General features: G+C 45.7%; 39 protein-coding genes (1 of these 39 cut by a window edge). 19 read left to right on the top strand and 20 right to left on the bottom strand.

Annotation, left to right across the window (positions count from 1 at the left end; translation table 11 throughout):
- Window positions 1–3069 (top strand): Ig-like domain-containing protein (locus QUA36_RS00200; RefSeq protein ID WP_445301405.1); only part of this gene is annotated, 3069 nt, incomplete at its 5' end.
- Between the two features lie 657 nt (window positions 3070–3726).
- Here QUA36_RS00200 and QUA36_RS00205 read toward each other — a convergent pair.
- Window positions 3727–4350 carry a GNAT family N-acetyltransferase gene (locus tag QUA36_RS00205; RefSeq protein ID WP_333165062.1) on the bottom strand — a complete coding sequence of 208 codons (624 nt, stop codon included), beginning with the start codon at window positions 4348–4350 and terminating at the stop codon, window positions 3727–3729.
- 1721 nt (window positions 4351–6071) lie between these two features.
- Here QUA36_RS00205 and QUA36_RS00210 point away from each other — a divergent pair.
- A complete protein-coding gene (locus tag QUA36_RS00210; protein WP_333454807.1) occupies window positions 6072–9593 on the top strand; it encodes a response regulator in 3522 nt (1173 codons plus the stop codon).
- A gap of 414 nt (window positions 9594–10007) precedes the next feature.
- A complete protein-coding gene (locus tag QUA36_RS00215) occupies window positions 10008–10454 on the top strand; it encodes a hypothetical protein (RefSeq protein WP_333453033.1) in 447 nt (148 codons plus the stop codon).
- A gap of 238 nt (window positions 10455–10692) precedes the next feature.
- Here QUA36_RS00215 and pheS read toward each other — a convergent pair whose 3' ends face one another.
- Window positions 10693–11697 carry a phenylalanine--tRNA ligase subunit alpha gene (pheS, locus tag QUA36_RS00220; RefSeq protein WP_015177077.1) on the bottom strand — a complete coding sequence of 335 codons (1005 nt, stop codon included), beginning with the start codon at window positions 11695–11697 and terminating at the stop codon, window positions 10693–10695.
- Window positions 11698–11920: 223 nt separating this feature from the next.
- On the opposite strand from pheS, the gene surE reads away from it, so the two are divergent.
- On the top strand, window positions 11921–12727 hold the full coding sequence (gene surE, locus QUA36_RS00225) for a 5'/3'-nucleotidase SurE (RefSeq protein WP_333454809.1): 807 nt from the start codon (window positions 11921–11923) through the stop codon (window positions 12725–12727).
- A 127-nt stretch (window positions 12728–12854) separates the two neighbouring features.
- Window positions 12855–13253, top strand: coding sequence for a hypothetical protein (locus tag QUA36_RS00230; RefSeq protein WP_333165051.1), 399 nt, complete (start codon window positions 12855–12857; stop codon window positions 13251–13253).
- A gap of 387 nt (window positions 13254–13640) precedes the next feature.
- On the opposite strand, the gene QUA36_RS00235 is transcribed toward QUA36_RS00230, so the two are convergent.
- Both QUA36_RS00235 and QUA36_RS00240 read right to left on the bottom strand, forming a co-directional pair.
- Window positions 13641–14855 carry an LL-diaminopimelate aminotransferase gene (locus QUA36_RS00235; protein ID WP_333454811.1) on the bottom strand — a complete coding sequence of 405 codons (1215 nt, stop codon included), beginning with the start codon at window positions 14853–14855 and terminating at the stop codon, window positions 13641–13643.
- Between the two features lie 226 nt (window positions 14856–15081).
- Complete coding sequence (locus tag QUA36_RS00240) at window positions 15082–15408, bottom strand: thioredoxin family protein (protein ID WP_015177073.1); 327 nt, start codon at window positions 15406–15408, stop codon at window positions 15082–15084.
- Between the two features lie 143 nt (window positions 15409–15551).
- On the opposite strand from QUA36_RS00240, the gene QUA36_RS00245 reads away from it, so the two are divergent.
- The gene (locus tag QUA36_RS00245; RefSeq protein ID WP_333454813.1) at window positions 15552–16325 is read left to right on the top strand and encodes a biotin/lipoate A/B protein ligase family protein; all 774 of its coding nucleotides are present in this window, start codon (window positions 15552–15554) and stop codon (window positions 16323–16325) included.
- A 58-nt stretch (window positions 16326–16383) separates the two neighbouring features.
- On the opposite strand, the gene QUA36_RS00250 is transcribed toward QUA36_RS00245, so the two are convergent.
- The 5 genes from QUA36_RS00250 to psaK all read right to left on the bottom strand — a co-directional run bounded on the left by QUA36_RS00250 (window position 16384) and on the right by psaK (window position 21784).
- Complete coding sequence (locus QUA36_RS00250; RefSeq protein ID WP_333454815.1) at window positions 16384–17178, bottom strand: DUF928 domain-containing protein; 795 nt, start codon at window positions 17176–17178, stop codon at window positions 16384–16386.
- A gap of 197 nt (window positions 17179–17375) precedes the next feature.
- Window positions 17376–18164 carry a DUF928 domain-containing protein gene (locus QUA36_RS00255; protein WP_333453708.1) on the bottom strand — a complete coding sequence of 263 codons (789 nt, stop codon included), beginning with the start codon at window positions 18162–18164 and terminating at the stop codon, window positions 17376–17378.
- 27 nt (window positions 18165–18191) lie between these two features.
- Window positions 18192–20141, bottom strand: coding sequence for an adenylate/guanylate cyclase domain-containing protein (locus QUA36_RS00260; protein WP_333454817.1), 1950 nt, complete (start codon window positions 20139–20141; stop codon window positions 18192–18194).
- 81 nt (window positions 20142–20222) lie between these two features.
- Window positions 20223–21419 (bottom strand): site-2 protease family protein, encoded by a 1197-nt coding sequence (locus tag QUA36_RS00265; protein WP_333168590.1) that lies wholly within the window; start codon window positions 21417–21419, stop codon window positions 20223–20225.
- A gap of 80 nt (window positions 21420–21499) precedes the next feature.
- Entirely contained in the window at window positions 21500–21784 is a 285-nt protein-coding gene (gene psaK, locus QUA36_RS00270) for a photosystem I reaction center subunit PsaK (RefSeq protein ID WP_333168587.1), read from the bottom strand.
- A 133-nt stretch (window positions 21785–21917) separates the two neighbouring features.
- Between psaK and QUA36_RS00275 the strand changes: the two genes are divergently transcribed.
- On the top strand, window positions 21918–22565 hold the full coding sequence (locus QUA36_RS00275; protein ID WP_333454819.1) for a phosphoribosylanthranilate isomerase: 648 nt from the start codon (window positions 21918–21920) through the stop codon (window positions 22563–22565).
- Between the two features lie 133 nt (window positions 22566–22698).
- Here the strand turns inward: QUA36_RS00275 and QUA36_RS00280 are convergent, their stop codons facing one another.
- Window positions 22699–23013: an acylphosphatase gene (locus QUA36_RS00280; RefSeq protein WP_333168585.1), complete on the bottom strand. Its 315-nt coding sequence runs from the start codon at window positions 23011–23013 to the stop codon at window positions 22699–22701.
- A 59-nt stretch (window positions 23014–23072) separates the two neighbouring features.
- On the opposite strand from QUA36_RS00280, the gene QUA36_RS00285 reads away from it, so the two are divergent.
- Genes QUA36_RS00285 through QUA36_RS00295 form a run of 3 tightly spaced genes read left to right on the top strand, consistent with a single transcriptional unit; the run spans window position 23073 to window position 25297 of the window.
- Complete coding sequence (locus QUA36_RS00285; RefSeq protein WP_333454821.1) at window positions 23073–23624, top strand: CPBP family glutamic-type intramembrane protease; 552 nt, start codon at window positions 23073–23075, stop codon at window positions 23622–23624.
- 45 nt (window positions 23625–23669) lie between these two features.
- Entirely contained in the window at window positions 23670–25004 is a 1335-nt protein-coding gene (locus tag QUA36_RS00290; RefSeq protein WP_333368694.1) for a HEAT repeat domain-containing protein, read from the top strand.
- Window positions 25005–25036: 32 nt separating this feature from the next.
- Window positions 25037–25297: a hypothetical protein gene (locus QUA36_RS00295; protein ID WP_333454823.1), complete on the top strand. Its 261-nt coding sequence runs from the start codon at window positions 25037–25039 to the stop codon at window positions 25295–25297.
- A gap of 158 nt (window positions 25298–25455) precedes the next feature.
- On the opposite strand, the gene QUA36_RS00300 is transcribed toward QUA36_RS00295, so the two are convergent.
- Together QUA36_RS00300 and QUA36_RS00305 are read right to left on the bottom strand one after the other, a co-directional pair.
- Window positions 25456–27639, bottom strand: coding sequence for a BamA/TamA family outer membrane protein (locus tag QUA36_RS00300; RefSeq protein ID WP_333454825.1), 2184 nt, complete (start codon window positions 27637–27639; stop codon window positions 25456–25458).
- 151 nt (window positions 27640–27790) lie between these two features.
- Window positions 27791–27991, bottom strand: coding sequence for a hypothetical protein (locus QUA36_RS00305; protein ID WP_006634481.1), 201 nt, complete (start codon window positions 27989–27991; stop codon window positions 27791–27793).
- A 303-nt stretch (window positions 27992–28294) separates the two neighbouring features.
- Between QUA36_RS00305 and QUA36_RS00310 the strand changes: the two genes are divergently transcribed.
- From QUA36_RS00310 to QUA36_RS00320, 3 genes are all read left to right on the top strand, one after another.
- Window positions 28295–28603 (top strand): alpha/beta fold hydrolase, encoded by a 309-nt coding sequence (locus QUA36_RS00310; protein ID WP_333452486.1) that lies wholly within the window; start codon window positions 28295–28297, stop codon window positions 28601–28603.
- 30 nt (window positions 28604–28633) lie between these two features.
- On the top strand, window positions 28634–28813 hold the full coding sequence (locus QUA36_RS00315; protein WP_333454826.1) for a hypothetical protein: 180 nt from the start codon (window positions 28634–28636) through the stop codon (window positions 28811–28813).
- A gap of 297 nt (window positions 28814–29110) precedes the next feature.
- Window positions 29111–30592 carry an ATP-binding protein gene (locus tag QUA36_RS00320; protein WP_333452475.1) on the top strand — a complete coding sequence of 494 codons (1482 nt, stop codon included), beginning with the start codon at window positions 29111–29113 and terminating at the stop codon, window positions 30590–30592.
- A gap of 121 nt (window positions 30593–30713) precedes the next feature.
- On the opposite strand, the gene QUA36_RS00325 is transcribed toward QUA36_RS00320, so the two are convergent.
- The 4 genes from QUA36_RS00325 to QUA36_RS00340 form a co-directional block, all read right to left on the bottom strand.
- The gene (locus tag QUA36_RS00325) at window positions 30714–31067 is read right to left on the bottom strand and encodes a slr1659 superfamily regulator (RefSeq protein ID WP_333166793.1); all 354 of its coding nucleotides are present in this window, start codon (window positions 31065–31067) and stop codon (window positions 30714–30716) included.
- 66 nt (window positions 31068–31133) lie between these two features.
- Window positions 31134–31742: a DUF6272 family protein gene (locus tag QUA36_RS00330; protein ID WP_333454828.1), complete on the bottom strand. Its 609-nt coding sequence runs from the start codon at window positions 31740–31742 to the stop codon at window positions 31134–31136.
- Between the two features lie 31 nt (window positions 31743–31773).
- The gene (locus tag QUA36_RS00335) at window positions 31774–33009 is read right to left on the bottom strand and encodes an adenylate/guanylate cyclase domain-containing protein (RefSeq protein ID WP_333454830.1); all 1236 of its coding nucleotides are present in this window, start codon (window positions 33007–33009) and stop codon (window positions 31774–31776) included.
- Between the two features lie 156 nt (window positions 33010–33165).
- The gene (locus tag QUA36_RS00340; RefSeq protein ID WP_333454832.1) at window positions 33166–35310 is read right to left on the bottom strand and encodes a SpoIIE family protein phosphatase; all 2145 of its coding nucleotides are present in this window, start codon (window positions 35308–35310) and stop codon (window positions 33166–33168) included.
- Window positions 35311–35538: 228 nt separating this feature from the next.
- Between QUA36_RS00340 and QUA36_RS00345 the strand changes: the two genes are divergently transcribed.
- Both QUA36_RS00345 and QUA36_RS00350 read left to right on the top strand, forming a co-directional pair.
- Entirely contained in the window at window positions 35539–35898 is a 360-nt protein-coding gene (locus QUA36_RS00345) for a VOC family protein (protein ID WP_333166801.1), read from the top strand.
- A 3-nt stretch (window positions 35899–35901) separates the two neighbouring features.
- The gene (locus QUA36_RS00350; RefSeq protein WP_333454834.1) at window positions 35902–37182 is read left to right on the top strand and encodes a recombinase family protein; all 1281 of its coding nucleotides are present in this window, start codon (window positions 35902–35904) and stop codon (window positions 37180–37182) included.
- Window positions 37183–37231: 49 nt separating this feature from the next.
- Here QUA36_RS00350 and QUA36_RS00355 read toward each other — a convergent pair whose 3' ends face one another.
- The 3 genes from QUA36_RS00355 to QUA36_RS00365 all read right to left on the bottom strand — a co-directional run bounded on the left by QUA36_RS00355 (window position 37232) and on the right by QUA36_RS00365 (window position 43984).
- A complete protein-coding gene (locus tag QUA36_RS00355; RefSeq protein WP_333455094.1) occupies window positions 37232–38449 on the bottom strand; it encodes an adenylate/guanylate cyclase domain-containing protein in 1218 nt (405 codons plus the stop codon).
- A 195-nt stretch (window positions 38450–38644) separates the two neighbouring features.
- Window positions 38645–42325: a GAF domain-containing protein gene (locus QUA36_RS00360; protein WP_333454836.1), complete on the bottom strand. Its 3681-nt coding sequence runs from the start codon at window positions 42323–42325 to the stop codon at window positions 38645–38647.
- 90 nt (window positions 42326–42415) lie between these two features.
- The gene (locus tag QUA36_RS00365; protein ID WP_333454838.1) at window positions 42416–43984 is read right to left on the bottom strand and encodes an ATP-binding protein; all 1569 of its coding nucleotides are present in this window, start codon (window positions 43982–43984) and stop codon (window positions 42416–42418) included.
- A gap of 685 nt (window positions 43985–44669) precedes the next feature.
- Here QUA36_RS00365 and QUA36_RS00370 point away from each other — a divergent pair.
- From QUA36_RS00370 to QUA36_RS00385, 4 genes are all read left to right on the top strand, one after another.
- Window positions 44670–45959 carry an AAA-like domain-containing protein gene (locus QUA36_RS00370; protein WP_333454840.1) on the top strand — a complete coding sequence of 430 codons (1290 nt, stop codon included), beginning with the start codon at window positions 44670–44672 and terminating at the stop codon, window positions 45957–45959.
- Between the two features lie 240 nt (window positions 45960–46199).
- Window positions 46200–49877, top strand: coding sequence for a WD40 domain-containing protein (locus QUA36_RS00375; protein WP_333454842.1), 3678 nt, complete (start codon window positions 46200–46202; stop codon window positions 49875–49877).
- 27 nt (window positions 49878–49904) lie between these two features.
- Window positions 49905–53486 (top strand): WD40 domain-containing protein, encoded by a 3582-nt coding sequence (locus tag QUA36_RS00380; RefSeq protein ID WP_333454843.1) that lies wholly within the window; start codon window positions 49905–49907, stop codon window positions 53484–53486.
- A gap of 27 nt (window positions 53487–53513) precedes the next feature.
- Window positions 53514–57077, top strand: coding sequence for an AAA-like domain-containing protein (locus QUA36_RS00385; protein WP_333454845.1), 3564 nt, complete (start codon window positions 53514–53516; stop codon window positions 57075–57077).
- Window positions 57078–57342: 265 nt separating this feature from the next.
- Here QUA36_RS00385 and QUA36_RS00390 read toward each other — a convergent pair whose 3' ends face one another.
- On the bottom strand, window positions 57343–57671 hold the end of the coding sequence (locus QUA36_RS00390; RefSeq protein WP_333454847.1) for a DUF4347 domain-containing protein. It continues 2977 nt past the right edge of the window; only the last 329 of its 3306 coding nucleotides appear in the window; its start codon lies off the right edge, out of view; the stop codon is at window positions 57343–57345.

A 57671-nucleotide genomic window follows, 5' to 3' on the forward strand; every position in this document is an offset into this window, starting at 1 on the left:
ACAGGTAGTTTTACCGGTGCCAATTTTACCTACAGCGCCACAGATAACAGCGGCGCAGTTAGCCCCCCAGCTAACGCTAGTCTCGGTTTAACAGGAACGACACCCCCGCCGACTCCAGCACCAGTACCAACGCCCACTCCCACACCATTACCAATACCGATTCCAGCACCAACACCAACTCCAACACCAACTCCCAACGAACCGCCAGCAGCCAACAATACTAACCTCACCCTAGAGCCCAACAGCACCGCGCAAATTCCGGGATTGGGAAAAAGTGACCCCGATGGGTCGATCGCCTCTTACACCATCAACACCCTGCCCTCACCAGACCAAGGAGTCCTCTTTTTAGGAGATCCAGCCAACGGCGGCGTACCCGTGACACCGGGTCAAGTTTTGACACCGGCACAAATAGGACAACTATTTTTCCAATCCACCGGCAACTTTACCGGTGCCAATTTCAGCTACAGCGCCACAGATAACAACGGCGCTACCAGTCCCCTGGCTACCGCTACTCTCGGTTCCACAGGAGCAACTCCCACACCAAATCCCCTAAACTTACCCCCAGTAACCAACAATGCTAATTTCACCGTAGACCCCAACAGCAGCGCGCGGGTGCCGGGATTGGGAGGAAGTGACCCCGATGGGTCGATCACCTCTTACACCATCAACACCCTGCCCCCAGCGGCCCAAGGAATCCTATTTTTAGGAGATCCAGCCAACGGCGGAGTAGCCGTGACGCCGGGTCAAGTTTTGACACCGGAACAAATAGGACAACTATTTTTCCAATCCACAGGTAGCTTTACCGGTGCCAATTTCAGCTACAGCGCCACAGATAACAGCGGCGCTACCAGCCCCGCCACTGCTACAGTTGCCGCTATCTCCCCGACTTCCAACCAACCGCCATCGGTTAACAATATTAACTTCACGGTTCCCACTAACGGCATCGTGCAGGTGTTGGGATTGGGAGGAAGTGACCCCGATGGGTCGATCGTCTCTTACACCATCACCAGAGTCCCCCCAGCCAACCAAGGAGTCCTGTTCCTATCAGATTCAGTCAACGGCGACGTACCCGTGACAGCCGGTCAAGTTTTGACTCCGGCACAAATAGGACAACTATTTTTCGTAGCCACAGTTGACTTTAACGGAGCAACTTTCAGCTACACCGCCACCGACAACCTCGGCAAAGTCAGCCCCACTAGCGCTAATGTTGCTGCTATCTTGAGGCCAGTTGGAACTGTTCCCCCACTCATACCTACACCCACACCAACGCCCGCGCCCGGTATCTCAAATCCGATCGCCGAACCAGATACCGACTGTTTGTGTCAGCCCATTATTGAAAAACCGGGAATTAACTTTGCGCCCCCGCAGCAACCGCCTGCAGTGGGATTTGTCCGGCCTATTTCACAATTTTCCGAGGGACAAACCACCAAAGGAACCGACGGCGATGACTTCATCGTAGACACCAAAGGCAACCAAAAAATTGTCGGTTTTGAAGGCAACGACCTGCTTTTAGGTGAAGACGGCGCGGACGAAATTTACGGCAACGAAGACAATGACACCATTTTTGGGGGCATTGACACCGATATTATTTACGGAGACGAGGGCAACGATATCGTATTTGCAGGCAAACAGAACGACTGGATTGCGGGCGACTTAGGCTCTGACACCCTGTTTGGAGATCGAGGTGCGGATACGATTCTCGGAGACACCGGGCAGAACAACTCCCAGAGTCCTGACGATGCTCGCGATTTGATTTTCGGAGGCGAGGGTGCAGACCTCATTAACGGCAACGAGGGCGACGATACCATCCATACCGGCAAAGGTGACGATATTGCCCTTGGAGGTAAAGAAAATGACCGAATTTGGGGCGAACTTGGCTCCGATACGTTGCTTGGTGGCATCGGCTCCGACAGCTTGTTTGGGGGCATCCGCGACCAAAGTGCCAGCGACTCCCAGGGACGCGACTTGCTGTACGGAGGCTTCGGTAACGACTTCCTCAACGGCCAACAAGCCAACGATACGCTGGTTGCAGGCAAAGATAACGATCGCGCTTATGGAGGTAAAGGCAATGACATCATCTACGGTCAATTAGGCTCCGATACCCTCTACGGTGGCGAAGGAGCTGATACTCTGCTCGGCGACAGTGGCAGTTCCCAGTCCATCGGGGATCTCGGTGAACAAGACTTAATCTTTGCCGACAGCGGCAACGACATCATAGGCGGCGGGCACGGTAATGATACCGTCCAAGCAGGTAAAGGCAATGATTGTGTTTGGGGTGGCAAAGATAATGACCTGATTTGGGGCGAACTCGGCTCTGATACCCTTGTTGGCGACAGCGGCGACGACACCATGTACGGCGGTGCTCGAAGTCGAGCTAATGATGTTGGCGGTCAGGACTTGCTCTTTGGTGGCACTGGTGCTGATGTGCTGTTCGGCGATGAGGGTGACGATACCATCAGTGGCGGTCAAGACAACGACTTGATTTACGGCGGTAAAGCTAACGACCTCATAAACGGAGATCTGGGCGAAGACTTGATTTACGGCGGTGACGGCAGCGATGAACTCTGCGGTGGCGAGGGCAACGATACCATCTATGGCGATCGTGCTGATAACCGGGCTGTCTCGGTGGGGGCAAACGACCAGCAAGACTGCATCAACGGCGGTGACGGCGATGACTTGCTCTACGGCAACGAAGGCCAAGATACTATCAACGCAGATGCTGGCAGCGATACTCTGATTGGTGGTAAAGATAGCGACCTTCTCAATGGGGGCGCTGGAGATGACTGGCTGTTTGGCGACTTGGGCGAGGATACTTTAATTGGAGGTATGGGGAGCGATCGATTTGTGTTGAGTGCTGATGGCGGCACTGATACTGTCATTAACTTCGAGATAGGCGTGGATAAGTTTGTTTTGAGCGACGGGCTGAGTTTCCAGCAGTTGCAATTTAGCGCCACTCCGAACGGTACCTTGCTGCAAGTAGCAGGAAAAGATCGGGTTTTAGCGAATCTGGTTGGGGTTAACGGGGCGATCGGCTCCTCGGATTTCCTGCCAAATCTCTCTGAACTCTAGAATTGGCGGCGAAAGTCTCCTGTTCTGGCGAACAAAACGCCACAGAGTTCTGATCTGCTGTGGCGTTCCTCACAATACTCAATCCGGGTTAGAAACTTTGTAGCGCTACGCCCTTGACATTGCTCTTACAGTTGCCTTTTGTCCGTCTCTAAAATGCTAAAAAATAAATGTGTATTCAAGCAGGATTTGGTATAATATCAAATCTGTTGGCCTGGGGATTATTCATAAATTTCTTATCTTTATCGGCGTGAATCAGGGTCAATCACTTGTCATCTGCGGTGAATAAATTATCTTTTTTTACCGCAGATACAGGCAGATAAACACAGATGAACGCAGATGAGTTATATTGATTTCTGTTGCACCCTCCATGATTGTTGACTGGTTTTTACGCCCGACAAGGCTACCGGATTTGTATAACTTTGTATTGGGTTTTTCAGGTGTTCCCAGGTACACAAGGGTTGGTAGCTCAAGTTTTTACTAGCCACTAATTTTATTGTGTTTTGCGATCGGGCTTAAGAGCCAACTAAGATTTATCACTAATTCCCCATTCCCATTCCATTGATTCACAATAGAAGGAAAGAAGACATACAGGGATAGCTATTTTTTCCTTTTTCTTGGCGAAGCCCCAATTCCCCATAATCAATTCCAATACTTAGCTTAGGATAGCGAAATCTGCTTACGTAAAAACAGCCGGCGCGGCTGGCCGAACAGCCAACCAGTCCAATTCCAATCCACCTGTTGCAAGCGATAGCCGGCCTGATAGTACAACTGTCGCGCCGGGTGATTATTTTCCAGAACGTGGAGGTAAATCTCAGAAAATCCCCATTCTCTGGCTGTCTCCTCGCAGTTGCTGAGCAATTGTTGAGCAATCCCTTGCCGCCGGTACTCCGGGTGAACAGCTAAATTCGACAAATAAGGATAGTCAGAATTAGGGATTTGCCAAGGAAAGCGAGAACGCAAAGCCATTTCTACTGTTCCTGCCATGCGCTGAGCTCGGTGCGCTCTAGAATTCTGCGTTCCCTCCTCGCGCGAGACTAGCTCAGCAACCAGACAAATGTAATGTTCTGCCTTAGAACGCAGTCGATTTTTTAAATCTTCGTAAATGCCCAAACGCAACACCGGATACACCCATTCTACAAACCCCTCGCGGGAGTGAAAGCTCATGGCTAAAATATCAGCTAGCTGCGTTAAGTCGTTGGGCGCAGCCACCCGGATCGAAAAACCAGAAAGTCCGGGAGTTTGTTGTTGGTGAGATGGTGAGGAAAAAAATGAAGGATTCACAATGCCAGGCCACTATATTAATTTTTTTACGCGGGTTTCTAAGCTACCATCTTAGAAAATTTACTGAGGTTATACTGATCTTATAACGTAACTTATAGGCAGAGTTTATTAGCCAGATTAAATTACATTTTTTTGTGCTTGACTTTAAGTAGTATGTGAGGTAAATGGAAAATTTTTAGGATTTAATTAATACTCTAGTTATGAAAAATAAAACTCATCCCCTAATACTAGATTTGTGGATAAGCTATTTGGCCTTTAAATGGAAGCTTGATCCCTGGTTTTCGGCCGGCATCATAAGAGTTTAAGTAAACAGTAGCTTACAAATTAAATGCGCGACAGCTTAGCGGGCAAGGTATTAAAAACAATCACAAAGGTTTTAACGTCAGGTTCCCGGAATCCTACCGCTCTCTGCTTACGGAAATACCCGATCGAATATAATTTATCCGTCAAGCGGTAGTTGAAAAACTCAACGGCTGATCATACTAACACCGGGCACGATCGCGCGTCGGATGTTCCCCGCCGCCTCCGGGCCTGGCAACCCAGCTTTCAGCAGTTCTGGGCTATCCATCGCCCATCCCCCATCGAACCGGCCTTACCTGTTGAGCTAGGGGGTACTTTTCCCACCTCCAATTTAAATTTGGATGCCTGGAAACTGTCTGCTGGGGTTTTCCCCGTCGGTTCGATACTCTGCTGCGCGCGAGACCTTCAAAACCTCGATCGAGCTGATTGACCCTACCCAAAAACCGATACAAGCCACCAACACTCCACGTGGAGAGATCAAAATTTTAGACCCTAGTTCAAGCTCCGCGATTCATCTGTGGAGTAAATCTAAAATCTAAAATCTAAAATCTAAAATCGACTGACCGGTTTCCACAGAGTACATCCCTAGCTAAGATTAACAGATGGATGCTCGAGCTTGCGGTGTTTCGGCGCAGTAATTGGCTTGGGCGTTGGTCTGCTGAACGCACAAAAAATGCCGAGATCGGGGAAAAAAGTGGAAGTCTAACTAAAATGGTACAGCAATTGCGTCACTCCCACAGACACCTGTGTGGTCTGTGGGCCACCCCGAATATCAGTCAGGGGCTCGGCGCCGGATTGTGGTCGCTATCCTTGGCTGACTGTTAAAGTTGCTGTTATTTGTGGGAAAAAAACACAGGCGAAGAAGTTGGTTGTCTATTATATCTTTCTGCGGGCAGCTTTCACATACCAAATAAAACAGTCCCAGGAGCCTGGATCAAACATAATTTTGGCAAATCAACTCACAATCAGGACGGTTATTCCTATGTATTCTGAGATATCCAGACGGCAGTTAAAATTGCCAGATTTGTGTTTGATCTCCTGCTGCATAAAGGTAAGGGGTGAAAGAAAATTATCGGGAGACGAGTTTATGTGAATATCATTAAATAATAAAATTGGGGTGCACGACAGGTAACTGTGGCTCAGAAGAATTCCGAATTGAAAACCCAGACATCAAAAATAAAGGTTGATGCTTGCCTCGGCCTACTCACAACAACTTCATATCCACGAATTATTGTGATATCCTTTTCCCAAAATAATGGCACTCTAAGCAAACTCCCAACCCTTATGTCATCAGTCATTCGTAATCGAAAATTGAAAATTGAAAATCGAAAATGGTATGACTTCAGCAATTTAAATCGGCAAATTCTTCCTTTAATCAGACTTATTAAATTGAACAGCCCCGGGGCACAGGAGAACGGTGCATGAATTCCCAAGAAAATCCTAAGCTGAAAATTCTGATCGTCGATGACGAGCCAGATAACCTCGACTTGCTTTACCGCACCTTCCATCGAGACTACAAAGTGCTCAGAGCCGAATCTGGCCCCGCTGCTCTCGAAATTTTGGCAAAAGAAGGAGAAGTAGCAGTGATTATCTCCGACCAGCGAATGCCAAAAATGAGCGGTACGGAGTTTCTAAGCCTGACGGCGGCTCAATACCCCGACGTGATCCGAATTATTTTAACTGGCTATACGGATGTTGAAGATTTAGTTGAAGCTATTAACGCTGGCAAAGTATTCAAATACGTTACCAAGCCTTGGGATGCTCAAGAGCTGATAAATCTTGTCAGTCAAGCTGTTGAGACTCACAATCTTCTGAAAACGCGCACCAATGAACTGCGCCGTGCTTTGAGCCAAGAATCGCTGCTTTATGCCGTTACCAATACTATCCGATCGGCTCCCAATTACCAGCAAATGCTGCAAAGAATTGTGGAAACTGTCGGGCAGATGTTTGAGGTGAGTTGCTGTCTGCTGCGCCCGTTCCAAGACGGCCGGGTGGCCGATGAGTGGTTCGTTTACCAGAAGGCAGAAACTAAAGAGCTGCGGGGCGATGAGGAATCGATACCAGGAGATGCTTCTGCTGCCGAACTCTCTCCCGATTTACTGCCGGATTTGGTTTGGGAAACTCTGGATGTGGAGGTGATTCAAGATGCCCAAACTGACGATCGAGTTTTAAACTGGGATAATCAGCAACGACAGCAGGCTTACGAAGCTGCAAATATTCGATCGAGCTTGATCGTACCGTTGTTTTACAAAGTGGAACTGATGGCAGTCTTGGCGCTGCACCAGTTTGAGGAACCGCGCCAGTGGCAAGACCACGAGGTACAGTTGGTAATTACGGTGGCAGACCAAGCGGCTTTGGCGCTTTCTCAAGCCCGGGCTTACGAACAGGTGCGGGCGCTGGCCAAGCGCGAGGCCTTAGTCAATACTATTACTACGGCAATTCGATCGAGTCTCGATCCCCAAAATATTTTTGCAGCCATTACTCAACAACTCGGCCAAGCTTTGCAAGTTGACGGCTGCGCCCTATCTCTGTGGACAGAAGATGATGAATACGTCCAATGCGTGGGGCTATACGACACAGAGAGGGATACCGTGGCTGTAGAACAGGGTTTTATTGACAATCCAGAGGTAGTTGCGAACTCTCTGGGCTACGAGACGGCTTCGGACGATGCTGCTAACACTCGCGCCTGGGTTTTTGCCCATCCTTCTTTGCCACAGTCTTTGGTGCCGATTCGGGGCAATCCGGTGTTGCTGCAAGTTATGGTATCAAAAGAGCCGGTGGCGATCGAAGATCTCGACGAACACCCCGAGTTAAATGTTACAGAACTGCAAGTTCGATCGCCAGCCCGCGCCCTCTTAGTCGTTCCCTTGCTCTCAGAAGGCAAAATCATCGGCAGCATTTCCCTGCGCCAAAATCACAGCATCCGCCGCTGGAACATCTCAGACATTGATCTGGCTCAAATAGTCGCAACTCAAGCTGCTCTGGCCGTGCAGCAGTCGCGCCTCTACCAGACTACCAGACAGCAGGCAGAACGGCTTCTGGAAGCCGATCGGCTCAAAACCGAATTTTTCCAAAATATCTCCCACGAGTTCCGCACGCCTCTAACTTTAACTATCGGCCCTCTGGAATCAGCTTGCAGGCGTAAAGAAGACTTACCCTACGAACAAGCCGTAATCGCTTTGCGTAATTCCCGCCGCCTCCTGCGCTTGGTAAATCAACTGCTGGACTTGCAGCGGCTCGATGCCGGACGGATGCAGCCGAGTTTCCGCCCCTGCGATTTGGTCGGTTTCTGTTACTCTACCGCAGAGTCGTTCCGCGCCTACTGCGAGAAAAAAGGACTGCACTTAATTACCCAACTGCAAGAATGTCCTTTACTTTATTTGGATCTGGAAAGATTTGACAAAGTTATTTACAACCTGCTATCAAATGCTGTTAAATTCACCCCAGAAGGCGGAACTATCACCCTGAAAGTTGAATCAGCCGGCGCTCACTGCTTGTTGCAAGTAAAAGACACGGGGATCGGCATTCGCACCGAACAAATTCCCTATTTATTCGAGCGGTTTCACCAAGCAGAAGGTTCAGCTAGCCGTTCCTATGAAGGCAGCGGTTTAGGTTTGGCACTTGTCAAAGAATTAGTCGAACTCCACGGCGGTCAAGTTTCAGTTGAGTCAGTTTACGGAGAAGGTACTACTTTTACCGTTTGGCTGCACTTTGGTTCGACTCACTTGCCCCCGGAACAGGTACTAGAAATACCTGCGGAGTTTCACTCATCGAAAGCTGCGGTGGAACTGGCAGATGTGGAAGCGGATTTGTCGGAAAATGAGGCAGAAAATCATAACTTTGAGCCGATCCAACCTGTCAAATCAGAAACAGCAGTGGGAACGGTTTTGGTGGTTGACGACAATCCTGATTTGCGCTTTTATGTGTCGGCAATTCTCCGAGATTCCGGCTTTGCAGTTTTGCTGGCCCGCAACGGAAAAGAAGGATTTGCAGTGGCGAAAAAACGTCGCCCTAATTTAATTATAACGGATTTGATGATGCCTTTGATTTCGGGCTTGGATTTGATTCGCATGATTCGAGAGGATGAGGAATTGCAGGGAACTCCGGCAATTTTGCTGACTGCTAAAGCCGACGAAGATACTCGAATTGAAGGAGTAGAACGGGGTGCTGATGCTTATTTGTCCAAGCCTTTTAATGATCGAGAATTGTTGGCGGAAGTGCGGAATTTGATCGCCCTCAAACAAAACGAGCGCCGAGTGCAGCAGTTGAACAGTTATTTAACTGAGTCGGTGCTGCGCCGATTTTTGCCGCCGGCGATGGTGAAGGCCGCAGCGGCTGGAGATTTGGCCTTGGATTTGCGCCCGGAACCGCGATTGATTACTATTTTGTTTAGCGATATTGTCGGTTTTACTCAAATGGCAAATACGCTGCGCTCGCGCCGGGTAGCTGAGCTGTTGAATGAATATTTGGCGGCAATGACTAAGGCTATTTTTGACAGCGGCGGTACGGTGGACAAGTTTGTTGGAGATGCGGTAATGGCTTTCTTTGGCGCGCCGGAGGAACTCACGCCTAATGAGCAAGTACGCCGCGCTGTGGCTGCTGCGGGACAAATGCTGCGAGCTCTGAAGGAGCTTAACAACGGCTGGTTGGAGCAGGGAATTGTTGGGGAAAATGGCGTGCCTCCGGTGCGGTTTCGCTGCGGAATTCACCAGGGTACTGCGGTGGTGGGGATGTTTGGCGGCCCTGATCGATCGGATTATACCGCGATCGGGCCGAGCGTGAATATTGCCGCCCGCTTGCAAGAGGTGACGGAACCAAACACGGTGCTAATTTCGGCGGCGGTGGCAGATTATGTTGAGGAAAATCGCATTGTTAAATATAAGCCTTTGAAACTAAAGGGAATTGATGAAACGGTATTGACTTTTTTACTAAATTGTGATTAGTCATTAGTTGTTTGTTAAGTATTATATGTTGATATCCCACACACAATCTCGGAAACAACCTATTCGTAAATACAGCCGATTTCAACTGAGTGAAGTACCTTCACCCCACCCGCCCCAAAGCTGTTTCATATCGATTCCGGTGCAACCGGAATCGATATCAATTGTTTAATCTTTAACCTAAAAGTTACAATCGACTCACCAAAGTTCAAGCTCCCAAATGGCGGTTGTGGAGTCAAATCTAAAATCTCAAATCTCAAATCTAAAATCTAAAATTGACTGACATTCCTTGCTTCCATCTATCAAAAGAGGGAGTTTTTTTAACCGTTGGTCGGCGGATAACCTCTCTCTAGAGAACGGTTCAGTTGAGCGCTCTGATCGAGTAGAAATAGAATGTCATATCTGATTGTGTATTGTATGAAACTGAATTCTGTTACGAAACGGCTTTCGACTGTCGGGCGCTGGATGGCTGCAACTGTGCTTTGCGTGTCAGCGATGGCCTTCGTGTGGTCTGGTGTGTTCTTCTCCAACACCGCAGCAATGGCCTCTCCTGCTGTAAACTTGATCGCAGCAGCAGATGCGGGCGATGTGGTTCAAGAAAAAGCCAGCAAAGATGCTGGACGAGCCAAGAACTTCATCCGAGATACAGAAGATAAAGTTAAGGAAACTGCCAAGACAAATGCTGCTAAAGTCGATCGAGCATCGGAGGATGGTAGTGTCGTAGAGCGCAAAGCTAAGAAAGATGCGGCCACAATTGAGAAAAGAGCATCGGAAGATTCAGCTCGGACTCAGGAAGCAGTAGATAATACCAAGAATGCTGTAGAGCGCGCTGTTGACAGCATCAAGGATGTTTTTAGCAATTAGAAAATAAATAAGTAGGTAAGTGCAAAGCCCTTGTCTACTTAAGTAAGCGGGCATGAATAAACTGATGTGCGGGGCGGGTTTTGACCTGAAATAAGTCGGATAGCAAGAGTTACTTGCACTCACCCGCCCACCATATCTTATGGTTTTGTCGCTCTTGTCTGCTTACTTGAAACTGCAAAGTTGACGTAGCTTAAGCAAAATCTCTAGAGGGTTTGTAGAACTAACCCCAAACCATGCTTTAAAATTGCCGCAAAAAGCGCAAATCGCTAGCATAAACCCGGCGAATGTCGTCGATTTCATAAAGTACCATTGCGAACCGCTCGACACCAAAACCGGCCGCAAACCCAGTATATTTTTCTGGGTCTAAACCGACTCCTTTAAGAACGTTAGGATCGACCGTTCCGCAGCCCAAAACTTCCAGCCATTTGCCGTTCCACTGCAAATCAACTTCGGCAGAAGGTTCCGTAAACGGAAAGTAACTCGTGCGGAAACGAATCGGCAAATCTTGTCCGAACATTTGCCGTAAAAACTCTTTAATTGTGCCTTTTAAGTCAGTAAATGTCAGACCTTCATCAATTGCTAAAAGCTCAATTTGGTGAAAGACTGCTGCGTGAGTAGCATCGACAGTATCGCGGCGGTAAACGCGGCCGGGAGAGACAATCCGAATCGGCGGTTTGTGCTGTTCCATGTAGCGAATTTGCACTGATGATGTCTGAGTCCGCAGCAAGTCGCCGCCTGGTAGGTAAAATGTATCTTGCATATCCCGCGCTGGGTGGTCTGGCGGGGTGTTCAGCGCCTCGAAGTTGTAATAATCTGTTTCCATTTCCGGGCCGTTCGCGACGGTGTATCCGAGGCCGACAAAGATATCGAGAGCGCGGTCTATGACGGCGTTTAAGGGGTGAACGCGGCCTTGGGGGCGAAAAATCCCCGGCATGGTGACATCGATGGTTTCTGAGGCTAATTTGGCTTGGATTTGGGCGGTTTGGAGGGCGGCGCGCTTGTCTTCTAAATCGGCTTGCAGGGCTTCTTTGACTGTATTGGCGATCGCACCTACTTTGGGTCGCTGGTCTGGCGACAGTTTGCCCATCATGCCTAAAATTTGAGAGAGTTGGCCTTTTTTGCCGAGGTAGCCGACGCGCAACTGTTCGAGTTGTTCGAGGGTATTGGCGGTGGCGATCGCACTTTTGGACTCTTGACCGAGGGTTTCTAGTTGAGTTTCAATGTCGCTTAGCTGGACAGTCATTTTGATTTTAGATTTTAGATTTTAGATTTTAGATTGATGGCAGTTTTGGGCCAAGTTGAGTTTAGCGCAATTTTGGCTCTACAGTCTTGTTGATTTTAGATTTTAGATTTTAGCTTTTAGATTTTCGGCAGTTACGGATAATTTGTAATAGGTAATTCGATGTTAGAGCGATCGCCCTAGTTGAATCTAGTTTAGTATTGTTATAAGGCCTATAAAAATTTCAATGAAACTTTTAATTAGCAACGACGACGGCATCTTTGCACAAGGCATCCGCAGCCTCGCCAACGCTCTCGCCACCGCTGGCCACGACGTGAGCGTAGTTTGTCCCGACAGAGAGCGCTCCGCTACCGGCCACGGCCTTACCTTGCACCAACCCATCCGCGCCGAAATTGTCGAATCTATTTTTGATCCCGCAGTCCAAGCTTGGGCCTGTTCGGGTACTCCCGCCGACTGCGTAAAACTCGCTTTGTGGGCTTTACTTGACAAACCGCCGGATTTTGTCCTTTCCGGTATCAACCACGGGCCCAATTTAGGCACGGATATCATCTGTTCGGGTACGGTTTCGGCAGCAATGGAAGGAATTATGGAAGGCATTCCCAGCATTGCTTTTAGCCTCGCCAGCTTTACTTCGCAGGAATTTGGGCCGGCGGTGGATTTCGCTGTCACCTTGCTGGCACAGTTGGAAAAACAGCCAATGGCGAAACCGATGCTGTTGAATGTCAACATACCGGCAGTCTCACAAGCAGAAATTACCGGAGTTGCGATCGCCCGTCAAGGCATTCGTCGCTATTTCGACATATTTCAAAAGCGCACCGATCCGCGCGGCAAAACTTATTATTGGCTGGCTGGGGAATTGTTAGAAGATGTAGAAGAAATCGCCGATTCGGCGGTGCTGCATGATATTCCTACAGACGTACAAGCTATTCGCGACAACAGAATAACCGTAACTCCCTTGCAATATAATCTCACCTGTGCTCCCGACTTGCACTCGCTGCGAGATTGGCAATTTGAAGGTTTTCCGAAGCAGTGAGCTCCGATCGACCCGATCGGAGCGGTAAACTAGGAATTAAGGAAAAGTGCCTCTCAAGGTCTATACCTTTGGCGTTAACACAGGCTCCCAATTACTTGTTAGTTTTTTTTACTCAAGAAAAACAGTTATGAACGCTCCCACCTATAACACTCATTCTGTCACTTGCCCGATCTGCAACCGTTCCAGCGTCGTAGGCCCAGTCGGGATGGTCAGTGGACTATTCACTTGTCCCCACTGCCATTCTCATATGGTAATTAGCTGGAGCGGTCATTTTGTGCGCGATCCTTTTAGTCTCAAACAACTGACGGTGGGAAAGATGCTGAGGCGCGAGAGCAGACCGTTAGCTCGCCTTCAGCGGGACTTTGGGCTGGGTAAGCCTTTTCCGCTGATTGCCATTTTGGGGAGTGTGGTCTTTTTCGGGTGTGCGCTAGCCGCTACGGAACAATCGCTACCCCGACAGAATTCACTTCAAGGATTTTTAGAGTGGGTGAGCGGAACTGGTAATTCCGAAGATGTCTCCCGTTAACATTTCTTAAAAGAAATTGTGACAGATACTGCGTGCAAATATCTATTCCTTTAGGTAGAAATCACACTATTTTAGCAATTGCATCCATCTTGAGCTAGGGGTAAGCACTTAGACGCCGTGCCCTTCATCATGTGCCCAAAAACGTCAAAACCCCAGTCCGGCAGGGGTTTTAACCCCTGCCTCAAAGCTCAAGTCTGGTGGGCTTAAGTCTCATATCAATTCCGGTGCAACTGGAATAATTGTTGACTGTTGACTGTTGACTGTTGACGGGCGGGTCGAAAAACTGAATGGTTGAGTGTTAACTGTTGACTAGATTTGATTATTCCGATGCAACCGGAAACGATATCACGAGGGTGTTTCGGGTTAAGTTGAGACAGATGAAATAGCTCAATTTAGAAACTCAGCAATTTTTCTAACTGCTGTTTCCAAAATTGCTGGCGATTCGACTAAGGCAAATCGCACGTAGCCTTCTCCTGATTTCCCGAAACCGGCACCGGGGGAAGCTGCGACTCCTGTACTCTGTACTAGCTGAGTGCAAAATTTCACGGAATCTTGCGCCCAAGGTTCCGGCAGTTTCGCCCAGACGTACATGGTGGCAGGGGGTACGGGTACTTGCCAGCCGATGCCCTGTAGCGCGTTTACAAAGGCATCCCGCCGTTTTCTGAAGGTTTCTACGCTGGTTCTGACGGTATCTTGGGGGCCGGTTAATGCGGATATCGCTCCGTTCAAAATCCCTCGGTATTGGTTGAAGTCCACTGCGGCTTTTACCTGTCGCAGCGCTGCAATTAGTTCGGAATTGCCGATCGCATATCCGACTCGAAAACCTCCCATACTGTAGGATTTGGAGAGTGTAAAAAACTCGATCGCCACACTCTTATCTCGATCGGCCTGAAATATTGACGGCGCCATCAATTTTCGATATTCTTCCTCGTTACCAGTCGCCTCAATTGCAGAATTGCGATCGTCAAACACCAAATCCACATAAGGGAAATCGTGCACTAAAACCAGCCGATGTTCTCGACAAAAAGCCACAGCTTTTTCAAAAAAAGCAACCGGGGCGATCGCAGTTGTAGGATTGTGAGGATAGCTCAAAACCATCATCTTCGACTCAGCCAGCACTGCTGCCGGAATATCTTCAAATATCGGCAAAAACGCATTTTCTGCTAATATCGGCATCGGATAAATTTGACCGCCAGCCAAATGCACACCGCCCGCGTGGGAAGGATAGCCCGGATCGAGCAGCAAAGCAAAATCTCCAGGGTTGAGTACAGCTAAAGGCAAATGGGCCGTGCCTTCTTGGGAACCAATTAACGGCAGCACTTCTGTTTCTGGATTGACTGCAATTCCAAATTTTTGCTCGTACCAAATAGCTGCTGCTTCCCGAAAATCTCTTGTGCCGTTAAATAGCAAATAGCCGTGGGTGCTGGTGTCGGACAGAGAATGTGCGATCGCATCTGTAATATGAGCCGCCGCCGGCAAATCCGAAGAACCCAGAGACAAGTCAATCACATTCTGCCCCGCTGCTCTAGCTTGAGCTTTTGCCCGATCCATATCGGCAAATACATTAAATTGCAGTGGTTCTAAACGTTTAGCAAATTGCATATTTTCTATAGTTTTGTGGAATTTTAAGGAATATTTTTATCTGAGCTAAATTATTTTTTATATGGCATTTATATTGACTTTGTATTTTTTTTTAGTAACCGCAGAGAGCGCAGAGGGCGCAGAGTCAGAGAGGAATATCGAGGAGAAAAGAGAGATGTTACAAAAATATTTGCGATTTATATAGTTGTAAGTTGGGAGTTGGAAACTCCCGAATCATTTCCAAACTTTATAAGTGAGCGTCGAGCAAACCGACCAAAGTTTGTTTAGTAATAGCTCCCTCGTGAGACAGCACTACTTCGGCATTTTTAAACAGCCTGAGAGCTGGAACTCCTTCTACTTTATACTGCTTGACAGTATTAGGATTGGGGTCAATTTCCATTTTAACGACTTTCAGTCGATCGCTGTAGTTGGCCGCCACCCAGTCTACCGAAGGCGCGATCAGTTTGCAAGGCCCGCACCAACTCGCCCAAAAATAGGCAAGCACTGGTTGCTCTGCTTTCAGGACTTCTGTTTCAAATTTTTCGTCGTTAATGACAATTACACTGTTGCTCATGGTTCTGCGATTATTTTTTCTATTTATTTCTAAAGCACCGGCTCGGTAAAACTTGCACCAACTGACAAGACAGGCCCAAAAAACTGTTACTAATTTTAAAACATTCTGTGAATTATTGAGTGCAAACTCAGGATTGGGGACTGATGGCTAATTCTGTATGGCGTTTAATTCCACTGTTGTCGGCGTCTGGTAGCGTGCAGATGGCGATCGACCAATGGCTACTGGAACAGCATCTAGCGGGCAAACATCCGCCAACTCTGCGATTTTACACCTGGCAACCGGCGGCGATTTCCTTGGGCTACCACCAGCGCCGATGGCCGGAGTTTTGGCAGCAGTTGTCTTGGCAGGGAATGCCTGTGGAGTTGGTGAGGAGGCCCAGCGGCGGGCGCGCAGTGTTGCATCAAGGGGATTTAACTTATGCAGTTGTGGCGTCGGGATTTGGAAGCAGCCGTATGAAAGCTTATCAGACTATTTGCGAGTTTTTGATTGAGGGTTGGAGAGCAATGGGTTTGGATTTGCACTACGGGGAAGCGGGAAGGGGTTATATTCACAATCCGAATTGTTTTGGTACTGCGACGGGTGCGGATTTAGTTACCGCTGATGGTTGCAAGTTAATTGGTAGCGCGCAATTACGACGGGGTGATGCTATTTTGCAGCACGGTTCGATGCGTTTGCAGCCGGATGTTAAATTATTTTCTCAAGTTTTTGGGGAGGAATTAATTCCTGTGCAATTACCTCTATCTGAAGGGGGAGATGATTGGATTGCAACTGTAATTGATGTTTTGAGTGCGGCTGCTTGTCGCTGTTTTGGGATTGAGTTGGAGGTGCAGCCACTTTCGGCTCAGGAATGGCAAGATATAGCAGATATTGAAGGAAGAAGGAAGAACGAAAATATATTAGATACTAGACATACCTAACTTCTTGAAAAAGTTGGGTATCTCGCTAAAATCGCTAATCTAAAATCGGAAAACTCATTTATGGCTGCTGCTCAATTTGAACGATCGGCTCTTTGGCAATTTCGCCCAATTTCACAGAATCCAGCAAGCTTTCCCAATCAGCAGTTAATTCTGCATCATTAGGATTAGCGCGGCGAGCAGCAGCTAAAGTGCTCAGAGCCTCTTGCCAAATCCCATTTTCAGCATAAATAACGGTTTTCTGGCGCGGATCAGCCGCATCTAATTCACGGAGGATATCTGCACTCAGTTCAACTCGCCGTACAATACCTGTTGCTACCGCATCTGAGGATCTGTCCTCACGGTCGCACCTCAATACAATATACCAAAGGTAATTTTTGCCTGCTTCCAAGGGCGGCACATTCTTATTGGCAGGAATACTAACGCTCATCACTCCTGGTGAATTCTTAATTTTTAGGGTAGTTTCATGTATGAAATTCTCGTTTTCATCTACTAGGGAAAACTCGGCTTGCGCTTCGTCGAAGTCTAATTTAGGCAAGTAGAAAAAGAATACAGGGTATTGCGAAACAGTCCGTCCGATTTTACTTTTTGGTACTAATGCTGTTAGCTTTCTGTTACCTCTAGCGTCGCATGTAAGTCCTGCCGGGATCCCGAATACTCGTCGAGAGTTCGCTGACGACAAATTATCTTCACTAGGCCCAACGAAGCGCACCCTTCCCGGTTGAGTGATTGGCTGACCATCTACGTTTGGAGTCGGCTGTCCCACAACGGTTAATTGGAAAGCGTTAAGTGTGGCGATCGATAATATTGAGCCAACTGATGTGAAACTTAGGAAAAACTTAGTGATTTTTTCCATTTTTTAAAACATTCTTTTAATTAGGGTTCTATGCGTTTACAGCCGGATTTGGATGTCTTTTTTCAACTTTTTGCATAGAAACTAATTCCTGTGAATTCACCTCTATCTTAAGATGGAAATGTTTTGATTGAAACTGTAATAAAATTAATATATTAGAGTCCAGACTTCTTCAAGAAGTTGGGACTCTTGGTATTTTGTTATGGCTGCGCCTCAATTTCAACGATCGGCTCTTTGGCAATTTTGCCCAATTTCACAGACTCTAGCAAGCTTTCCCAATCAGCAGCTAATTCTGCATCATTAGGATTGGCTTGGCGAGCCGCAGCTAAAGTGCTGAGGGCATCTTGCCAAATCCCATTTTCAGCATAAATAACGGTTTTCTGGCGCGCATCGGCCTTCTCTAATGGACTGCGGATATCTGCACTGAGTTCAACTCGCCGTACACTACCGCTTTCGCTCTGATCGCTCGATCTGTCTTGAGAGTTGCAAATCACTGTAAAATTCCAACGGTAACTTTTGCCTAATTCCAAGGGCGGCACATTTTTGTTAGCGGGGATACTAACGCCGATCACCCCTGATAAATTGCTAATTGTGAGATCCTGTTTATAAATCTCCTTGCCGCTTTGATCTTGTAGGATAAATTCGGCTGATTCCGCCTCTGTTTTAGGCAAGTAGAAAAAGAATGTTGGATAGTCGGAAACCGTCCGTCCGATCTTATTTTTAGGCACTAAGGGTGTGAGACCTACCTGACTAATGCTCGCGCAGCCACCGCGCACAAGCCGTCTCGGTTGAGTGGGGGGCCGCTCATCTATATCTTCACGGGGCTGAACGAAGCGCGGCCCTCCCGATCGAGTGGGTGGCTTCCCAGGTATGTTGAGAGTCTGCCCCATAACTGCAAATTGGGAAGCGTTAAGTGTGGCGATCAATACTATTGAGCCAACTGATGTCAGATTGAGGATAAACTTAGTAATTATTTTCATTAGTTTCATAATTTTTTAGGGATAGATTCTCTCTTTTTATTTATTTTTCCTTCCCAAAATCCGGTAGACATTAACTTTTTGTTCCCTGCCTTTTAAAGGCAAAGGTCCCCAAGATTCTACCTCCAATTGGTCGGCCAGATGCAGAAAGGTTTCTTCTGCAATCAATATCCGGCAAGTGTCCTCTTGCCGATCCTTTTCGCAGCTTTCGAGTCGAGAGGCAATATTTACGCTGTCGCCGATCACTCCATATTCTAAACGGGTTGTGCCTCCCAGACTACCCACCATAACAGGCCCTGTAAAGATGCCTACTCGCATTTTTGCGGCTGGTAAACCGCGTGTGAGCCAATTTTGATTCATTTCTGGCAAGCGCGAACTTATAGCTAGAGCGCAAGATACGGCAAGGCGAGCATCTTCTGCAATTTCTTCTGGAGTGGTGCGGGGAATGGGTACGCCAAATACTGCCAGCATTCCATCTCCGGTAAATTTATTAATCACGCCTTGATGTTCTTGGACTTCTTGCGCCATTGCTGATAAATACTCATTTAACCAACTCATTACCACTTCTGGCGGTAGTTTTTCGGAGATTGTACTAAAACCCTGCAAGTCGGTGAGGATGATTGTAGCAGTAACTTTTTGCCCTGGCAATAACCCTGATTCGAGCAGATGGACGCGCTCTTTCCACAGGGCATTTGCGATCGCGGGTGAAGTTTGTTGTCCTAATAATTTCATCACAATCCCTTGCTGTTGCCTCGACTGCTCGTATTTATAGGTGACTGCGACTCCTGCGGTGATTAAAAGTGCCAGGGCTGGAGTGATTACAGGTATCCACCCCTGTTGCATGAAGAGGAAAAAGGTCAATCCGAATAATGAGCCGCAAGCTGCGATCGCACTTCCCATCAAATTCAGCGATTTTTCTAGCCGCCAAGCTAAACAGCCACCCACTGCACTCCAAACAGCGATCCATAGAATTTCTTGCCATTCATCCCAATACCAAAATAGCCCTTTGCCATCTAAAACTGCGCTGAGAATTTGGCTGGTGGCCGTTGCGTGAATTAATACCCCAGGCATCGGCTGGTTTCCGTTTCCAGTAGCGCTGTAAGGGGTAAAAAATAAATCGTTGACACTTAGGGCTGTAACGCCTATTAGCACTATTTTACCCTTCACCAATTTAGGATCAACTTTTCCCTCCAACACTTGAGTTAGTGTCACGGTCTTGGCTATATTTTTAGGAGAGCGGTAATTGAGCAATATTTGATAGCCTTGGTCAGCAATGTTCTGATAACCTCCTGAGTGCGATTGCAGCTTTAAAAATACTGTCTTGTCTACCTGAATTTCATTTTTTTCGGTTATTTTATCATCTATATTTTTGCTATTGAAATAAGCCAAAGCTAGCCGCATTGAAAATGAAGTCAGTGTCGTTTTACCATCGCCAGCAAACATCAAATTGCGACGCACTATACCGTCGGGATCGACGACTAAATCGTTAAATCCTATCCGCTTATCTGGTATGTTACGAGGTGGTGGCACTCGATCGTATTCAGAGTTGCCGATTAAGGTAATGGGGATTACTTTGGGGTTTTTCCATTGAGTGACTAATTCTGCATTCCCCGGTTCGTAGGGAACATTGCGAAGCATATCTATGCCAATAGCTGTGGGTTCAAGACGCGCTATTTCGGCGATCGCTTTTGCTAAAGTGCGATCTGAAATTGGCCATTTTTCAATAGTATTAATGTCCTGATCTGTGATTGTGACTACCAGCAACCTGGGGTCAGGAGCCCGATCTGGCCGCAACTTCACCATCAGGTCGTAAGCATTTAATTCTAGTGGCTGCAACCCGCCTAAATGCCTCACTACCAATAGAGTTCCGGTCACGACAATCCAGATGATAGCAACAGGTTGCAAGTCAGCGTAGGGGAAGAAATTAGTTAAATTTTTCCAACGTCTCTCCGCCAATTTATGATAGATTCTCTTAAAGAATTTGGGCATAAAATTTTTTGCTTTAACCCTCATTGACAAAGTTTGCTACATCTTAACTGATCACTGATGCCCCTTACCTATGCCGCCTTTTTAATTTTCCTGTGCGGTTTTGGCGATCGCACTTAACTGCAATCCCTGCGGATAGCTGTTTTCTTCTTTGCTGCGCTTGATGTCGGCGATTGAAATCTGGGGTTTGAGGTATTTTGCCAAAACTTTAACCACGTCACCCCGATCGATCGTCCCCACTACTGAACCAATCGGCGAGAGGACGATGATTCGGGGGAGTTGACGGGCTTCCATGCTGTTAATTACTTCTGCGATGGATGCTTTTTCGGAGACTGTGGGGGTTTTTCCCAGGGGTTTCAAAATGTTGTGCAAAGTCTGAACTTGCCATTGACTGCGTTCTGTGAAGCGGATATCGTCGATCGACACTAACCCCAAATCCCGGCCGTTGGTCGCAGCAATGTAAAATGGAAACGGATTGACTTCTAACAAATATCGATCGGCAAATTCTCGCAGAGTCAAATCTGCATCTACAACTCGAAACTCCCGGCTCATCGCATCGCTGGCTTTAATTTTGAGCAGGGCTTCTTGCAGGGAAGTAACTTGGCTATAAGCAGTGGCATTGCGAATGCCAAACCAGCCGATCAGCGCAATCCACAAGCCGCCGTACTCGCGCGCTAAAAAGCATAAACTCAGACCCAAAGCCACAGCCAGCCAACCTAAAACTTGTCCGGTTTTTGCCGCCCAGCGAACGCCGGCAAATCGAGAGCCAGTGATTTTCCAAATTGCTGCTTTTAAAACTTGTCCTCCATCCAAAGGTAGACCGGGAATTAAGTTAAATAATCCCAAAACGAGATTGATTAGTGCTACCCTTTCGGTGACAATTGCTAACAAACTTTTCGGGGGAAGAACTTGAGAACCCAAACCGAGGATTAAAAACAACGCAAAGCTGACGAGAGGGCCGGCAATAGCTACTTGAAAAGCTTGACCGGGAGTTTTTGATTCCGAGTCGATCGAAGCTACTCCGCCAAATAAGAATAAGGTAATAGAATTAACTTTAATGCCTTGCGATATCGCCGCTAAGCTGTGTCCGAGTTCGTGCAAGAGCACGGAAGCAAACAGTAGCAGAGCTATTGCTAACCCCGCACCCCAGGAGAGCGCAGGCCCCCACAGGCGGTAACTGCTGGCGTATTCGCGGGTTGCTAAAGCTAAAATTATAAACCACGAATAATCTATAACTAGGGGGATGCCAAATAAAGAGCCGATTCGCCAACCTGTCTGCATGAAGTTTCCTGGGAAAGGAGAGCAAGAAAGAGTTTCTATTATATCTTTTCTTCTCCTTGCCTTTGCCTTTCCCCTGATTTTTACAGAACTCCGGCGTTACCCAAGCCCAAGATTACTCCGGCTCCGAGCAAGTGGCCGAAGCTGGCTGTTGCCAGCAATTCTGGTACGCCGAAGCCTTTGAACATTCCAGGGAGTGCAACGGGTAAAGCTGGGCCCTTGCCTCGGTTTTGCTTGGAGATGCCGTAGTAGCCGATCGTGATCGCCAGCAAATTACATAAAATCATTGTCAGTCCTACCAGTGGCGACCACTCCGGTGTTGAGGGAACAGTAGATTGTACGGCTAACAGCAAAGATGAGTTAATCATGTTCTTATCTCCTGATTTCACAGATATATTGAGTTCCAAGATTATAAAAAGCGTTTTGCATTAAACTAAGATTTGTTTTAATAGTTAACAATTCGTTTATATTTTGATACAAATTCGGAAGGGAGGAGTCGGATTGCGGGTTAAAATTTGCGGAATCACTAAATTAGACCAAGGAATTGCGATCGCCCGCTTGGGAGCCCAGGCTTTGGGGTTTATTTGCGTGCAGGCTTCCCCTCGCTATGTCAGCCCAGAAACAATTCGCCTGATTGTCGAGCAGTTGCCGGAAAATGTCGATCGCATCGGCGTTTTTGCCAACACCACAATAGAAAATATCTGTCAAGTAGCGGCAGAGTCAAATTTAAGCGGGGTGCAGTTGCATGGAGATGAAACAGCGGAATATTGCGATCGACTGCGGGAGTTTTTGCCGGGAATTGAAATTATCAAAGCCCTGAGAGTTAAGACTCCTGAAACTTTAGCCACCGCTGCTGTTTATGCTGTTCGTGTCGATACTTTACTGCTCGATGCTTACCATCCAGAGCAATTGGGCGGTACTGGTAAAACGATCGACTGGATGATGTTATCAGAGTTTAGACCGCAGTGTCCTTGGCTGCTGGCGGGCGGTTTAACACCCGATAATATTTTAAATGCAATTGATAGTGCGATCGGCAATAACTTCAGCGGTGTTGACCTTTCCAGCGGCGTAGAAATAGCGCCGGGAGATAAAGATTTGACCAAAGTTGCTCAGTTATTTGCTAATTTAAGTCAACTTGCTCATCATTGATACATTGGCAATAGCAAATTCGCGCTTTTTATCGGATTTATTCTTTAGTCTGCTTGGGCGAAGCCTGCCGTAGACTGGGCAGACTTCGTTTGTATAGTGGCAGTTTCAACCGCAGATTATTCCCTTTATTGTTTTATCGGCGGATCTCAAAAGTACGCGCGACAGAGCTATCTTGAAGGGAATCGCCCTCCGGGTCTTCGTATTCCAAAACCAACTCACTAACCGTAGCACCGGTGGGGCCGCGGCGACACCAACTAATCATTCCTTCAACAGCTTTTTTGCCGCCTTCAAAGACAGCCTCGACTCGCCCATCGGGGAGATTTCTTACCCAGCCGCCCAGGCCGAAATACTTTGCTTGATTCCTTGTTGAATATCGGTATCCTACTCCTTGAACTAATCCCGAAACAAAAACGCGGACTCTGACGGGCGGGGGTGATTGATTTTGCATAATAAACGGCTCAACTTACTGCTAACATCTGTTTGAAAATTTTAAGGATCAGTTTGATTATGTTAAATTTTAGCGCGATGGCGCTGCCGGGATTCCTGATACGCCGCGTCACCCTAGCTTTTTCAACTATTCCCGATTTCACTGATTGGCTGGTTACAGCTATGCTCGCGCTGGTTTACACTTTGATCGCTCTTTCCGTCGGTTTTTGGTCGGGATTTCTAAAAGTAGACGTGCAAACCTCTCGGCGTACAATTGTGGGAGTGCTCATTGGCTGTTTGTTAAGTCCGGGCATCACCGAGGAATTATTGTTCCGCGTGTTAATGCTGCCACACCCGCTTGAGAATGCTTCTGGGTTAATGCTGTGGTTTTGGGGATGCGCGAGTCTGGCGGCTTTTGTAGTTTACCACCCGCTGAACGCGCTGACTTTTTACCCGGTTGGTCGATCGACCTTTATGAATCCAGTGTTTTTGCTGCTGGCGGCAATTTTGGGAGTTGCGTGCTCCCTCGCATACCTGCAAAGCGGTTCTATCTGGCCTGCGGTGGTGCTTCACTGGCTCGCAGTGACAGCCTGGCTGTTGCTACTGGGCGGTTACAGGAGGCTATATGGTTAAATGTAAAAAGTCCAGCATCACTATTTTGTCGGGAGGATCTCAGTTGTGGGTATCATAGGAGCGATCGTAGGTTTTTTGGCAGGGGTAGCAGTTGCTTACTGGTTAGTAGAAAAGCGCTTAAAGAAGCAAAAGCAAGAATACTTGCAGCAAACTCGCAGAATTAGTGAGGAAATAGAATTATCTCAGATGTCTCGGGTGCAACAAGCTGTCGAATCTCAGAAAGGAGAACGGGAAAATCAGCTTAGAAAAGCTACTATCGAACATGACAATTTACTCAGACAAGTTACTACCCAATACGAAAACCAGCTCAAACAAGTTGCAGCTCAATATGAAAACCAGCTCCAACAAGTTCAGGCAGAACGTGACAGTCAGCTCCAACAAGTTTTGGCAGAACGCGACAGTCAGCCCCAACCATTTGCCAGCATAGACGAGCATGAGCTGCGGCGACAAATTAGCGAGGAATTAGAAGCCGCTAACAATGCTAGGATGCAGCAAAATATCCAATCTTTGCAAGCAGAACACGAACATCATTTACTTAGAGTTGCTGACGAATTGCATATAAATTATCAAGCTCAGATGGAGCAACATTTGCAAAACTTGCAAAATGAACACGAAATTCGCTTGAGGCAAACTGCCGAGGAATATGAGAACCGCGAGGTTGAGCTGCAGTTAAATATGGAGGCTTTGCAAGAGCAATACGAGAGTCAGTTGCAAGCGGCTCACGAGCAGTTGAGAGAGCACGAAGCTCAGATGCAAGCCACTATCAGGTCTTTGCAAGAGCAGTACCAGAGTAATGTACAACCACAAGAAGTCCCGGAGCAGCAGTTCAGTCAGTTAAATTCAACAGAATTTGCCGAAGGTTTATCACAAGAAGAAGTTTGGCAGGAACTGTCAAGTCAGTTAAATCAAACAGAAGTTGAAGAAGAGTTAAATTACACAGATTTTTCGGAACCCCAACCAATTGATTTACATCAACCAGAAGTCGAACAACAGCTTCTAATTACCAGACAAGCACCAAGCTATTCCCTACCGCAGTTGATGGGATGTGTTCAAAGTCAGGACAAAGAAACCCGCAAGTTTGCTGCGTCTGCTTTAGGTAACATGGCTGCTGCTAATGCTCTGAGATCCGAAGGTCAGCGAGCAATAGAAACCTTGGGAAAATTAGCTCAAGATATTCACCCGGAGGTGCGCGAAGCTGCTGTGGAAGCACTAGCAATGATTAAGTCTGAAAAAGTGATTCCGCTGTTGCAAAAAGCTTTGCGAGATACAGATAGCGGTGTGGCTAAATCGGCAAGTGCTGCGCTCAATAAGTTTAAGTTTTATCCGCGCACTCCGGCGGCTAAGCCGAAAACAGTTGATGTGAAGAAACCAAAGCGTTAAGCATTTACGAGCATAAATATAGCAATTCTCAATTGCCTACAACGCAGGACACAACATTGTTGTGTCCTTACCGAGGTGCTGTATTTCACTCAATTTCGATTACTACTACAAATTTTGGAGGTTGGGCTGAGGAAAGAAATCAAACTCAATTATTCGATCGACAATTTACCCTATCCTTAGCAGAAATCACCGACACCCCGCCAGCCGAGGCTGATAGGTTTGATGATGTCCGGCCAACGGCTTTGGCGGCAATTGAGTCGCCCAAAATCTGTTTCACACTGTGGGTTAACTGATATCGTTTCCCGTTGCATCGGAATAATAAAATCGAGTCAACAGTTAACTCTCAACCATTCAGTTTTTCGACCCGCCCGTCAACAGTCAACAGTCAACAGTCAACAGTCAACAATCACGGACGGTGCAACCGGAATTGATATGATCTGTTGCACTATTCTTAAAATCGCTGCTTTGTACCGAGTATAAATTTGAGGTCGCCGGAGTCGCTAACAGCCATATCTAAGCGAATTAATCCAAAGGACGATCGCACCCTCACACCCACCCCAACACCCGCCCCAGTCCCCGGTTTGTCCCTGACTACCGCCGGTTTCCCCAACACGCTATCTCCCGTTCCCAAATCCGACGCAAAATCAACAAATATCACGCCCCCAACATCCTGACCCACAGGAAACCGATATTCGCCGGAAGCTAAAAAATAACTCCGGCCACTGCCAATATCCCCGCTATCGTAACCCCGCACAGAATTGCGGCCGCCGAGGCGAAAAGCTTCCGTTGGTGGCAAATCCCCAATTACCGTGCCCGCTTGCAAGTTAAAAGCCAGCATTTCGGGCAAGGCTTCGGACTCGCTGATGCCCAACAAAGTTACTGGTACATACTGTATATAATTCGCTAACAGCCTGTTACTCACAATATTACCTCGACCCAAAGGTATCGACTGCTCGGTGCTGAGGCTGAGAATCGAGCCGCTGGTAGGGTTGAAGGGATTGTCCCGCCGATCGAGCATCGCACCAAAAGAAACAGTGTATAACTCGTCAACGCCACTGCCGCTGAATGTGAGAGGATTGCCGAGTTCGTCACGGCGGGCGATATTTAAGTTGCGATCGCGCGTACTGATGTTTGTATAATTCAGTCCCAAAGTCGATTGCCAATCGCCCAAAGGTCTGGTAAACCTGAGATTTCCCCCCATCCGAATTTCCCGAACTCGGTTCCCGTTGGGCAAATCAATATCTTTGTTGAAAATTTCCGATATTCTGCGATCGCCAAAAGCTCTCACACTGTATCCCAAACGGTCTTCGGCGGCAACGTAAGGGCTGACAAACTGGACATCGTACTGGATACCTCGGAGGCTGGGCTGAAGTTCCACCGCCAGCCGCTGTGGGGTTGTTCCGAAAGTTCGATCGGTATAGGAAAGAGGAACCGCAACGCCAACATCATCACTGAGAGTGGCACTCACGCTAAAAGAGCGAGCCGATCGCTCTTGAACGTTGTAGATTACATTAACATCCGTGCCAACTTCTTCGATCGAAACCGTAACCTTGTCAAACAATCCCAATTGCTGCAACTGCTGCAAATCCGATCGTACAACTTCCCGGCTGTAGTTATCCCCCGCCTTGAGTTTGAGCTCACCTCGAATAAAATCTTCCGAAATTCTGCCCTCAACCGGATTCCCCTTTCTATCAACAGCTTCGCCTCTGGAATTGACAAAGCGAATTTTCACCTCTGCAACATAAACGCCCTCAGCATTGCCCGCTTGACTGATTTGTAGAGTACCGCCTAGCTGTCGGGCGTTGCTGTTTACTGCTTCGGGGATTTCGGCTTGTGTCGCGATCGTCGCCGGAGTTTTTAACAGAAATGTAAAATCTTTATTGTGGCTGGACTTGAGTGATATCAATTCCGGTTGCACCGTCAGGTGATTGTTGACTGTTGACTGTTGACTGTTGACTGTTGAAGGAGGGGTGGAAAAACTCAATGGTTGAGTGTTAACTGTTGACTCGATTTTATTATTTTGATGCAACCGGAAACGATATGAGGGCGATTCCCTAGGGGATAGCTGCGCCGCGCGTACTTCTGGAGAAGCTGGGAGCTCATCGGATGCCGGCAAATCCCGCACAGTTGGGTTCACCTGAGAGTTTGCACCATTCTCAATCAGCTTTTTATGAACAGGCAAGATGCCTGTTCCACAAAACAATTCATCTCTTGTGGAACGGGCATCTTGCCCGTTCTGGAGAATAGTGCCAGATGTGAGACTCACCTCATCCTCCTCCCTCTGTGCCTCTGCAGTTCGTCGCTTGTCATCTAGTCTAGATCCCCCTAAATCCCCCTTAACAAGGGGGACTTTGAGCATATTTCTTGTCCCCCCCTTATTAAGGGGGGTTAGGGGGGATCGAGACTTCGATACAAACAACAGAGACGGTCGGTTTGACGTTAAGTTGTCACCCATGACCTCCTCCTCCCTGTCCGCCCTTGTCGGACAGGCGTCTCGCCTATCAATTTCTGCGGTTCCCTCTCTAAACTCCGCCTCAGTCGGTGCGACACTCGGATCGATCGCCCGCGCTGCCAATTCGCCACCACCCAGCGCCGCCAAAGTCAAAAATGCAATAATCGGAATTCGCATAGACATTAAATTTAAAGCACACCCAACGCATATTACCCAAAACCGGGCCCCCTGAATAATTAGCCGAAAAGAAACCCGGTATTTTTGAGGCTACCGGGTTTCTGGGATGCTGAAATGTGGGAAAGTTCCATCGACCGCGGGCGATCGTTAAATTTGTTTAAATAGCTTGTCGAGAAACACGTTTCTCAAAATGAGCCTGAGTCTGCTGCAACAGTTGTTCGCGACTATCCTTAGCGGTGGTAATGGTAGGGAGCAAGTTGCGAGCTTGTAAAGTCATGTGAAGCTGTAGGTGTGCTACGTACTCACTGACATCTTCGCGAAGAGAGCAAGCCGGGTACTGTTTTAAAGTAGAGTTCAAAGTGTTCTCCTGCTTTGGGTTTGTAGTATTTTCTAATAATCATAGACAATATCATGGTCTATTTCTAACTGTGTACTCCGTAATGAAGTTTAACCTTTGGACTGCTTTTTTGTTACAATCCTTTACAAAGGTCTCTTACTTATCAGGAGTCGATCGCCCATACAGTCTCAAGCACTTGCAGGACAAAATCACACATTAAGTACATTTGTCAATAGCAGCAGCCAAACAGCAGCCTACCTGGACATCTGGTGCGGCAGACCCTTATTGATGCTGCATGGTTTCTTAGGATAAAAGACTTGCTGGCTGCCGTTAATTGAGTTATTACAATCTCAATTTCGGTGCATCAGTTTAGATATGTTAGGTTTTGGAGAATCCAGCAAACCAGAAATCCGCTACGACGTAGCTGTAGAAGTTGCTTTTGTGCGGCAAGCTGTAGAACAACTAAATATCGAACCCTGCTGCATCATCGGACATTCTTTTGGCGGTTGGGTAGCATCTGCATATTCCCTAAAATATCCTAATTCTGTCAGCAGTTTAGTATTAGCAGCCCCAGCCGGAATTCGGGACGATAGTTTTTGCAATCAATATGATGCTTTGCGGCCGCTGTTGTGAGAAACCCCAGCCGTTGATTGGGCTTTGCAGTTGGCAAAACCTTTTGCTAGTTTAGCTGGAAAAAGTGAGAAATTGCAGCAAATTTCTGGGTGGCGCAGGAAGTTGATGTCTCAACCAGTAGCAAGGTCATTTTTAATGAGTCGGATGCGGCCGGAAGATGCAGTTGATACAGTAGAAAAAGAAATTCACAAATTGCAAATTCCTACCTGAGTTATCGCAGCAGATAGTGACGAAACAATTCCTCTATGGCACTGTGAAACCTACGCTAATCAGATACCGGGGGCAGAGTTAGCAATTATTCCCAATGCTGCTCATGGTTTGCCGCAAACTCAAGCTCAAATTATGGCGAAATTGACTTGTCAATTTTTGAATAATTAAGAAAAACTGTGCAAGAAGCCGAATCCTAAAAATTGTGATAAGCCAGCAATTGCAAATAATTGTGTTTTAGTATACTACTTTATTAGGAAATACAGAATATATTGATTAGTGTATTGTACAATTATTTTTATGGCTCTTAAATCTTGTGTCAGCAGGAGCTACAGACATTTAGTTGAGTCGGGGGTATTACCAATGGCAGCACTGAGCAACTACTTTAATCTGGAACAAATTACGACAGCCAGAAAAATTAGTGCTGCGGTAATTAACATCAGCGGCCGCCAGCGAATGCTTTCCCAACGAACGGCTTTTTTTTGCATGAGGTTAGTTTGCTCTCAGAATGGGGTAGAAAGAGCCAAACTGCGGGGGAATTTGTTAGAGGCGATCGAGCTTATGGAAAAATCGCACCGCGACTTAATTAATATTGGCAGCAGCATCAACTTAGTGAGTCCCCCTTCAGCCACCCTCAAGGCAATGTATTTTGAGCCACCACTGTATTTAGACAAACAAGTGCGCGCATATATCGATCGAATAAAAGCATTGGTGCAAGTTCCTGATGCCGAACTCATGCTGGAAAACCCCCACCTGCTGTACATTGTCGAAGCAGCGGGCTGCGACTTGCTAGAAGCTTTCGATGCCGTGGTGAGTCAATACCAGCAAGAAAGCGAAATCGAACAATTTGAAATCGACCTTAAACAGGTTGAACTTTATCAAGAAAGTTGTGCTGCTACCTCGAAAGCGGAAGCTCAAGCCGCCCAGCTCGATCGCGCACTTTGCGAACTAAAACAAACTCAAGCTCAACTCCTCCACAGCGAAAAAATGTCTTCGCTGGGGGCGCTAATGGCTAGTATCGTCCACGAAATTAATAACCCAGTTAGTTTTATTTACGGCAACTTGAGCCATGCCGCAATTTATACTCAAGATTTGTTGCACCTGTTGTGTCTCTATCAAGAATGCTATCCCAATCCCTGTCCCGACATCACAGCTAAAATCGAAGAGATAGATCTTGATTTTCTAGTTGAAGACTTGCCTAAAGTTATCTCTTCCATGCAAATGGGTTCCAATCGCATTCGCGAAATTGTCAAATCTATGGGTAACTTTTCGCGAACGGATAACAGTAACATGACCATGTGCGATTTGCACGACAGCATTGACAGCACCGTGTTAATTTTGCGAAACCGTCTCAATTCTCAAATCGACCGTCGCGACATTCAAGTAGTTAAAAATTATGGAAAATTGCCTCCTGTAGAGTGTTATTCAGGACAACTAAATCAAGTATTTATGAATCTAATTACCAACGCGATCGATGCTTTGGATGAGGTATCACAAAATCAGCCCTATGCTGCGCTAAAAATTTTGATCACCACAGAATTAGCTGGGCCAGATCACGTGAGAGTGCGGATTGCTGACACGGGAACCGGAATGACACCACAGATAAAAGAGCGAATGTTCGAGCAGTTTTTCACCACCAAGGAAATCGGTAAAGGTACTGGTTTAGGATTGTCTATTGTCTACAAAATCTTAGTAGAAAATCACCGAGGATCGCTTCGGTGCGAGTCGGAACCCTGCAAGGGAACCGAGTTTATCATTGAACTGCCGATCCAGCAAACTTAAGCAATTTACTAATCATCCAAATTTATCTATGTTAACTGTGGCACGGGCGTCCCGCCTGTGTTAACTGTGTGTGGCACGGGCGTCCCGCCTGTGTTAACTGTAATTAAAATTTACACATATCCTACGCTAATTCGAGCTTCAAAGTTGGCAACAGCTTTTCTAAATTTCTGAGAGATTTCTGTTGCCAGGGAACATCATTTGAACCCAATACCAAAAGTTGAATCGTTTTCTTTTTCCGAACGGCAATGACAAACTTCGACAGCATACTGATACCAGAACTGTTAACAAATTCCAAATTTTTTAGGTTCAAGGTAATAGTAGGCGGTTCGGGATTGGCCACCTCATCTAACAATTCGACTATTGGCGCATACTCTGCTGGGCCGCTCAGGCTGAGTTCGCCTTGGAAAGTGACAGTGACTGATTCTGGATCGTACTGAATGCTGTAATCTTCACCTTTAATTTCTTGAATGCCCATTGTGATTTTGTTTCCTGACTAATATATGGCGATCGCACAAGAGAGTAAATATTGAAATGCTAGAAACTAGACCCTAATTTGAACCACAGTCGTAACAATGATGATATCACTATCTGGCCTGGGCTCGAATTTCCAACCTATCTTAGCTGAATAGTCATTAATCATCGTCAGCAATCCCAATCCCGATGTATCACTTTCCGATTCCGCATTCTTTTCAAGCTGCTGCAAATAAAGTTCATTGGGATCGGAAGCCAGAATTTCTTCAATAAAATCCTTCAATTTATTTGCCCTTTCTGGCTTGACACTATTACTGGCAAAAATTACCGCCGTTACCTCTGTTTCACCAATAAAATGTATACCAAATCTGACCTTGTAATTGGTATCATCGTTGTTAAATTTTATCGCATTTTCTAACAGTTCGTTGGCTACGTAGCTCACAGCTCCCTTGCTTTCTTTTATCCGTTTCTCGCTGCTAGCATCTTCCTCATCCACCGGTAGAAAGCTAGACAAATAATCGGCTACAAAATGAGCTGAAAGCCTGTTGTTGCGCCAGCGCTGTTTGATAGGGCGAGAACTGGGGGTAAATGTCAGTTCTAGGGAGTCGTGTTCAGGAGGAAATTCTTCAATGAATTCTCCAAAGATTTGTGTCATTGTTTTTAAGCTTCCAGATGTCATGATTTTTCTCCCTCCTATTGATGTATTAATGTCACTTTTGGGTGAATTTCCACACGCCATTCCAGTTAGCCGGAATACTATTTTTTAACAGCGATTGGATGCGTTTTAGGTAAAGTTGACTGGGCTTGTCATCTGGATTTAGCGCTACTATGTGTTCAAAACAAACTATGGCATTAGCAAAATTTCCCTGACAATATTCTTGGAGTCCCTCCTCAAATATAGGCAAAGTTTGAATTTTGAGCGATCGCACTGGTTCTACTTCAACATCTAACACCTCACAAACTGTAATGGCTTCTTGTCTACCTTTGACAATAGCCCGATCCAAAAAACGGATATGATACTTTTCGGGTTGACTCAAACGTTGTACCACATCTCCAGAAATTAATAAAGATACGCCATAATACTTAGTCAAACCTTCCAGACGAGCGGTGAGATTGACATGATCTGAGATCGCATCGGCTTGCATCCGATTCGCATCTCCAATAATCCCAACCATCGTATCACCCACATGGATACCAATGCCAATCTTTAGCGGTATATCCCCATTTATTTTACGGCTTTGATTGTATTTTTGCAACTGCTCCAATTTCACAATTCCTGCCTGAATAGCATCATCCACGCCATCAGGAAAAACTGCCATGACTCCATCTCCAATATACTTGACAATAAAACCGTTGTGCTTACGAATTTCGGGACTAACTTGCTGTAAATAGTTATTGATAAAGTCAAAGTTTTCTTGAGGAGTCATTTGCTCCGCCATCGTGGTGAACGAACGCATATCGGAAAACATAATTGCCATCTCTTTGCTCACGTGATCTCCAAGCTGGAAATCAACCATGCTCTGCTTGCCGAGAAATTGGAGAAATTCATCGGGAACGAAACGTCCGTAAGCCTGCAAAAGTTTCTCTAATTCTTGTTCCCGCGCTTTCACCGTTTGCACCATATGCGAAAATACCTGTGCCAGTTCTCCCAGTGCATCACTGCGCGCTGCCACATCTGACAATATCTGGGGTTGAAAGCTATTGTTTTTTACAGCAATAGCTGCATCTATAACCTTTTTTACCTGCTCGATGTAAGTCTGCATCTCTCGATTTTTATGACGGATCTGGTTTTCGAGATCCGTCGAGTGTTGCGTGATAATTTCTACCAAGGTTTCATAGCTATTTTTTTCATCCTCTACTTCCTCAAGTTTTTCGCTCAACTCCTGTAGCTGGGTATGGAGTTCTTCTGGAGATTTAGATGGTGATAAATTTATTTGTGGTTTCATAATTTAAACTTCCGAATCGGGAAGCGCAAAATTGTTTGACTCGCTCGCTGTAAAATATTAGAACTTACACACGCGGAACTCGAAATCCTGTTTCTGCTTCGAGGCTTGGCCACTAAATCCAAGCTCCCTCGTAGAAACCGGGTTGACGACCGTCACTCATAAATTATGCACAATATTGCCCTGTTGCTTCAATACTAGCAAAGTAATGTCATCAAATACCTTTTGTTCTCCCATAAAATTTCGCAAATCAGCAATGGTGGCTTCCTTGATTCGTTCGGCGCTCAAATGCCAGTTTTGAGAAACCACTTCACAGAGTCTTTCGATACCGTAAAATTTTTTGTGTATGTTTCTAGCTTCGGGGATGCCGTCAGTATAAAGCACCACCCCGTCCCCCGGCTCTAAGTCTACTAAAACATGGCTAATCCAATCGGAAATATCCTCATCTAAGCCGAGCGGAAATCCTAAATTCATGGTGTCTATCCGCTGGATTTGACCACCTTTCCTGACCACAAGAGTTTCCTCATGTTGACCGCTGATACTAATTGTGCGATCCGCATAGTTGAGCAAAGCTAGTGTCATATTTTTGTCGGAGTTCATGCGCTGGACATTTTTATAAATAGTGCGGTTGAGGGTATCTAAAAAACGCACCGGGTCGGATTCTTGCATTTCCTGAAGAGTGCGGACAGCAGCTTGAGTCATCACCATCAAAATGCCGCTTTCTAATCCGTGTCCGGTGACATCACCAATGCAAATCGTGACAACCCCGTTAGTACAAAGTACGTCGTAGTAATCACCGCCTACTTCCGAAGCTGGCTCCATAAATCCGGCAATATCTAAATCTTCGATGGCTGCAAGTTCAGCAGGTTTTGGCAGAATCAACTGCTGCATTTGTTTGAGCATATCGAGCTCGGAGCTCATGCGGAGGTTTTCCGCTTTCAGGCGCTGGTTGAGAGCAGCAATTTGTTTAGTGGCTGTGGCGAGTTCAGAGGTACGTTCTTTGACTTTATCTTCTAGCGTTTCAAAGGATTCTTGCTGTTGTCTCGCCATACTGTTAAAGGAATTTCTTAAGGTTTCAATTTCCCAAATCCGACTGGAAGCAACGTTCTGGTTAAGAGTACCTCCTGCTAGATATTCTGAAGCTTGAGCAATTTGGTTTAGGGGGCGAGTAATCCAGCTAGCGGTGAAAATACCCACTCCAACAGAGACAATGAGAGCGACAATACACAGCAAAATGGTCTGCCGAGTGTTAGCATAAATTTGCGCCATAAAATCCGCTTCAGGAACGACTACTACAATCAGCCAATTGAGACCGTACTTGTCAGTTAGCGGAGAAACTTGGATAAATTGCCGCTCACCGTTCAGCTTAAAGTCAAGTTGAACAGTTTGATCGATGTCTTCCAAACGCTTGAAGTTACCCTGCAGATAAATCACACTTTGACGCATCAGCAGGTTGCTGCTTTCCTGTGCTTTGATCCGCTTTGTATCGGGGCCTTTTCCCACCGAAAGAGGCTGTTCTTTAACCGAGGTGGCTATTAACTCACCCTGGGGTTCAATGATAAATATTTGACCGGAATTGCCCACCCGTAAGGTTTGCAGGAAGTGGCGAATTTGATCGAGTCCCATCTGGCAAGTCAGCACGCCAATTAGTTTCCCTTCGGCATCATAATAGGGTAGACTCGCATTAATTTGCAGCGTACCGTAGCCAAAATTAATATAAACTTCACTCCAAGCTGCCTGTTTCTTCTCAACAGCTACTCTGTAAAAAGGGCGCGTGCGAACGTCATAATTGGGCGTGTTTTTTTCGATTGTTGTCGGGTTTCCATTATCGTCAAGGTTGTAATATATCAAGTCGCCGCCCCCAGGAATCAGTTGCTGGGCAAGCTGAGGTTGTTCAAGTCCAACCAGCCGATTTACCCAACCCACACGCAGGTACTGACCTTTTTCGTTGGCAATTCCCGCGTGACCGATCGACTTAAATTGCAGAACTTGTTTCCAAAAATATGGTCTAGCTTGCTCCAAATCGTCAAAATTCAACACCCCCAAAGGTACAGCATCCTGATTGATCTGATTCACCAGTGGCGGAGCTTCCAAATAGGTTTGGACACGTTCGTAAACTCTCGCACTCACTTCCTGCCGCAACTGACTAACAATATCGTTGACTATCTGCTCTCCGTTTCTGTAAGAGAGATAGCCAACACAGCCAACAGCCGCCAAAATTTGGAGAACAAAGGGAACTACCAAGACATTGCGGAGACGGAATTTGCCCGCCCTGGAAACGATCGCACTTTTTTCTAAAACCATTGTTAAAAACACTCCCAGCGGGCAGTTTACAGCATACTCAGAAAAAGAGACAATACAATCGAGCCTAAAATATCCGAGCGCGAGTTACTCAGAACAGTTTTGAATGTATTTAATAGCGATCGACAATGTTATCATATCAAAAACTCAACAAACATCAACCAATCTGCGTTCATCAGCGCTCATCAGCCTGCATCAGCGGTTTAAAAAAGAAATAAATACCAAACAAAAATGCAAATTACCCAATCCCTCCACGCCGCCCTACTCATCTCCAACCTGGAAAAATCCCAACACTTTTACAGCACCGTACTAAAACTGCAAAAAATCGATCGAAACTTAAAATTTCCCGGAATCTGGTATCAAATCGGCGACTTCCAGCTCCACCTAATTTTAGGTGCAACAATTATCCCAGATGCCGTAGACCATGCCAAATGGGGACGCAACCGACATCTAGCATTTTCTGTTGCTAACTTAGAGGCAGCCAAACAACAGTTAATCGCTCACAATTACTCGTTTCAAATGAGCGCGTCAGGTCGATCGGCATTATTTACCCAAGATCCCGACGGCAACATCATCGAACTCAGCGAGTAACAGATGAAAATCATCGCTTATTCTTACACCGAACCGCTACTCGAAGCAGCACCCGCACCGGAAATTTGGGGTCAAGAAGTCGATCGCACCTATCAAGACTTAGGAGGGCGGCAGCAACTTCAGCAACTCCTCAAAGACTGCCAAACAGAACCAGTCAAATACTTATTAATTCAGCGGTTTGAAGAACTAGGCGACACATTGCAGCAAGTGTGTTCGCATCTCGCCCAACTCGAAAACCTCGGCGTCGAAATCATCGTACAAGCAGAAACAGAACCACGAAACCGCAAAAACTTGCTGCAAATCCTCGCAGAAATCCAGCGCAGCCAACACAGCCGCAGTATTCGCAAAGGACACGCCCGCAACCGCATCAAATCGCGAATTCCACCGGGTAAGGCTCCCTACGGCTACCGGCGCGGCAAAGATTGTTATACGATCGATAAAACCACCGCCCCCACCGTCAAAGACTTTTTTGAACACTTTTTAATTTACGGTTCCTTGCGAGGTTCCGTGCGGTATTTAGCCAAGAAATACAACAAAAAAATTTCTGTAAGTACCGGCCGCCGCTGGCTGACAAATCCCGCCTACCGAGGCGATTTGGAATATCAAAACGGCCAAGTAATTTCTAACACCCACGTCCCGATTATTTCCAGAGAAGAAGCCGCCCAAATAGACAGATTGCTGCGCCGCAACCGCTGCCTTTCTCCTCGCAGCGCTAGCGCCCCACGTTCCCTCGCAGGTTTAGCAATTTGTGCAGAATGCAAATCGCCCATGACAGTTGCCAAAGTCACCTCCTACCGCAAAGAAAAAGAATACCTTTATTTGCGACCAATTAACTGTCCAAAACAGCCTAAATGTAGCGGTATTTCCTACGATGAAGTATTGCAATTAACCATCGCCGGTATTTGTCGGGATTTACCCGATGCTGTTGCTGGGTTGCAAATGCCGAATATGAGTGGAATTAAAGCAGGAATTGTCAGGGCGATCGCATCGAAACAAGAAATCATAGAGCAACTTTGGGCCCTGATTGACAGCGGCATATTAGACACGGAAACGGCAGAGTTTAGAGCCTACAAAATCCGCACCGAAATTGCCGAACTGCAAAACAAATTAGCGCAACTACCCCCAGTAAATTTGCGAGAAATTGCCCAAACAGTTTCCCTACCGCAATTTTGGCTCGATTTATCAGAATCAGAACGCAGGTTTTACTTTCGAGAATTTATCGATCGCATTGAAATCATCCGGGAAAATAAAAATTGTAATCTGCAAATTATTTTCATTTTTTAAGGATTAGATCAACGTTCCTCCAGAGTTCCTAGGTTAGATGCCCGACTTCTTAAATAATTCGGGTATTTGGGTACTCTATTAGTTCGCTAGGAGTGGACTGCGTTTGACAATAATCAGTTTCACCCGCTGAATTATCTTTTGTACCCTTTAGCCAATAGGCGATCATCTCTCCTTTACCTTTAACCTTGATCGCACCTCTTTCCTCAAATAAATACCGATCTTTTAACAGTTCGTAAATAGCCGTAGTAACTTGAATATATCCCGGTAATCCTTGACATTCCATCCGAGAAGCAACATTAACAGTATCTCCCCACAAGTCATAGATAAATTTTTTAGTGCCAATTACGCCAGCAACTACGGGCCCTGTATGAATGCCAATCCGAATTTGAAATGGTTCGCCTTTGTCAGTTTGAAAATCAGCGATCGCTTCCTGCATATCCAAGGCCATATTCGCGATCGCTTCTACATGATCTGCCCTCGGCACAGGCAACCCCCCCGCTACCATATAAGCATCTCCAATTGTTTTAATTTTTTCCAAACCGTGTTTTTCAGTTAGTTGGTCAAACCTTGAAAAAATCTGGTTCAGCACATTTACCAATTCTAGAGGTAGCATTCTAGCAGCAATAGACGTAAAATCGACAATATCGGCAAAAAGAACTGTTGCTGAATCAAACCTTTGGGCAGGAGAACCCTGACCCTTTTTCAAATTTTCAACAATCGCTGCTGGTAAAATATTCAGCAATAAATGATCCGACTTTGTTTGAGCAAGCCGTAAAGCTACCTCCACCCCCTGCCGATCTCTAATTTCATTTTGCAAACGTTCGACAAGTTCTTGGAATTGCTTCGTTTGCTCTTGAAGTAACTGTTGTTGACTTTGAATAGTTAACTGATTTGCCACTCGTGCCAATACTTCTTTACCGTGAAAAGGTTTAGTAATATAGTCAACTGCTCCCACATCAAAGGCTTTCACCTTATCTAAAACGTCATCTAAGGCGCTTAAAAAAATCACGGGAATGGAACTGGTTTTTGGTGAAGCTTTCAACTTTGCACATACCTCATATCCATTCATGTCTGGCATCATCACGTCCAGCAAAATTAGAGTCGGCGGAAACTCTTGCACTGTAGCGATCGCCCTTTGCCCGTTCAGCGCTTTACGAACCTGATACCCTTGTTCGGTCAAGATTGTAGATAAAAGCCGCACATTATCGGGCTTATCATCAACTACTAAAATGTTGGCTTGAGTTGTAGGATATTGATGGCTGTCCATGCGATCGCTCACGGTAGTTTGTCAAGATCAAAGATAGTAACACTTAAGAAGTTTACCTCAAAAAAAACGAAACAGTATAAATTCCGATTTCCCTTCCTAAAAAGAGATGGCAAGGAGACCCTATTGGGGCTTAATGTTAGGTCTTTTTTAAATAAAATAGCCTCCCAAGTTTAGATTAGTTGAAAACAGGTATTTTTACCTCGTCGTAACTGCTGACTGTGCTATATCTATAATATCGTCAAATAGGAAATCCTGCACCAAAGTAGTTAAATATTCGGCCGCTAAAGCAAACTCGCTCGGCATTTCCTCAATCAACTTGACAATTTTATCGTCGCAACATTCATGAGCAGCATGAGATATTTTTTCTACCCACTCAAGAGGCATTTGACCGAGTTGTGACTCGACAGATTGATTCCTAGTCACTTCGCTAATTTCGCTTTCATTTTCTAGTTTTGCATCAACAGATTCCTCGTAAATATAGCGCACTCCTAAAAGTTCTTCCATTTTCGCAAATAATATCTTTGCATCGAAGGGTTTACGCATGAAATCATCGCAGCCTGCTCCTAAAATAGTTTGTCGTTCCTCTTCAAAAGCGCTAGCAGTAAGAGCAACTATTACAGTTTGTTTTCCGAGAGGATGAGCTTTAATTTTTCTGGTGGCTTCATAGCCATCCATGACAGGCATCTGCATATCCATCCAGATCAGGTGCGGTTGCCAATCCTCCCATACAGAAATAGCTTCTTCACCATCTCTAGCTTCTCGCACGAGGATCCCTAGTGGTGACAATAATCTCTCTATGACTAGGCAGTTATCGGCGCGATCGTCAACAACCAAAATCCGGTATTCTGGTTGATTCGGTGCTAAACTAATTACTTTTTTCTGCGGTTTAAGGATTTTAATTTCGCTTGGAGTGGCAAGGCTGATTTGAATATCAAATGTAAACTTACTTCCCAACTCAGGTTTACTGCTGACAGTAATATCTCCTCCCATCATTTGTACAAATTTGCGGCTAATTGGTAAACCTAATCCAGTCCCCTGCTGAGACTTTTGACCTGTTTTTGTTTGCTCAAATGGTTCAAATAACTTATTCATCTCTTCTGCGGCAATGCCAAGGCCAGTATCTTCAATTTCAAACTGAAGGCGTAACAATTCCGGGCGAAGGTCATTCGCGTCTACACAATCACAGTTTCCTAAGCTTTCGGACTGATTAAAACCAGTGCACCATCCGGTTCTTTTTGGTATAGCTGTGGTTTCAACCGCTAAGCTTTCGGAATGTTCACAACCCGCGTCGGCAAGTTTTGTTTGTGTGTCCGAAAACTCTGCATTTTCAGCCCCCAAACTTTCTTCTACCTTCTTTTTCACTCGCAAAGTAACGCTACCCCTCTCTGTAAACTTGATCGCATTTCCTACAAGATTAATCAAAATTTGGCGCAATTTACCTTCATCTGCAGTAACAAAGTGTGGTACACGGTCACCCACTTCCAAATTTAGCTGCAATTTCTTAGATTTAGCTTTTAATCGAAACATTTCTTCTAAGGTTTTTAGCAAGCGCATTAAATTAAAACTGCTTTCATTAAGCTGACTTCGACCCGCTTCAATTTTGGACATTTCCAAAATGTCATTAATTAGCGCAAGCAAGTGTTCACCCGCGCGATTAATAATTTCTAGGTGCTGCTGGTGTTGATTGTTGAGAGATGAATCGCGCACCATCACCTGACTAAATCCGAGAATGGCATTTAGGGGAGTCCGCAATTCGTGGCTCATAGAAGAAAGGAATTCGCTCTTGGCGCGGTTAGCTGTATCAGCAGCTACGACAGCTTTTTGTAATGCTGTTTCTGCTAATTTGCGATCGGCAATTTCTGTTTGAGCTTGTTCAAAAAGGGTGCATTGCTGGATAGCAATTGCTAGCTGCACGGAAATTTGCTTGAGAGATTCTATCTCAGAAGAGTCCCAATGCCTTTGACTGCGGCAGTGATGAGCAATGAGTAGCCCCCATAGTTTTTCACCTTGCAAAAGGGGAACGACGAGGTTAGCTTTAATTTCCAACTCGCTCAGTAAATTAACGTGGCACTCTGAAATACCTGCTGTATAAATATTGTCGATCGCACGAATGTGTCCCTGCTCGTAAACAGAGACGTAGCGTTGTCGAAAACAAGGGTCATTAATGTCAATTCCCAAAATCGGCATCGTACCGACGGATACCGACTCTACGGCTATAAATCCACTCCAATCTGGATTAAAGCGGTAAATAACTGTTCTATCAGTTGACAAAAACTGGCGGACTTCTTCCACAGCCATAGTCAGCACTTCTTCTAGGTTAAGAGAGGAACGAATTCGCTCTTGAATGGAATTCACTAGCCGCTCCCTTTTTACTTGTTGCTGCAAGGCTATTTCCGCCTGTTTGCGAGCCGTAACATCTACTCCATAACCAACACACTCCACAGGTATACCAGCAGCATCTTTGACTAACTTAACCTCATCGTATATCCAGCGATAACTACCGTCTTTGTGCCGTTCGCGGTATTCGTAGGAAATCGATTCTTTTTCCAATATCTGAGCGTATGAAGTATCAACAATCTCTCGATCTTCTGGATGAACCAAGCTATGCCAATCAAGGGAACCATCAAGAAAATTTCGGGATTCGTAACCAATCATTGAAACAATATTATCGCTGACAAATGTTACGTCATAATTTTCCCCTAATTTGCAGCTAAAAATCACCGCCGGAGTAGTCGCCAGCAAATATTGCAAGCGTTCGGTGACAGAACGCAAGTTTAGCTCGGCTTGCTTGCGATCGCGAGCTTCCATTGCTAAAGCTGCGATCTGCGCCACATAGCTAGCGAAGCTTTGTTCGTCCAGCGTCCAATTCCTGGTCGTTCCCTGATGTTCTAAACAAATTACACCCGCAATTTGCCCTTTATGGGTAATAGGAACATCTAGCATCGACGAGATGTTTAAAGGCGTCAAATAAGATTCGCTAAATTCTCGGGTGCGCGGATCAGTTTTGGCATCAACTGCTGCGATCGCCTGTTCTGTCTTCAAAGCTTGGAAATAGCTAGGATAGTCAGCAACTTTCCTTTCTCCACCGGCGCTGTGTTGATTGGGAGTCAGTTCGTAAATATCCGCACAGCACAGTGCGGATTTATTTTCCTGATAAAACCAAATACTTGCCCGATCGATATTCAGGGTACGAGTTGCCATTTGCGTAATCTCTCTCAACGCCTCGCTGATATTTCCCTCGTAGATACTAGAATTTTTTGCTAATTCGAGCAAACCATTTTGTTGTTCTGTTAACCTACTTTCTCGTTCACGCAAAGCGGATTCAGCGGCTACTTTTTCTCTTATTTCTGCTTCTAAATAACCATTAATTTCTGTTAACTGTGCGGTGCGCTCTTGGACTTTAATTTCTAAATCATCATAAGCGTGGCGCAACGCTAATTCAGCATCTTCACGCACCCCAATCTCAGTCTGCAACTTGCGATTTATGGCCTCTAATTCTTGGGGTGTTTTTAAAGACAAAAACTGGGGCAATAGTGTTACCATTGAGGCGGCGGTGAAGCAGGAAACCAGTGCAGTAATTCCTTTTTCAATCCCCGACAGCCAATAAGCGGAATGCCACAACGTCCAAATGTCTAGCAAGTGACCCGTCCCACACAGAATAATAAATGCACCAAATAAAGCAAATATTCCTAAAAAAGGAACATCGCGCCGCTTGAAGATAAAATAAATTAGCATCGCCGGAATTGAATAGTAGGCGATCGCGATTAAAAAGTCCCCAGTTACGTGCAGCCACACTAAAGGCGTTTGCCAAAGATAGCAATGACCGTGAGGCATATACTGAGTCGGGGAAAAGATATTTTTGAGTGCTTCCCACATAATACTTGTTGTTGGCAGATAATATGGATTTGATGATACCTAAGTTAGGCAAAAAATAAAATAAACCGAAAATGGTAGCTGGATTCAGAATTATTTATTAACGCCTAAACCCAGCTTGTTCATAACAGCTTGCTTTTGGAGTAGGGGGCGATCGCCAAATTGCGATCGCAAAGGAATTTCAATGATAAACTCCGTACCTCTCCCCACCTCGGAAGTACAGCGCAAATAACCTTCATGGGCTTGAATAATCTGATAAGCAATTGCCAAACCCAGCCCGGTACCAGCACCGATAGGTTTCGTTGTATAAAATGGATCGTAAATTTTAGCGATCGCATCATAATCTATGCCAGTGCCATTATCAGCAATGTGAATCTGCACCCACTTGTCATCAACTAAAAGGGTGCGGATGCGAATTTTTAGCAGTGGGCAATAGGCGTTTTGTAAGTGGTCAGATAAATTATTTTCCCAATAGCCGTTGGTCGAATATCCCTCCTGTACAATCTGTTCTAAAGCATCAATAGCATTAGAACAAATATTCATAAATACTTGGTTAAGCTGCCCAGCGTAGCATTCCAATTTTGGCACATCTCCATACTCTTTAATCACTTGGATAGGCGGACGGTTTGGTTGTTCTTTCAAGCGGTGCTGCAAAATCATTAAAGTGCTATCGAGACCTTCATGGATATTTACCTTTTTCATGTCGGCTTCGTCTAACCGGGAAAAAGTTCGTAAAGATTTAACAATTTCCCTAATTCGCTCTGATCCAATTTTGATCGAACAAAAAAGTTTTTGCAAGTCTTTTAAAATAAAATCGAGTTCGATAGTTTGAATCTTGTCTGCAATTTCCGGCGCAGGAGTGGGGTAATAAACTTGATAAGCCTTAATCAATTCTACAAGCTCTTTAATGTATTCCTCCGCAGGAATCAAATTGCCATAAATGAAGTTAACAGGGTTATTGATTTCGTGGGCAACCCCAGCTACCATTTGCCCCAAAGACGACATTTTTTCAGTTTGCACGAGTTGAGTTTGAGCGCCTTTAAGTTGTTGCAGAGCGTTCTCTAAATGCTGAGTTTGTTCTAGCAGTTTAGCTTCCGAGTGCCGCAATGAATTTTCCGCCAAAGAGCGATCGCGATTTTCCTGTAGTAAAAGTTCATTAGTGGATTCTAAAGCGATCGTCCTCTCCATCACGCGTTTTTCCAATTCTAGCATTAATTCCGAGAGTGCTTCTTGAGCTTGTTTGCGATCGCCAATCTCATTTTGTAAAGCTACATTTGCCACCGCCAATTGATCTGGACTGGGAATAGCCAAGATTTTTGGGATTAGTTCCACCAGCACTGCTGCTGTACTTAGCGAAATCAGCGCCGTAATCGCTTTAAGAAAACCAGAGAACCAATAATTAGGATGCCACAGCGTCCATATTTCCATAATATGGGTAATCCCGCAGCAGACAATAAAAGAGCCAAACAGCATGAAAACCCAGTCAAAAGGCACGTCTTTCCGCTTATTAACAATATAAATCAGCGTGATGGGTATCAAAAAATAAGCCACGGCAATCAAACCATCGGACAAAATGTGCAGCCCCACTAATCCAGGCTTCCACAAGTAGCAATGACCGTGAGGAATAAAATAATTAGGAAAGATTTCATGAATCATTTGCATTAAATCAACTAGGTTATTTGCTAAAGTTTTTAAGACAGGATTACATGGAAATAAAAAAACCTGCTAGCACAAAAATAAGAATTATGCTTTTGGACTTAACGCTTGTGATGAGTAAATGCAGCGATCTGAAACTAATGTTAATTAACTTAACATCAATCGACTCAGCTTTAGCAAAGTCAACTGTCACATTTTTAATTCTGCCTTCACTACCAACTGTGACACCGGCATGACATTTTGGCCAACGATAAAGAAAAACTGAGCACAGATTCCTTTCCAGTAGGATCGCCAGCGCCCATTGAAATTAGGTTATAGCACTCTGCGATCCGTCAGGCAACGGGGAAATTACCAGATTTAACGCATTTCAAGGATTTCACTTAACGAAGAGAACCATTCTCCAAAGCCTGTAGAGGTGGGTTCACTCTTGTACCCTTGAAGAGTGCAGGCAGGTTAAATACACTCGCCCCCACCCCGCGAGGGAATTCTTGATTATTGACAGTGATAGTCTTCGGGGATATTTAACCGATTTGACCAATTACCCCCTGCAAAATGTCGCGACAGGAGCGTGTCGCAATCCAATAGGCGATCGATCTGAGCTTTACACTCAATCATAAGTGATAATATCAACGATACACTTATATGGTTATTGCCAGTTATGACGATAGATGAGGTACTACAGCTAACTCGTGTGCGATTACAAAAAGATTTATACCCAGTACAAGAAATCATACTCCGCCAAGTTTGGGAAGGAAAGACTTATACAAGTATCGCATCTGCCTCTCATTACGGAGAGCATTACCTGAGAAACATCGCCTCATCCTTGTGGCAATCTCTCTCTCAAATCTTGCAGACATCTATTAGCAAATCAAATTTTCGCTCTTGTGTAGAATCACGTTCCCTGACCGCAGAGGAACGAGAATTAATTGAATCCTTCACCCGCAGCCAATGCCTCGCAACACCTTTAGAATTTCCCGGCTCTCCCGTGCCCCTCGGTTCGCCATTTTATATCCCTCATCCGCTAATTGAAGAACTCGCCTATCGAGAGATTACCAAACCAGGAAGTGTTCTGCGGATTAAAGCTCCCAGGAAGATGGGAAAAAGCTCCCTTCTCCTACGGATTTTGGATCGCGCGACTTCTCTTGACTATCGAACTGTAAGTTTAGATTTTCAGCAAGCCGAGGAAGCTGTCTTAGCCAATATCGATAAATTTTTACGCTGGTTTTGTGCCAACATCAGCCGTAACCTAGAATTACCACCTCTATTAGAGGATTATTGGGATGAAGACATGGGTAGCAAAGTAAGCTGCACCATCTATTTGCAACAATATATATTAGCACAAATAAGTACCCCTATTGTGTTAGCGTTAAATGAAGTAAATATAATTTTTGAGTATCCAAAAATTGCCAGAGAATTTTTGCCGCTGCTGCGAAGCTGGCATGAAGAAGCAAAGCGGATTGAAACTTTGGGAAAACTGCGATTAATCGTTCTTCACTCCACAGAAATTTATATTCCTTTAAAGCTCACTGAATCGCCTTTTAATGTCGGTTTACCGCTGCAATTGCCCTATTTTACAGAAGAGCAGATACTTGCTTTAGCTCAGCGTCACGGACTGGATTGGACAGAGGGTTCCGATGCCGATCGACTGATGGCAATGGTGGGGGGACATCCTTATCTGGTGCGGCTCGCTTTTTACCACCTCTGTCACAACAGTGTAACACTAGATCAGCTACTACAAGAAGCTCCGACAATAGCGGGAATTTATAAAGATTACTTGCGGAGTTTTTGGGCAACATTGCAAGAGTATCTCGAACTGGCGGTTGCACTTAAACAAGTAGTAAAATCGGAACACGGAGTGGAATTAGAGCCGATAGTGGCTTCTAAATTATTTAGTATAGGGCTGATTCATATCGATAACAACCGCTGTACGCTAAGCTGTGAGTTGTACCGCATCTATTTTGGTTCGCACAACTTTATTTAGAGCCGGCTTTACAGTTTTTTTGCGTAATCCAAGATCCCCTTGAAAACTCGACGTTTTTTTGCGCTTAGAAATCGCTGCTATACAAACAAAGTCCGCCTACGTGCACTAAAAAAAAGGGATAAATCAACCATAATTTAGCATAGTTTATCATAACTTATATTATAATACAGCTCCAGCACGACATCCTTACCTCTAAATACATTCCCTACATACTCAGCTTTAAACCCACCCATAAACCGCATGACCCAGGTAACATACCAAATTGGCGGCAGTCTCGCCAGTGATGCGCCTACATACGTAGTGCGGCAAGCAGATTCCGAACTTTATGAAGCCTTAAAAGCTGGGGAATTTTGTTACATCCTCAACTCGCGACAAATGGGCAAATCTTCTCTCTTAGTCCGTACCCTGCACCGATTGCAAGCAGAAGGTTTTCAATGCAGCACGATCGACATGACCCGCATCGGTAGCGAAAATATCACTCCCTTACAGTGGTATAAAGGCATGATTGGGGAACTGTGGCGCGGCTTCAATCTTTTAGGGCAAGTTAACTTAAAAACCTGGTGGCGCGATGAAGAAGATGTATCATTTCTGCAAAGATTTAGTCATTTTATTGAAGATATTTTGTTAGCCAAGTTTCCTGACCAACAAATCATTATATTTATTGATGAAATTGACAGTGTTCTCAGTCTAGATTTCCCTGTCGATGATTTTTTTGCCCTTATTCGCTTTTGCTATAATCAACGCTCAATTAATCCAGCATATAATCGTATTAGTTTTGCAATATTTGGAGTAGCTACACCTAGCGATTTAATTGTTGATAAAAAACGAACTCCTTTTAATATTGGTCGAGCCATAAATTTACGAGGTTTTGAACTAGAAGAAGCCCAACCATTAGCGGCGGGATTGGCAAGTGTAGTCAATAATTCTGAAGCTATTCTCAAAGAGATATTGGCTTGGACTTCTGGGCAGCCATTCCTGACGCAAAAACTGTGCTATTTAGCCTACCTAGCAACTCAAACAACACCGCCAAAAGTAGTAACAATTCCAGCAGAAGCAGAAGAATTTTGGGTAGAACGTTTAGTGCAAAAAAATATTATTAATAAATGGGAATCTCAGGATGAACCGGAACATTTAAAAACCATAAAGGAGCGGATTATTCGCAACGAACTACGCGCGGGCAGATTACTCGGCATCTACCAGCAAATTTTACTATCTAACCCCCCCTTAGCCAGCGGATCTGTTTCATTGTGCGACTTTGAAGAGGACTATAGGGGCAGTACCTCCGTGCCTGACCCAAATCTTTATAGGGCAACCACAGGGGAATTGCCTCTACAAGGAAATGAAAGATTTCAACCTTTGAGCAAAAGAGCGGGAAGGGTATCAACTGATGACTCACCAGAACAAATTGAACTATTATTATCGGGATTAGTTGTTAAAAGCAATGGTTATTTACAGGTAAGAAACAGGGTTTATGCTGAAGTTTTTAACCTGGAATGGGTAGAGAAGCAATTAGGGCAACTGCGCCCCTACTCGCAAACCTTCGATGCTTGGATTGCTTCACAACAAACAGATTCTTCCCGACTTTTGCGGGGACAAGCTTTAAAAGATGGTCAAATCTGGGCGCAGGAAAAAAGCTTAAGTAACCTAGACTATCAGTTCTTAGCTGCTAGTGCCGAACTAGATAGGCGAGAAGTTCAACAAGCTTTAGAAGCAGAACGCACCAAAGAAGTGGAAGCGCGACTGGCCCAGGAACAAATGCGATTAATTCAAGAAAAAAAAGCAGTTAAACGACAAAGGGCATTACTATTTTCTGTGAGTATGGCACTGCTACTTGCCTGTGCTTTAGGAGTAACAAGTTATTTTCAGTATCGCCGATCGATTATTAGTGAGCGCGAAGCTCGGATTAGTGAAATTAAAGCCCTGGTTTCTTCCTCAGAGGGATTGTTTGCGTCTAATCGCCGATTGGATGCACTAATAGAAGCAATTAAAGCTAAGCGCCGACTACAAAACTTAGGCAAAATGGATAAAAATATTGATAATCAAGTTATCAATGTATTGCGTCAAGCGGTTTATGAAGGGGATGAATACAACCGTTTATCGGGACATAAAGCGGCTGTTATTGGAATTGATATTAGTCGGGACAGTAAGTTTATTGCTTCAACAAGTGTGGATAAAACTATTAAACTGTGGCGGCGGGACGGAACGGAAATAGCAACACTCAAAGGTCATCAGGCGATCGTTCGGTCTGTCAAATTTAGCCCGGACGGTCAGTTTATTGTTTCTGGAAGTGATGATGGAACTGTAAAACTTTGGCAGCGAAACGGAACTTTGTTGAAAACTTTTCAGGGTCATACTGCTGGTATCTGGACAGTGGCGTTTAGTCCCGATGGTCAAACAATTGCTTCTGCCAGCATGGACAAAACGGTGAAACTCTGGAACAAAGACGGCAAACTGTTAAGAACTCTCCAGGGTCATACTGCTGGGGTACCCTCAGTGGCTTTCAGTCCAGACGGTCAGACTATTGTTACGGCAAGTGGAGACAAAACGGTGAAACTCTGGAACAAAGACGGCAAACTGTTAAGAACTCTCCGGGGTCATACTTCTGTGGTATCTGCAGCAGCGTTTAGTCCAGACGGTCAGATTGTGGCTTCAGGAAGTGGAGACAAAACGGTGAAACTGTGGAACAAAAACGGTACTTTGCTTAGAACGCTTGAAGGTCATTCTGCCGTAGTATCGGGAGTTGTTTTCAGTCCCGATGGTCAGACTCTTGCTTCTGCAAGTCGCGATCAAACTGTTAAACTCTGGAATCTTGACGGAACAGAACGGACGACATTGAGAGGTCACACTGCTGCGATTTGGGGGATAGCTTGGAGCCCGGATGGCAGTTTGATTGCTTCGGCGGGTGCAGATAATACGGTGCGGCTGTGGCAGAGTCAAAACCCATTGCGGACGATGATTACTGCACATAAAGCCGGAATTTGGGCTTTAGATGTCAGTTCGGATAGTTCTACAATTGCTACAGGCAGCGAGGATGGCACGACTAAGCTTTGGAGTCGGCAAGGTAAATTGTTGAGGACTTTCACTGTAGAAAACGCTGCGATTTATGCTGTTGCCCTGAGTGACGATGGCAAGTTAATTGCTTCTGGCAGAATTGATAATAAGGTGAATATCTGGACTCGAAACGGAAAAGCGATAGCAACTTTGGTAGGTCATAACGCTACAGTTTTTGGATTGGCTTTCAGTCCAAACGGTCAAATTATTGCTTCTGGAAGTCAAGATAATACTATCAAACTTTGGCGGCCCGATGGTACTTTATTGCATACTATGACAGGACATCATGCTCCTATTTGGCAGGTGTTATTTAGCCCTGACGGTCAGCTAATTGCCTCGGCAGGAGGGGATGGTACTGTGAAGTTGTGGAAGCTTGATGGTACTTTAGTGAGAAGTTTTCAAGGTCATACTGCTGCTGTGTGGAGGGTGGCATTTAGCCCTGACGGTAAATTTCTGGCTTCTGGCAGCGGGGACAATACGATTAAGCTTTGGACTGTGGATGGTAAGTTACTGAGAACTCTGGAAGGTCATCTGGCCGCGGTATGGGGGGTGGCGTTTAGCCCGGATGGTAATATTATTGCTTCTGGTAGTGTAGACAATACGCTGAAGTTTTGGAAGCTTGACGGTACCCAATTAACGGCCATCAGAGGAAACTCTGCGGCGATTCGGGGGGTAGCGTATAGTGGGGATGGGTCATTTGTGGCTTCTGTGAGTGAGGATAATACGCTGATTTTGTGGGATGTGGAGCGAGTTTTGAAAGTGGATTTGTTGGCTGATGGTTGCGATCGCGTGCGAGATTACTTGCGAACAAATGCCGATGTGAAGGAGGAGGATAGACATTTGTGCGATGCCGTGGGCGATCGCTAAATTATCCGAAACAATTAACTATCAATTATGAAAGATTACTCTTACCAAATTGGTGGCAGTCTCACAACTGATGCGCCTACTTATGTCGAACGACAAGCAGATATCGAACTTTATCAAGCCTTAAAACTCGGCGAGTTTTGCTACGTTCTCAATTCGCGACAGATGGGCAAATCTTCCCTTCTCGTTCGCACCTTCCACCGATTGCAAGCAGAAGGTTTTCAATGCAGCACGATCGACATGACTCGCATCGGTAGCGAAAACATTACTCCTTTACAATGGTACAAAGGAATCGTTGGGGATTTGTGGCGCAGTTTCCATCTTGTAGGAAAAGTCAATTTAAAAACCTGGTGGAAAGAACAAGAAGAAGTTTCTCTCCTGCAAAGATTGAGTCAATTTATTGAAGAGATTTTATTAGTCAAATTTCCGAACGAGCGAATTTTTATATTTGTCGATGAGATTGATAGTATTTTAGGCTTAGATTTTCCCGTCGATGACTTTTTCGCCTTGATTCGTTATTGTTACAACCAACGAGCCATTAATCCAGAATACAACCGGATTACCTTCGTAATTTTCGGAGTATCTACACCCAGCGATTTAATCGCAGATAAAAACCGGACACCTTTTAATATCGGACAAGCAGTAGATTTGCCCGGTTTTTCCTGGGAAGAAGCATTTCCTTTAACTCAAGGGTTAGAGAGTGTAGTTAGTAATGCAGAGGCAATTATAAAATCAATATTATTTTGGACTTCTGGGCAACCATTCTTGAGCCAAAAGCTGTGTCAATTGATAGTAAGAGCGACGCGAGAATCTCACAGTGACGTGCTGACTATTCCACCGGGAACGGAAGGATTTTTTGTGGAATCGGTCGTGCGATCGCACATCATCCAGAATTGGGAATCTCAAGACGAACCTGAGCATTTAAAGACGATCGGCGATCGCATCCTGAGAAATGAGCAACGTGCTGGCAGACTACTCGGCATCTATCAAAAAATATTACAAGGAGTGGAAGTATCCACCGATGACTCGCGAGAACAGGTAGAACTATTGCTGTCTGGTTTGGTAGTAAAATATCAAGGGTTTTTACAGGTAAGAAACCCGATTTATCAAGAAGTTTTTAACAAAAAATGGGTAGAAAAAAATCTCGCTTCTTTGCGTCCATATTCTCAAGCCTTTGATGCTTGGATAACGTCCAAGCAGACCGATAAATCCCGACTGTTGCGCGGACAGGCCTTGAAAAATGCTCAAGCTTGGGCCCAGGGTAAAAGTTTGAGTGACTTAGATTATCAGTTTTTAGGCGCTTCTGAAGAATTAGACCGCAGAGAAATGCAGGTAGGATTGGAAGCAGAACGGGCTAAAGAAATTGAAGCCAGACTAACAGAAGAACAAAAAAGATTAACTGTAGAGAAAAAAAGTTCAAGGCGACAAAGGTTTTTGCTTTTTGTAGTAACAATAGCATTAATTATTGCCTCTGCCTTGGGGCTAGCGGTGTATTTTCAGTATCGGCAAACTGCTGTCAGCGAAATCAAAGCGATCGCCAAATCTTCCGAAGCCTTATTCGCCTCAAATCAAAAATTAGACGCATTCATAGAGGCAATCAGAGGAAAGCGACAACTGCAAAAATTAGGTGGTGTAGACCCAGAGATCGAACGCTCAGTTAAAGAAGCTCTCCATCAAGCTGTTTATGGAGCAGTTGACTATAATCATTTATCGGGGCATGACAATGTGGTTAATGATGTAACATTCAGTCCTGATGGGGAACTCATCGCCTCAGCTTCTGCCGATAAAACGATCGATCTTTGGGAAAAAGACGGTACAAGACTAGGAATACTTCAAGGGCACAACAATGCAGTTTGGGGAGTCGTATTTAACCCCAGAGGGGATTTAATTGCTTCGGGTTCTGCGGATAAAACAGTCAAACTTTGGCGTAAAAACAGTACAAAATCAACCAAGGTCAAGCCGAGTTGTACCTTATGGCAGACCTTAAAAGGACATACCGATAATATTTCACAAGTCGCGATCGCACCTGACGGTCAAACTATTGCTTCCGCTTCTAAAGATAAAACAATTAAACTCTGGAGTACAGACAGCAAACTGCACAGAACTCTCACCGGACATACAGATGAAGTTAACAGCGTTGCCTTTAGCCCGGACAGTCAAACTATTGCATCTGCTTCTAAAGATCAAACCATCAAACTCTGGAATGCAGACGGTAAACTGATCAGAACCCTCACCGGACATACGGATAGAGTTATGAATGTTGCCTATGCGCCCGCAGGCTACGCCAACAGCTCTTCACAATATCTCATTGCCTCGGCGAGTGCGGATAAAACAGTCAAACTTTGGAAGCTTGACGGAACTTTAGTCAAAACCCTAACTGGACACAGCGACGCCGTGACCAAAATCGCTTTTAACCCTCAAGGTGCTTTGCTTGCCTCGGCAAGTCTAGACAGAACAGTCAAACTTTGGAAGCTTGACGGCACTCTTGTAAAAACCCTGCTAGTCGCTAAAGATGTCGTCTCTGGATTGGCTTGGAGTCCTGACGGGCAAATCTTTGCCTCATCCAGTTGGGATGGCCCGATCGCACTCTGGAAGCTTGATGATAGTTTACTCAAGACTCTTAACGGACATCAAGCATCAATTTACACCATAAAATTTAGTCCTGATGGTAAGACAATTGCCACCGCCAGTCGTGATAATACCGTTAAACTTTGGCGGCTTGATGGTAGCTTAATTCGCACTTTCCCCAAACAAGCTGATAAACTTTTCGGAGTAGATTTCAGCCCGAAGGGAGACACGATTGCTACAGGCGGTTATGACAGCACTGTTCGATTGTGGCGACTAGATGGAACCTTAATCAAGACTTTTACTGGACATCAAGGTAGAGTCTTCGCGGTTGATTTCCATCCAGATGGACAGTCACTCGCCTCGGCGGGTGAGGACAAAACGGTTAAAGTTTGGAGGATTGACGGCACCCAATTGGCAAGTCTCAAAGGACATACCGATTACATTAACGGAGTGGCATTTAGCCCCGATGGAAAGCTGATTGCCTCTGGTAGTGTGGACGGCACTATCAAACTTTGGCAGTGGGATAATGCGATCGCCTCTGGAAAGCCCAGCTACAAGCTTCTACACACTTTAACAAGCCATCGCCGTCAGGTGGCGGGAGTGGCATTTAGCCCTGACGGCAAGACTCTCGCTTCAGCAGGTATGGATAGCATGGTGAGACTTTGGCGGTTGGATGGTACAGAAATTAGAGCCTTAAAGGGACACAAAAATGGGGTATTCGGAGTAGCATTTAGCCCCGATGGCAAGACTCTCGCCTCAGCAAGTTTTGACGGCACTGTTAAACTTTGGAGGTACGACGGTCAAGAGGTTGAAACCTTAAAAAGACATAGCGATGGGGTGTTCGGAGTTACCTTTAGCCCTGATGGAAAGTTCATCGCCTCAGCCAGTCAGGATACCACAGCAATTGTGTGGAATTTAGAGCGAATTTTCCAGCTCGATTTTCTCCAGTATGGTTGCGACTGGGTGCGGGATTATCTGCGAACAAATGCCGATGTGAAGGAGGAGGATAGGCATTTGTGCGATCGAGTGGGCGATCATCGCTAAATTATCCGAAACCATGAACTATCAATTATGAAAGATTACTCTTACCAAATTGGTGGCAGTCTCACAACTGATGCGCCTACCTATGTCGAACGACAAGCAGATATCGAACTTTATCAAGCCTTAAAACTCGGCGAGTTTTGCTACGTCCTCAACTCCCGACAGATGGGCAAATCTTCCCTTCTCGTTCGCACCTTCCATCGATTGCAAGCCGAAGGATTTCAATGCAGCACGATCGACATGACTCGCATCGGTAGCGAAAATATTACTCCTTTACAATGGTACAAAGGAATAGTTGGCGATTTGTGGCGCAGCTTTAATTTATTAGGACAAGTTAATTTAAAAACTTGGTGGAAAGAACAAGAAGAAGTTTCTCTTCTGCAAATATTGAGTCAGTTTATTGAAGATATTTTATTAACCGGATTTCCAGAGGAGCGAATTTTTATATTTGTCGATGAGATTGATAGTATTCTCAGTTTAGATTTTCCAGTAGATGATTTTTTCGCCTTGATTCGTTTCTGCTACAATCAACGAGCTATCAATCCCGAATATACCCGCATTACTTTCGCAATTTTCGGAGTAGCTACACCCAGCGATTTAATCGCCGATAAAAATAGGACACCTTTTAATATCGGACAAGCGATCGATTTGTTAGGATTTAGCTTAGAAGAAGCGCAACCATTAGCGAAAGGGTTAGAAAATGTCATAGCCAATCCGCAGGCAGTTCTCAAAGAAATCTTATATTGGACGGGAGGACAGCCATTTTTAACGCAAAAAATTTGTGAATTAGTAGTAAGAATGGCGGGGTCAGCCCACACGGGGGGTTTAAAAATACCACTGGGAACCGAGGGATTTTTTGTGGAATCGGTGGTGAGAGAAAACATCATCAATCAATGGGAATCGCAAGATGAGCCAGAGCATTTAAAGACAATCCGCGATCGCATCCTTCGCAACGAACAACGTGCCGGCAGATTGCTCGGTATTTATCAGCAAATTTTACAAGGCGTAGGGGCGGTGCCCCCGTGCCCGCCCGTCCCAACCGATGACAGCCGAGATCAAATCGAACTATTGCTATCGGGTTTAGTGGTAAAAAAACATGGGTATTTGCAGGTAAAAAACCGAATTTATCAAGAAGTATTTAAGAGAGAATGGGTAGAAAAACACTTAGGGCAACTGCGCCCTTACTCCCAACTATTTGATGCTTGGATCGCTTCCAAACAACAAGACGAATCGCGACTGTTGCGCGGACAAGCGCTGAAAGACGCTCAATCCTGGGCGCAAGGTAAAAGTTTGAGCGATTTGGACTATCAGTTTTTAGCCGCTTCTGGTGAATTAGACAAGTTGGAAATGCAGCAAGCACTGGAAGCAGAACGAGTAAAAGAAGTCGAAGCACGACTGGTAGAAGAACGCAAGCGCGTAGCTTATGAAAGAAAGACAGCACAGCGACAGCGCAAGTTTATTGCAGCGTTGAGCGGGTTGCTGATAGTTGCGATCGCATCCGCCATTTTCGCCCTCTGGCAATATTACCGCGCCGCCAAAAGCGAAATACAAGCCCTCAGCATCTCCTCCACAGGGCAATTCGCCTCCCAACAGCGATTAGACGCCCTCGTCAGTGCCATCAAAGCCAGACGCAGGCTCGATGACCTCCCTAATTCCAACCCCCAGTTGCGATCGCAAGTTCGGCAAGTGCTGCAACAGGCCATCTACGGAACGTCAGAATTCAATCGCCTGACGGGGCATTCCAGCGTGGTTCTGGGCCTTGATGTCAGCCCAGACGCCCAACTCATCGCCACCGGCGGCGGCGACAGAACAGTCAAGCTGTGGCAGCGGGACGGTGCGCTGCTGCACAACCTGCAACACCCGGCTGCTGTCTTCGGGATCAAATTCAGTCCCGATAGCCAGCGCCTGGTCACATCCAGTCTCAACGGCAGCATTTATCTGTGGGATCGAGACGGCAAACTCCTCAAAACCTTTCAGGGACACAGCGCTGCGATATGGGACATTGCAGTCAGTCCGGGCGGCGATCGCATTGCCACTGGCAGCGAAGACAGCACGATTCGCCTGTGGGACTTTAATGGCAAACTGCTGGAGACACTAAGCGGACATCAAGGTGGGGTTTGGGGTCTTGCCTTCAGTTCGGATGGAAACCTGCTCGCCTCTAGCAGCACCGACGGTACGGTCAAGGTGTGGACTAAGGACGGCAAAGGAGTGAGAACTCTGGAAGGACACGCGGCTGCCGTTTGGGACGTTAAGTTCGCCTTCCTTGCAGACAGTGACGGCACAAAACGTCTCGCTATTCTCTCTGCCAGCGCTGACAACACGGTTAAAATCTGGCAACTCGACGGAACGCTGCTACGAACTATCGGGGGTCACAGTTCGGAAGTGTTGGAAATTGCCGTCAGCGATTCAGGCGATGTCATTGCTTCCGCCAGCGCAGACGGAACCATCAATCTTTGGAAGCCGGACGGGACGCTTTTGAAAGTCCTCAAAGGGCATCAATCTGGAATTCGCGGCGTTATCTTTATTCCCAACACTCAAATCGCTGTCTCCGCCAGCGACGACAATACCGTCCGGCTGTGGAACCCGACAAACCCTTTCTCGAAACTCCTGTACGGGCATAGCGGCATCATTTGGGATGTGGACTTCAGCCAGGACGGTCAGATGTTAGCTTCAGCTAGTTCCGATGGCAGCTTCAAAGTGTGGGCAAAAGACGGTACGTTGCTGAAGTCTTTGGCGGAAGACAAGTCTCCCGTTTACTCGGTTGCTTTCGTCTCTCCTGCTAGCTTTGCCAAAGAAGATATCTCGCCTGTACTCGCTTTTGCTGGTACAGACAAAACTATTAAACTCTGGCAGTTCGACGGGACGCTGCTGAAAACCATAACAGGACATGGGGCTAGCGTTTGGGATGTCTCCGTCAGTCCAGACGGTCAGTTCTTCGCTTCTGCCAGCGACGACAAAACCGTGAAACTGTGGAAGCCAGACGGCACTTTGCTGAAAACGTTCGCAGGACATCAGGCTAGGGTTTACGATGTGGACTTTACGCCCGACGGAAACAGGCTGGTTTCTGTCAGTGCAGATGGCACAGTTCGGTTGTGGAGTTTGGACGGTCGCTTGAACAAGACTTTGAAAGGTCATCGTAGTGGAATTTGGGAAGTGGCTGTCAGTCCAGACGGTCGGACTTTGGCAAGTGCGAGCATGGATGACACGATTAAACTTTGGACGATCGATGGCACGTTGCTGAACACCATCAAGGGAAATACTAGAGGCATGATGGCGGTTGATTTCAGTCCCGACGGTCAAATGCTGGTGGCGGGAGGTGCATCTGGCGCAGTCAAACTCTGGAAAATTGACGGCACGGAAATAACGACGTTAACCCGACATGAGGGGAATGTTTGGGCGGTGGCGTTTAGTCCCGATGGCAAACAGATTGCTTCTGTTGGGGACGATCGCACTATCATTTTGTGGGATGTGGAGCGGATTCTCAAACTCGATGAACTGGCTTATGCGTGCGATCGGGTGCGAGATTATTTGCGAACCAATGCTGATGTGAAGGACGAGGATAGACATTTGTGCGATCGTATTAAAACCGAATAATATCAAGTCCGCTTGATTAGGAATAATAGATTAATATGTGTGGCTATAGCCTCAGAAGATTAGAGAATAATTATCATGTTTTGCTACTTTTTATTGAAATATACTATAATACTAAATCCGGCTTAACTACTCCCTTTATCTCTCAGTCTGCAGAGGCGGACTTCGTTTTTGTAGGGGCAATCGCCCCGTGGTTGCCCTGGTTTCAACCGCCGAAGGATACGCAGAATAATCGAGGGTATAGCCAAACCGGATTTAATTATAATAACTACAGAGTAATGAAATCGCTAGCGGTGAGAATACCGGGGGTAATATTGTTAAGCTTCGCCAACAATTGATTGGTGTCCGTCACAGTAATCAAAGTTTGATTGTTGCTGGAAGTAATACTGAGTTGATTAAAATTCAAATCAGAACTCAGCCCAATTAAATCCTCTCCCTTGCGGAAATCATTAATGATGTCGCTACCCGAACTTTGATTGAGGAAAAACACATCATTTCCCGAACCACCAGTCAATGTATCGTCTCCAACATCCCCGGAAAGGAAATCTGCACCGCTGCCACCACTGAGAATATCATTACCTTTGCCGCCGTACAGGG

The sequence above is a fragment of the Microcoleus sp. Pol10D4 genome (assembly GCF_036701555.1).
Taxonomy (GTDB): Bacteria; Cyanobacteriota; Cyanobacteriia; order Cyanobacteriales; family Microcoleaceae; genus Microcoleus.

Excerpts from the sequence above, each read along its gene's own strand:
- QUA36_RS00210 (WP_333454807.1), top strand. The coding sequence starts at position 6,072 with ATGAATTCCCAAGAAAATCCTAAGCTGAAAATTCTGATCGTCGATGAC.
- QUA36_RS00215 (WP_333453033.1), top strand. The coding sequence starts at position 10,008 with ATGAAACTGAATTCTGTTACGAAACGGCTTTCGACTGTCGGGCGCTGG.
- pheS (WP_015177077.1), bottom strand. The coding sequence starts at position 11,697 with ATGACTGTCCAGCTAAGCGACATTGAAACTCAACTAGAAACCCTCGGT.
- surE (WP_333454809.1), top strand. The coding sequence starts at position 11,921 with ATGAAACTTTTAATTAGCAACGACGACGGCATCTTTGCACAAGGCATC.
- QUA36_RS00230 (WP_333165051.1), top strand. The coding sequence starts at position 12,855 with ATGAACGCTCCCACCTATAACACTCATTCTGTCACTTGCCCGATCTGC.
- QUA36_RS00235 (WP_333454811.1), bottom strand. The coding sequence starts at position 14,855 with ATGCAATTTGCTAAACGTTTAGAACCACTGCAATTTAATGTATTTGCC.
- QUA36_RS00240 (WP_015177073.1), bottom strand. The coding sequence starts at position 15,408 with ATGAGCAACAGTGTAATTGTCATTAACGACGAAAAATTTGAAACAGAA.
- QUA36_RS00245 (WP_333454813.1), top strand. The coding sequence starts at position 15,552 with ATGGCTAATTCTGTATGGCGTTTAATTCCACTGTTGTCGGCGTCTGGT.
- QUA36_RS00250 (WP_333454815.1), bottom strand. The coding sequence starts at position 17,178 with ATGGAAAAAATCACTAAGTTTTTCCTAAGTTTCACATCAGTTGGCTCA.
- QUA36_RS00255 (WP_333453708.1), bottom strand. The coding sequence starts at position 18,164 with ATGAAACTAATGAAAATAATTACTAAGTTTATCCTCAATCTGACATCA.
- QUA36_RS00260 (WP_333454817.1), bottom strand. The coding sequence starts at position 20,141 with ATGCCCAAATTCTTTAAGAGAATCTATCATAAATTGGCGGAGAGACGT.
- QUA36_RS00265 (WP_333168590.1), bottom strand. The coding sequence starts at position 21,419 with ATGCAGACAGGTTGGCGAATCGGCTCTTTATTTGGCATCCCCCTAGTT.
- psaK (WP_333168587.1), bottom strand. The coding sequence starts at position 21,784 with ATGATTAACTCATCTTTGCTGTTAGCCGTACAATCTACTGTTCCCTCA.
- QUA36_RS00280 (WP_333168585.1), bottom strand. The coding sequence starts at position 23,013 with ATGCAAAATCAATCACCCCCGCCCGTCAGAGTCCGCGTTTTTGTTTCG.
- QUA36_RS00285 (WP_333454821.1), top strand. The coding sequence starts at position 23,073 with ATGTTAAATTTTAGCGCGATGGCGCTGCCGGGATTCCTGATACGCCGC.
- QUA36_RS00300 (WP_333454825.1), bottom strand. The coding sequence starts at position 27,639 with ATGTCTATGCGAATTCCGATTATTGCATTTTTGACTTTGGCGGCGCTG.
- QUA36_RS00320 (WP_333452475.1), top strand. The coding sequence starts at position 29,111 with ATGGCTCTTAAATCTTGTGTCAGCAGGAGCTACAGACATTTAGTTGAG.
- QUA36_RS00325 (WP_333166793.1), bottom strand. The coding sequence starts at position 31,067 with ATGGGCATTCAAGAAATTAAAGGTGAAGATTACAGCATTCAGTACGAT.
- QUA36_RS00330 (WP_333454828.1), bottom strand. The coding sequence starts at position 31,742 with ATGACATCTGGAAGCTTAAAAACAATGACACAAATCTTTGGAGAATTC.
- QUA36_RS00335 (WP_333454830.1), bottom strand. The coding sequence starts at position 33,009 with ATGAAACCACAAATAAATTTATCACCATCTAAATCTCCAGAAGAACTC.
- QUA36_RS00340 (WP_333454832.1), bottom strand. The coding sequence starts at position 35,310 with ATGGTTTTAGAAAAAAGTGCGATCGTTTCCAGGGCGGGCAAATTCCGT.
- QUA36_RS00345 (WP_333166801.1), top strand. The coding sequence starts at position 35,539 with ATGCAAATTACCCAATCCCTCCACGCCGCCCTACTCATCTCCAACCTG.
- QUA36_RS00350 (WP_333454834.1), top strand. The coding sequence starts at position 35,902 with ATGAAAATCATCGCTTATTCTTACACCGAACCGCTACTCGAAGCAGCA.
- QUA36_RS00355 (WP_333455094.1), bottom strand. The coding sequence starts at position 38,449 with ATGGACAGCCATCAATATCCTACAACTCAAGCCAACATTTTAGTAGTT.
- QUA36_RS00360 (WP_333454836.1), bottom strand. The coding sequence starts at position 42,325 with ATGTGGGAAGCACTCAAAAATATCTTTTCCCCGACTCAGTATATGCCT.
- QUA36_RS00365 (WP_333454838.1), bottom strand. The coding sequence starts at position 43,984 with ATGCAAATGATTCATGAAATCTTTCCTAATTATTTTATTCCTCACGGT.
- QUA36_RS00375 (WP_333454842.1), top strand. The coding sequence starts at position 46,200 with ATGACCCAGGTAACATACCAAATTGGCGGCAGTCTCGCCAGTGATGCG.
- QUA36_RS00380 (WP_333454843.1), top strand. The coding sequence starts at position 49,905 with ATGAAAGATTACTCTTACCAAATTGGTGGCAGTCTCACAACTGATGCG.
- QUA36_RS00385 (WP_333454845.1), top strand. The coding sequence starts at position 53,514 with ATGAAAGATTACTCTTACCAAATTGGTGGCAGTCTCACAACTGATGCG.